Source organism: Parasporobacterium paucivorans DSM 15970, from assembly GCF_900141895.1.
GTDB lineage: Bacteria > Bacillota > Clostridia > Lachnospirales > Lachnospiraceae > Parasporobacterium > Parasporobacterium paucivorans.
The window spans coordinates 1-55,161 of sequence record NZ_FQYT01000021.1 but is presented as its reverse complement, the minus strand read 5'-3'; the positions used below and the strand labels follow the sequence as shown (position 1 = coordinate 55,161).

The window sequence follows — 55,161 nt, the reverse complement described above, 5'->3', positions numbered from 1 at the left end:
ACCGGGATGGACTGACCTCTGGTGCATCTGCTGTCTTGCCAAAGGCATGGCAGAGTAGCCAAGTCGGGACGGGATAAACGCTGAAGGCATCTAAGCGTGAAGCCCCCCTCAAGATGAGATATCCCATGGCACAAGCCAGTAAGACCCCTTGAAGACGACGAGGTTGATAGGTCAGGGGTGTAAGTACAGCAATGTATTCAGCTGACTGATACTAATAGGTCGAGGGCTTGACCAAGAGGTCATAGGCGGATGTCTGAGTTTCTTCTGTGTGCAGTTTTGAAGGTGCAGCATATATATGTGGCCCGATGGCTCAGTTGGTTAGAGCGCCGCCCTGTCACGGCGGAGGTCGTGGGTTCGAGTCCCATTCGGGTCGTTTTACCCAGGACAGGACCGTAAGTGAATATGGAAAGCAAGCATGGGATCTTAGCTCAGCTGGGAGAGCATCTGCCTTACAAGCAGAGGGTCACAGGTTCGAGCCCTGTAGGTCCCATTTAGAATATATAAATACCATGGATGGATTCCCGAGTGGCTAAAGGGGGCAGACTGTAAATCTGTTGACTGCGTCTTCGAAGGTTCGAATCCTTCTCCATCCATTTTTACAAAAAAAAAAGAATATCGCGGGGTGGAGCAGTCTGGAAGCTCGTCGGGCTCATAACCCGAAGGTCATAGGTTCAAATCCTGTCCCCGCAACTCAAACTTGATAAGCTACGAAAGAAGGATTACTTGGTAATTCTTTTGTAGCGTAAAGACAGGTTTAGATGTGCCCAGATAGCTCAGTCGGTAGAGCAGAGGACTGAAAATCCTCGTGTCACTGGTTCGATTCCGGTTCTGGGCATTTTGAATGAGGGCCATTAGCTCAGTCGGTAGAGCACTTGACTTTTAATCAAGTTGTCCGGGGTTCGAATCTCCGATGGCTCACTACATCTTTACAAAAGCCGTACCTACAATTGTATAGGTGCGGCTTTTTTGCATATCTGAAAAAACTATAGGGGATGTCCGGGGGATATGGATTATGCGGAAAAAAGTCAGAAAAAGGCATAAGGAAACAAAATGGTATAAACTGGATAATACGGCCAACATTTTTCCGGTGATAACAAATGAGAGTATGGCCAATGTATACAGGCTTTCAGTTACACTGAAAGAAGAAATAAATCCTGAGCTTTTGCAGACGGCACTGGATGAAATACTGCCATGGTTTAATGTATTCAGGGTTCGTCTGAGAAGAGGGATATTCTGGTATTATTTTGAGACTAACCATAAGGATGCGCCAAAAGTCGCGGAAGAAGTAGATTTTCCCTGCCGCTACATCGATTCAAATTCCAACAATCACTATATGTTCCGGGTGACATATTATAAAAACAGGATTAACCTTGAGGTTTTTCATGTACTGACAGATGGAATGGGAGGCTTTAATTTCCTGAAAGAGCTGACATACCAGTATCTGCGCCTGAGCCACCCCGAGCTGGTGGATACTGTATCAGATACGTTGTGCAGTGACACATCTCTGGATGACGAGGACAGCTACCTCAAGAATTATAAAAAAAGTGCGCAGAAACAGTATAAAACAGAAAAAGCATTCATAATAAAGGACGAAAAACTGAACCCTATGGAGATGGGAGTGTTTCATGGCTACATAAATATTCCGCAGCTCAAAGAAGAATGCAAAAAAATGGGAGTGAGTATCAACCAGTTTTTGGTGGGAACGCTGATATGGAGCGTGTACAAGGAAGCCCTTCATGAGAGCCCGTCCGAGAAAGCAATTAACATTTGCGTGCCGGTAAACCTGCGTCCTTATTTCGACTCCATCACGACCAGAAATTTCTTTGCCGTTCTTTCTGCTTCATTTAAGCCGGGAAAAGAAAATTATACCTATGAAGAGGTCATGATGGAAGTTGCGGCGGACCTGAAATCCCAGACGAATAAGGAGAATCTGGAGAAGCTCTTTTCTTATAATGTGGCCAATGAAAAGCGGATCATTGTCAGGGCTGTACCTCTTTTCATAAAGAATATTGCGATAAAGGCGGTCTTCCGAGCATCAGCCAGAGCAAACACGGCAACCCTCACCAATATGGGCTCGGTGGATATACGAGATGAATATGAAGGTTTCATAGAAAAATTCCATGTGATTCTATCCGTTTCAGCCAGGCAGAACCTAAAGTGCGCGGTATGTTCATACAATGAAACGCTGGCCTTTTCCTTTAGCTCCTATCTGTCCGGGACGTCCATACAGAAAACTTTTTTTAGAAAGATATCAGAAAAGGGGATCAATGTCTCAATAGAAAGTAATGGGGTCTATTATGAATAGATGCAGAAAATGTAATGTTGAAGTTCTGGATAATTCTCTGATATGTCCGCTGTGCAGCAGTGTACTGGAACATGGGGCGTCCCAGGAAGAAGACAGGGAACAGGCATATCCGGACATTCGGAGCAAAGTCCGTAAGTTCAATGTTTTGTACAGGATATATTATTTTATGGCAATTATAGGCATAGTTGCAATGGCGGTGATTAATTATATTACCTTTTCCGGAATATTTTGGTCTGTGATTTCCGCAGGAGCGGTCGTTTACAGCCTGATCACCTTAAAAACAGTCATACAGAATAATACAAAGCATACCATTACCATTTTTATCCAGACGGTTGCCTGTATTCTTTTGGTGCTGATAATTGACTTCGCAATAGGCTACAGTGGATGGGCTCTGAGCTTTGCAATTCCCTTTATTGTTCTGCTGCTGAATCTGGCCATTATTGTTTTGATGATTGTGAACCGGGCAAACTGGCCAGGGTATATACTCTTACAGATATTTTCTCTGGTGACGAGTTTGATTCTTCTGATACTAGCCCTGACGAAAGTTTCGGACCAATTGTTTTTCTCCTTGATTGCCTTTGCTGCTTCAGTGGCATTATTCACGGGAACGCTCATTATCGGTGATAAACCGGCAAAAACTGAAATCAAAAGACGTTTCCGAGTCTGATTTATATTGGAAAGGGTGCCAGATGAAATATCATGAATCGAGTATACAGGGCAGATTTGTCCGGGAACTGATCCGTCAAATCCGTTCTGATAATTTACTTGGGAAAAAATTAAAGGATGGAACCTTCAGAAAAAAGATGAAGGAAACGGAGCCGGACTACCGGGTACCGGAGGGATTCAGACTGACGGGGATCAAATTAAAAAACTTTTATATGGAGTATCTTGAGGCGGAGGAAGAGGGATTTGAGAAGGTTATCCTGCAGCTTCATGGTGGAGGATACGTCGGGACGCTGACCAATATTTACAGGAAGTTCGCAGAAATATATGCTAAAACCGGGAAAGCGGTAAGTGTCCTCAGCATTGACTACAGAGTCGCTCCAGATAACCCTTATCCAGCCGCCCTGGAGGACGCCGTTACTGCGTATTTCTGGCTGAAAGACAAAGGATTTCTGGATGAACAAATTATCCTAGCAGGGGATTCTGCAGGGGGTGGATTGGCAATGGCAACATGTATGTACCTGAGGGATCATGTGGGACTCCGGCCGGCCGGAGTCCTGACGATGTCGGCATGGGCAGATTTGACTGCCTCCGGGCAATCCTATTCTGAAAATTTCGAAGTTGACCCGGTCTTTGGCAATACCAGGGATAGTATTGTGTTCAACAGTGAATATATCGGAGATGAGGACCCTAAAAATCCGTATATTTCACCGGTGTTTGGTGACTTTTCGGGATTTCCTCCGATGCTGATGCAGGTGGGAACGGAAGAAATGCTGCTCAGCGATACCCTTACCATTGCAGCCAAAGCCAAAAATCAAGGTGTGGATGTTTGCCTGAGCGTGTATGAAGGAATGTTTCATGTATTTCAAATGGCATTAAAATTTATTCCAGAATCAAAAAAAGCCTGGCAGGAAGCCGCTGAGTTTATCAGCAGGCTTTAGCCAGAACCTTCTTTTATTCGTACATTCCTGCCAGCTGGAGGGGATCCAGAAGCTTTTTCTCTTCTGCACTGAATTCCTGTTTAATCCTCCCGTTGGCAAGGGCTATCATCCGGTTTCCATTTTCCAGGGCATCCTTGACAGAATGAGTAATCATAAGGGTTGTTATGTGATATTTATCTACAAAATAGTTCGTCAGCTCCAAAATCTTCTTGGAGATTGCCGGATCCAGGGCTGCCGTGTGCTCATCCAGAAGCAGAAGCTTCGGTTCAGAGATGACGGTCATCAGGAGGGAAACCGCCTGTCTCTGCCCACCGGACAAAACTCCCATCTTTGTATTCAAACGGTTCTCCAGCCCCATATCTAACATATTCAAAATTTCATAAAAGTAAGCCATATCCTTCCGGTTCAATGGAAAAATAGATTTGCCAGCCTTTCTGGTATATGCCAGAGCCAGGTTTTCCGCAATGGTCATATTGGGGGCTGTGCCCTTCATGGGATCCTGAAATATCCGCGATATTTCGTAGGCCCTCTTATAATCTTTCATAAATGTAATATCTTTTCCGTCCAGGAGTATGCTTCCCTCATCTATGTCGATCGTTCCGCTGATGGCATTGAACAGGGTGCTTTTTCCAGCCCCGTTTGAGCCAATAATGGTAACGAAATCCCCTTCTTCGAGGGTAAGGGACATATGATCCAGGGAAATTTTTTCATTAGGAGTATCCTTTAAAAATGTCTTGCATATATTTTTGACTTCTAAAATCACTTTACCCATTTTTCGAGACCCTCCTTTTTTTTGCGTATCGGTTCATCATCCCACGAAATGTCGGGAATCCCAATGCAACGATTACGATAAGGGTTGAAATCAGGTTCAGGGCAAAGGAGGGAAGCAGGTTGACCTTCAGCGCCAGAGCTATGATCAGGCGATATACGATGGAACCCAGAACAGTAATAATGAGACCTCTTGTTACACCGTTTTTTCGGAACAGCGTTTCGCCAATGATAATAGACGCAAGTCCCACAACAAGAACACCAGTGCCTGAGTTTACGTCCGCAAATAGATTATAGTGACAGAGCAGCGCTCCTGACAGAGCAGTAAGAGCATTGCCTATGGCAAGTCCGATACATTTTGTCCTGTCTGAATTAATAGAGGAATTCCGGACCATGTCATCATTATCCCCTGTGGCCCGTATGGCAATACCCAGCCTGGTTTTGAAAAACACAGCCACAATCAGGATGGTAACAGCGGCTATGATTGCCAGGAGAGAGGTTTCAGATATGAGCTCATTTCCAATAATGCCGTAAAAATCGGTGAATATGGTGCTTTTTCCAATCAGGGAAATATTTGCCTTTCCACTCATGACATAAAGATTAACAGTATAAAGGCCAGTCATGGTGAGAATACCGGCAAGTATGGCAGAAATCCTGAACTTAGTATGCAGAACACCGGTAATCAGTCCTGAAATCGCACCGCAAAGCATAGCCGCAAACAAACCGGCCACGGGATAACCGGCCACTGTCAGAACTCCTGCAACAACCATACCCAGGGTAAATGAACCCTGGGTAGTCATATCTGATATATCCAAAACACGGAACGGGACATAGAGCCCCATCCCAAGAAGACCGTATATGAGTCCCAATTGTATGGAACCGATAATCAATAGAGACATTAGTTTTCACTTCCTACCAAAACAAAAGTATTTTTAATTTCATCGGTCAGTTCAATTCCGAGAAGTTCAGCCTCGGTGGTATTTATGACCTTGGAATATTCAGAGATGGATTCAACCGGATTGTCGGATATCGGGCTTCCCTTCAGGATACGAATTGCCATATCGGCAGTCTGTTTTCCGAGAAGTGTATAATCGATGCCTACTGTAGCGGTTCCGCCGTCGATTACCATGGAATCTGCCCCTACAAAAATGGGAATTCCGGCCTTATTGGCTACATCTACATATGTTGGCATGGCGGAAGCAACCGTATTGTCATCATTGGTAAAGAAAGCATCTACCTCAGAAGCAAGGGAGCTTGCAACCTGCTGGAGTTCGGAAGTGTTTGTAATTGTTCCTTCTTTATAAGCGATTCCAAGGCCGTTTAGATAAGCTTTTGCCTTCTCCATTTTAACGCTGGAGTTCACCTCAGAGGAGGTATACAGAAGTCCAAAGGTCTTGATGCCCGGATCCAGGTAGAGAGCCAGGTCGATAATATCTTCTACAGGAATGTTATCAGAAACACCTGTGATATTGCCGGTTGTCTCGTTCAGGGAAGTTACAAGACCTGCTTCAACCGGTGAGCTGACGGCCGAAAATACGATAGGGATATCGGAGGTAGTCGTAGCGGCTATTTGGGCGGTGCCGGTTGCAATCGGTATCAGGATATCCACATCCTCCGAAACAAGTTCCTGCATGATGCTGTTCAGCAGGGAGGTGTCGTTGTTTGCATTTTTGACTATGATTTCAACATTGTCCCCCAGTTCCGCTTCCAGCTGCGTTGCTATGGCATCGGATATCTGGTTCAGGGAACGGTGGTCCATGGGCAGGATGATGCCCACCTTATAGACTTTCTGGCTGCCATCCTCCGTGGTAGTTTCGCTGCCGCTGTCGGATCCTCCGCATGCCGTAATGGAAAATGCTGCCAGAATACATGATAAAACCAATGCGATAAGCTTCATTCCTTTTTTCTTCATTATTGCTTCCTCCTTGGATTTGTCAGCAGTTGTCTGCCGGTGAAAAATAAAATAAGCCTGTCCTCTAAAGGACAGACTGAATATCTGCGGTACCACCTTTTTTGGTTCTGTGACAGAACCCACTTTTACGAAAATGCCTATACATTCTCTGCCGTTAACGCCGGCGGACGTCTAAAATACTAAGCCAGACGGCTTTTCCTCTCGCCCTCTGCGGTCCATTTGATATAAAGTAATCTGCAGGGTTCCAGCAATTCCCACTCTCTGTAAGCACTTTTATACCGTTATCTCCGCTTCATCGGTTTAGTGGATTATATCAGATAGAAAATTCGCAGTCAAGAATAAATTGATTGTGATTAGACAATATGGTAATCTAATATAGCGATAAAGGGGGTGAAATGCATGAGTCTTTCAATCTTAAAAAAATATTTCAAGAGGGCATGGGCACCGACGTTAGTGATAACGATTATTTTTTTTGTGAACTATTTTTTGTTCGGAATAGAAAACACCCTGATAGGGCCATTTGCAACCCTCTCCTATCTCCGTTTCCGCAATATGCGCCATCATTATGGATGCATGATAAAAACTTTTCTTATATATGCGGGTATGGCGCTGATTGCCTGGCTGGCGCTTCTGAACCTCGGACTAAATATTGTTATGAATGCCGCAGCGCTTTTCATGATTGCCAACTACATCATTGACGAATATAATCCCAACAATTATTTTCCGGCAGGGATGGCATTAATCTTCTTTCAGATTTCTCCCGCAAGGGGAACAGAAATCCTGACCAGGTGGATGGCTCTGTTCGTTTCCTTTGTGATTATTTTTTTGTTCATTGAAATCACCCAGAGAAGAAAAAAGACCTGCATACTTGAAGAGTATGCGAGAGAAGGGTTATCCTTGAGCTATGACCTGGCAGATGCGGTGGAGGAAAGAAACCAGGACAAGAAAGATAATCTGCAGAAAGATATCTGCAGCCTGAACCGAAAAATGAGCTACGAAATTTATTCGGATAATCGGGCGGCCTTGAAATTCCAGCCGGATGCAAACCGGTATTGCAGATTTCTTGTCTGTTTTCAGACCGCTCAATATCTCGCCCAGCAGGGCGATGCGCAGGGGATAAGAAAACTGGTCGCAGAATATGAAGCCGCTCTGGAAGACGATACGGTTACAACAGATATCCGTAAGCTGAAATTGAGGGAGGCCAAGCCGGACGTCAGGAGATTTCGGTTTCGCTTCGCCCTGCGCCAGGTATTGATCGTCACTCCATGCCTGGTATTCGGGTATCTGGTACCGGAGTATAACAGTTATTGGATGGCAATTTCCGTGTTCTTTATGATGATTCCGATATACGAAAATACGATGAAGCGGATTATTCAGAGGGTCAGGGGATCCCTGGCCGGAATCATCATCTGTATGATATTGTTTGCGATATTCAAATCTTTTTGGGCGCGGGTCGTTCTGATGACCATTTTCAATTTTTTGATTTACTGTGTAGATAGCTATGCATTTATGGTCACCTACATCACCGGATCAGCTCTGTCGCTGAATCTTCTGGAGCCCAGCGTGCCACTGATGATGCTTCAGCGGATTGGATACACCTTGGTGGGGGCGGGGATCGCTTTCCTGGCCAATAAATATGTTTTTCCAATCCGTGTTAAAAATGAAATGGGGTATATGCAGAAGCTTCTGGAAAAAATTCGGCAGCAGATGACAGAAATATATTCATCTGAACTTGCGCCTGGGGATGTGCAGCACAGGACCAACAGCCTTATAGTAAAATCCTATATGCTGATTGACCGGATCCAGGAATACAATAATACCCTGAAAGAAGAGGAAAAAAATCCTGAACTGGACAAAAATCTTCGCAATCATACCCTGTTCATGGCAGGTTTTTTGAATAAGTAAGAATAGATTGAAAAAAATCATAATTCAAAGTAGAATTAAGCTAGCAAATGATTAAGGAAGGTGATTGCATGAAGTATGATATCATCATAGTCGGAGCCGGACCGTCAGGGATATTTACAGCCCTTGAAATGGTTAGAAAAGGTCCAAAAAAGAAGATATTGATTATAGAAAAAGGAAAACCGCTGGAAAAAAGACGGTGTCCAAAGTCTCTGACCGGGGAATGTGTGAACTGTAAACCGTACTGCCACATTACCACAGGGTTTTCCGGAGCCGGTGCTTTTTCGGACGGCAAATTATCCCTCTGCAGCGAGGTGGGAGGAGATCTTCCAACCCTGATCGGACACGAACTGGCTCAGGAGACGATCGATTATACAGACAAGATCTATCTGGAGTTTGGAGCCGATGATAAGATCGAGGGTGTCGGACATGATGACAGGCTTAAGGAAATCCGCAAAAGGGTTATCCAGTCCGGCCTGAAGCTGGTGGACTGTCCGATCCGCCATCTGGGAACGGAAAAAGCCCATGCCCTGTATTCGGAAATCCAGAATTATCTGTTGGACGAGGGTGTTGAAATGATGTTTGATTCCCATTGTGAGAATATCCTGCTGGATAATGCCACCTGTAAGGGCGTTGTGGTTGAGGATGTTTATGGCAGAAAACCAGCTGTTGAAATCATGGGTGACCATATCATTATTGCGACGGGCCGAAAAGGGGCGGATTGGCTGGAGAGGGTATGCGAGGAACATCAGATTGCGCATCAGCCGGGCACGGTCGATATCGGAGTCCGGGTGGAAGTCAGAAATGAAATTATGGAAGAAATCAATGAAGTTCTGTATGAATCCAAAATAATCGGGTACCCCAAACCTTTTAAGAACAAAGTCAGGACCTTCTGCCAGAACCCGGGAGGGTTCGTAAGCCAGGAAAAATATGACAATGATCTTACCGTGGTAAACGGTCATTCCTATAAAAACACAAAATCAGATAATACCAATCTGGCCATATTATGCTCCCATAACTTCACCGAGCCATTCAACCAGCCGATTGCGTACGCCCAGAAGGTGGGGGAGCTTACTAATATGCTGGCAAACGGGCACATCCTTGTTCAGAGATTTGGAGATATACTGGACGGCAAGAGAACCTGGGACAAGGAACTGAGCCAGTCGAACGTGAGGCCAACTCTTCCGGACGCCATAGCGGGCGACATAACGGCGGCAATGCCCTACAGGGCCATGGTTAACATAATCAATTTTATCCAGGCGGTGGATCAGGTCGTGCCCGGATTTGCCAGCAGGGAAACGCTCCTTTACTCGCCGGAGCTGAAATTTTACAGCAACAGGGTGAAGATGGATACCAATTTCAATACAAATGTAAAGAGGCTTTACTGTCTTGGGGACTCCAGCGGGTGGACAAGAGGGCTCATGATGGCTTCCGTAATGGGTGTGCTGATGGCAAAAAGGCTGTTGGAGATGGAGGATTAATTGAAGGCAGGAAAGGGAATAGTATGCAGCTGTTAAAGGACAGGATAATAAAAGATGGTATAGTAAAAGAAGGCAATATTCTGAAGGTTGACAGTTTTTTGAACCACCAGATGGATGTTGTGCTTTTTGAGGAAATCGGGAAAGAACTCAAAAGAAGGTTTTCGGACTGCCAGGTGAACAAAATACTTACGATAGAGGCATCCGGAATCGGGATTGCCTGTATGACCGCCCAGCAGTTCTGTGTGCCGGTGGTATTTGCAAAAAAAACAAAAACGAAAAACATTGCTGGGGATGTCTATACTTCAAAAGTGGAATCATTTACCCACGGCAAAGTTTATGATATCATTGTTTCTAAGGATTTCCTGAAGCCGGAGGACAAAGTCCTGATTATCGATGACTTTCTGGCGGAAGGGAGTGCCCTCCTGGGTCTTGCGCAGCTTGTAGAAGATGCGGGAGCCCAGCTGGTGGGCGCGGCCATAGTCATAGAAAAAGGCTTCCAGGAAGGCGGAGCGCGTGTCAGGGAAAAAGGTATCCGTCTGGAATCCCTTGCCATTATCAAGAGCATGGACGAAAAAAACGGCATAATATTTAAATAGAAATGTAACCGGTGGATTCTGCAGAGGTTAAAATGGACGATAAGCTGAGAGAAAAGGTTGTTAAATGCAGTGAAAATTTTTATAATGTGTCCGGAGAATACTGCACCCCGGTAAATTATAAAGAAAAAAAAATCCTGAATGACAAGAATGTATGCACTTTCTGTGAGAACTGTATGGATGATAAATGCGGGAGCCTGAATATACTTTTATACGGCTGTCATGAGGCATACAGATGGAGCGGGTCCTATATTTATCACTGTCCTTTAGGGCTTATTCTGGTTGCCGCTTCCATCACCGATGAGACAGGAGAGCTTCTGGGTGGTCTCGTTTCCGGCCCAATCCGTATGGGTGAAGAGGAAGATATGGTATATGAGGACCAGAAGATGTGTATGAATGAGAAGATTTCAGGCCTCAAGGTCCGGTCGCCCCAGATGGTGCAAAGCCTTTCGGAACTGCTCAAAGATGCCGCTTCTTTTCTTTCGGGGACATCCAATTCCAGGATGGAAAAATACTTCTATGAACAAGAGAAGTGCCTGAACACCCTGTATATGGAGGGTATCCGGATTCAGGCGGACGGGGAATATTACACGTATCCGATTGGAATCGAAAGGCGTCTCAGAGACGCCGTGACCAGCAAGGATAAGGATTCTTCCCAGGCTTTATTGAATCAGATTCTTGCTTACATTTATATATCTAATAATTACGAACTGGAGGCAGTTCTTCCCCGAATAGCCGAACTGGTGATTGTCATCTCCAGATCGGCGGTAGATGCCGGAGCGGATATAAATGAAATTTTTCACCTGAATGAAAATTTCATGTCCCATATGGAGGAATTCAAGACGATTGAGGAACTCAGTTCTTGGATTACATCCCTTTTACTGCGTTACATTTCTGCAACCTTTGATTTTGCTGAGATTAAGCATGCAGATGTGGTGTACAAGACGATTGAATACATCAAAATGAATTATTATAAGAGAATGACATTGGAAGAGATTGCAGAAAGCGCATATCTGAGCAAGACCTATCTCAGCAGTATTTTCAAGAAGGAGACTGGCCAGAGCATATCCGGTTACATAAACAAAATAAGGGTGGATAAAAGCAAGACCATGCTGCTGCAGGATAATTCGAGCATTATCGACATTGCCAATGCGTGCGGCTTTGAAGACCAGAGCTACTATACGAAGGTATTCAAGAATATAGTAGGAATGACTCCCAAGAAATTCAGGGAAAACAGGGGAAAAGAGAAAAAGACTAAGGAATAATGAATCAAAATATATACGAAACCAAATAATTGGAGGATCATCACATGGTAAGGTTAAGCAATGGCCCCGCATATTTAATTAATGGGCGGGATGTAGTTGAAACAGAAGGAATGACGGCGGAAGAGTTAAAAAATACTCTTGGCAGTGCATACCTGAATCCTGAAGAAGCGGCGAAAAACTCAATCGCCTATGATATTTTGAAAGAACACAATACTTCCGGCAACATGGAGAAGCTGAAAATCAAATTTGATATGCTGACATCCCATGACATTACATATGTAGGCATTATCCAGACGGCCAGAGCTTCGGGACTGGACAGATTCCCCATTCCATATGTTCTCACAAACTGCCACAACAGTCTGTGCGCTGTAGGCGGAACCATCAACGAAGATGACCACATGTTTGGACTGACCAGTGCAAAGAAATACGGCGGAGTATATGTTCCTCCACACCAGGCGGTCATCCACCAGTATGCAAGGGAAATGATGGCTGGATGCGGAAAGATGATTCTTGGTTCCGACAGCCATACCAGATATGGTGCCCTTGGAACCATGGCCATGGGAGAAGGCGGTCCGGAGCTGGTTAAGCAGCTGCTTTCCCAGACATATGATATCAACAGACCCCAGGTCATCGGAATCTATCTGACCGGCAAGCCTGCAAAAGGCGTAGGTCCGCAGGACATTGCTCTTGCCATTATCGGAGCGGTATTTGCCAACGGATATGTAAAGAACAAAATCATGGAATTCGTGGGACCTGGAATTGAAAACCTGAGTGCGGATTTCCGCGTGGGCGTGGACGTCATGACGACAGAAACCACCTGCCTGTCTTCAATCTGGGAAACGGATACAGCCATCAAGGATTATTTTGAAATCCACAGAAGACCTGAAGAATATAAGGAATTAAAGCCTGGGAAGACAGTCTGGTATGATGGAATGGTGTATGTGGATCTTTCCGCCATCCGTCCAATGATTGCCCTGCCGTTCCACCCCAGCTATACATACACTATCGAGGAGCTGAATGCCAATCTCTACGATATTCTGCACGAATGCGAACAAAAAGCCATTGCCAATCTGGGAGACCAGGTAAAATTCTCCCTGACGGACAAGATCCATAACGGAAGACTCTATGTGGAACAGGGAATTATTGCCGGCTGTGCGGGTGGCGGATTTGAAAACATCTGCGATGCGGCGGACATATTGAAAGGAAAGAGCACAGGAGTGGATGAATTTACTCTGAGCGTGTATCCGGCAAGTACGCCGATATATATGGAACTTGTGAAAAATGGAGCGGTGGCTTCGCTGATGGCGGCCGGTGCGGTTGTCAAAACAGCATTCTGCGGTCCCTGCTTTGGAGCTGGAGATACTCCGGCCAATAATGCGCTGAGTATCCGACATACGACTAGAAATTTCCCGAACAGAGAAGGCTCCAAGCTTCAGGACGGCCAGATTTCCTCCGTGGCACTTATGGATGCCCGATCCATTGCAGCAACGGCGGCAAATAAGGGCTATTTAATACCGGCAACGGATATCGATGTCGAGTTCACAAAACCAAAATACTATTTTGACAGTACGATATATAAGAACAGGATATTTGACAGCAAGGGCGATGCGGATACTTCCGTTGAGGTCCAGATGGGCCCCAATATTAAAGACTGGCCAAACATGCATTCCCTCACGAAGAACATCCTGCTTAAGGTAGTGGCAGAAATCCAGGATCCCGTCACTACAACGGATGAGCTGATTCCCTCGGGAGAAACATCTTCTTACAGATCCAATCCTCTCGGCCTGGCTGAATATACTCTGTCCAGAAAAGACCCTTCCTATGTAGGAAAAGCAAAAGAAGTAAAAGGGGCGGAAGAGGCAAGAACGGCCGGAAACGATCCTTCCCTGGAGCTTGAGGGACTTAAAGAGGCACACGAAACGATCCGCAAAGTATTTCCGGACATGGATTATGAGAATACCGGAATTGGAAGCACAATCTATGCGGTGAAACCGGGTGATGGATCCGCAAGGGAGCAGGCTGCTTCCTGCCAGAAAGTTCTGGGCGGCTGGGCGAATATTGCACAGGAATATGCAACAAAACGTTATAGATCCAACCTTATCAACTGGGGCATGCTTCCCTTTGTATTTAAGGGAGAAGAGCTGCCGTTCAAGAACGGGGATTTCATATTTGTGCCGGATATTGCCGATGCCATCGAAAATAAAAGAGACAGCATCAAGGCATATGTGGTGAAGGATTCCCTGGAGGAATTCGCTCTGAGTCTTGGAGAGATGACATCAGAGGAAAGAGAAATCATTCTTTCTGGTTGTCTGATAAATTATAACCGGGTAAATTAAACAGCATGCAGGGGTATCATAAGATGCCTCTGTTTTTTTTGAAAAAAATATGGACATGGACAAATCTGTATTATATAATACACATATATCTTAAATTCTTGTTTTATCATTTACTTCCCCAATACTTTAAAATTTAATACAAAGGAGTGGTTTCTTGAAGAAGAGACTCTTTGTGGTATTTGACATGGAGGAATCCTATTCCCTTCGTCTTGTCAGTTTTTTAATTGACATGGCCGGCAACATTTTCGACATAAGGGGATTCACAGATGTGGAGGAATTCCGACGTTTCTGCCATGAAAAAGAAGTTGAAATTCTCCTCATTAATGAGGAAAGTCTGCCTTTTATAGAGGCGGAGGGTATGACGGCCAGATTCATCCTGTTAAAGGAATGCGCGGAAATGGAAATGAAATTCCCATACCCGGGTGTATACAAGTACCAGCCTGCGGACCAGCTGATAAAAGAAGTGCTGGAATTATGCCCATTACCGGAGGAACGGGATTTCTTCAACCGAAAGGAGGGTGGAGGGGCCAAAATCTTAGGGGTGTATTCGCCGGTAAACGGCTGCGGAAAAACTTCCTTCGCCCTTTCATTGACCCATATGTATTCAAAGAACGGTACAGCTCTGTACATCAATCTGGAAGATTATTCCGGATTATCCAAATTATTATCTTCTGAATTTTCCAACGATATTTCTGATCTGTTTTATTTCTACAAACAATCCCATGAAAAACTATCTGCAAAATTATTTTCCACCATCCTTACCCGGCATGACATTGACATTATACCGCCTATTCGATATTGCCGCGACCTGAGGAATCTGGAGCCTGAGGAATGGCGCGACTTCATTTGCCGCATTGCCGAGGTTTCCGGCTATGAAATCATTGTGCTTGATCTGAGCAATATGGTGGGAGATGTGATCCCCCTGCTGGAAATGTGCCGCATGATCTATATGCCGGTTAAGAGGAATGAACTGGCCAGGGCCAGGGTTCAGGAGTTCCAGGAGTATGTGAAAAACATCGGGAAGGAGGAACTCCTTCTGAAAACAAAACAGATGGAAATTCCGGGAGGCTATTTCCTGCACACGGGAAACCATTACATAGAGAGCCTGCTGTTGAGCCCCTTTGCCGGCTATGTAAAAGATATGGCAGAGGAAGGAGAAGAACTATGGACAAGGTATTAAGACTCCGGCAGAAGGCACTGATGGAAATGGATATGTCCAAAGAGCCGGATGAAGGGGAGATAGAAGAAATCATAGACAGAATCATTCTGCAGGATGAAGAAAACCGATACCTGCCGCTGACGGGCAAGCTGAAGCTGAGGAAGGAAGTTTACGATTCCATACGCGGATACGGCATTCTCCAGGATTTGCTGGAAGATCCTCTTATTACAGACATCATGGTGAATGGACCGGATAAGATTTTTGTTGATAAAGGCGGGAAGATAACAAGATTTGAAGGGAAATTTTCTTCCCGGGAAAGGCTGGCGGACATCATCCAGCAGATTGTTGCCAGAAGCAATCGTAGGGTCAATGAGTATTCCCCCATTGCGGACACAAGACTGGAGGACGGATCCCGGGTCAATGTAGTGTTGGACCCGGTAGCTATAGAAGGACCGGCGATAAGCATACGGAAATTCCCAGATAAGAAAATGGAGATGGAGCAGCTTGTCCGGAACAGAACCATCACACAGGAAGCCGGTGAATACCTGGACGTGCTGGTGAAAAGCGGGTATAACATTTTTGTCAGCGGTGGGACGGGAAGCGGAAAGACAACCTTCCTCAATGTCCTTTCTGATTCCATTCCGAAGGATGAAAGGGTAATCACTATTGAAGATTCGGCGGAATTGCAGCTGACTGGAATTGAGAATCTGGTGCGCCTGGAAGCCAGACAGGCCAATACGGAAGGGGAGAATGAGATAACCATAAGAAATCTTATAAAAACAGCCCTGCGCATGCAGCCGGACAGGATAGTGGTGGGCGAGGTGCGCGGAGCCGAGGCAATCGATATGCTGCAGGCTATGAACACGGGCCATGACGGAAGCCTCAGCACGGGGCATGCCAACAGCCCCAAGGACCTGCTTTCCAGGTTGGAGGTAATGGTGCTTATGGGCATGGAGATTTCCCTTGCAGCTATTAAGGGACAGATTGCAGCCGGACTGGATATTATCGTGCATATGGGGCGGCTTCGCGACCGTTCAAGAAGGGTGCTGGAGGTTGTGGAGGTAGTGGATTATCAGGAAGGGAGAATAATCCTGAACCCGTTATTCGGATATCGGGAGGAGCAGGGGGGGAGTCTTGTACGGACGGAGAACAAACTAATTAACAGAAAGAAACTGGAGGGAGCGGGGTATGAAAGCTTTACTTAACAGAAAAAAATCCATTTATCGGATGTCAGACAAAAATTATATGCAGGCATGTCTGACAGGAGTCGGACTGACAGCACTTCTTGCCTATATATTCTACCACAGCGTTAAGGCGCTTCTATTCCTGAGTCCGGTGGTCCTGTTGATTATCCGGCTCCGGGAAAGAGATATGGAGAAGAAGATCCGGTTCATTCTGAATTTGCAGTTTCGAGACTGCATATTGTCAATGGCCTCCGCCATGAGTGCCGGGTATTCACTCGAAAATGCATTGGAGGAGGCATACGGGGAAATGATTCTTCTGCATGGGAAGGAATCCATCATTGCCAAGGAAATGGAAACAATGTCAAGACAGCTGAAACTCAGCGTTCCTGTTGAAAAGGCTTTTTCGGATTTTGCCGAACGGACAGGTCTGGAGGATATCAGGATCTTTACCTCTGTGATGCAGATTGCCAAGCGGGGAGGAGGTGATTTCAACAGAATAATCCGGTCATCGGCAGACACAATCAGTGAAAAGCTGGAAACCCAGAAAGAAATCCAGACACTGCTGGGAGCAAAAAAACTGGAGCAGACTCTGATGAACCTGATCCCTCTGCTGATAATCGTTTATATCAATCAGACGTCTCCCGATCTTTTAAGACCAATGTACGAAACAATCCTTGGCACAATTGTCATGACGCTGTGTTTGGGAGGCTACGCCCTGGCCTGGCTGATTTCAAAAAAGATTGTAGAGCTGGAGGTTTAACATGCTGAGTGTCTATATTTTGCTGACGGCAGGAATCGTCGTTCTCTATTACCGGACGAGGAATTATAAAAAATCCTATTTTGAAGGCTGTGAAATCAGGGATCACCCCATGAGGATCCTTTACAGAATGACAATGTATCTGGAGGACAGAATCTTCTGCCGGCTACGGTTCTGGAAAAATGAAAAGCAGCAGGACGCCGTAAGAAAGATTTATTTGACGGATAAAACGGAGAACCTCGAATATATTCTGAAAATCAAAAAGTCAGCCCTTGGAATCGCTATTCTGTGTCTGTTTCTCCTTTTTGGACTGCTGAAAAGTATAGAAGAAGCCTTGCCCCAGAACAGGTACATACAGACATTACCCAGGCCGGCAAACGGTTTGGGCAGCGTACAGGTGGAGTTGGACGTTCTTCAGGAAGAAGAGGAGGAGAAAATATCTCTGGAAATCGGAGAATACAAGTATTCCGAAGAAGAAGCGGATGAAATAATCATGGAAGCATACAAGGAGCTTCTGGTACAGCTGCGGGGAAAAAACAAGGGGCTGGATGAAGTGTCCTCCCGGTTATCCATGGTTCCAAACGTCGGGGATGTAGACGTATCCTGGCAGATAGAGAACACAGATCTGGTGGATTTCAATGGCAATGTATACCCCGGGAATGCGCTGGGGGAAGGAACACTGACCCGTCTGACGGCCACGCTGCGTTTCCAGGAAAGAGAAAAGATTTATGAAATACCCGTAGTGATAAAGACCGTTTCTGAGGAGGAGCTGTCCCTGGAGGAAAAAATCCAACGCACCATTAACGCAAACAGCAGCGAAACCGACCCGGAGGTCGGCCTCCCCCAAGAGATTGAAGGAAAGAAAATCAGGTATCTTCGTAAAAGCAATGGGGAGGCAGGACGGATACTGGTATTTGGCATTGCGGCGGCTGTTCTTCTCGTGGTAGCAAAAGACCGGGAGATGCAGGGACGGGTAAAGAAAAGGGAGGAACAGATGATGAGGGATTATCCGGAAATAGTGACAAAACTCACATTGCTCAGTGAAGCCGGTCTGAGCATGAAAAGCAGCTGGAACCGGATAGTGGAGGAGTATGAAAAAAATAAAAAAAATGAACTGCGGTATGCCTATGAGGAGATGCGCCTGACGAATCTCAAGATGAAAAACGGGGTACCTGAGGCAGCTGCTTATGCCGGATTTGGGATAAGATGCGGACTGCAGCCCTATCTGCGCCTGGGCAGTCTGCTGGAGCAGAACATTACCAAGGGCACAAAGGGGCTGAAAACGATGCTGGAGAAAGAGGCCGGGGCTGCATTTGAAGACAGGAAGAACCATGCAAAAATCAAAGGTGGGGAAGCAGGCACAAAACTTGTTTTTCCGATGATGCTTATGCTGGTCGTGGTTATCGTCATCATCATCGTTCCCGCATTTATAACAATGGGCATATAGCCGGTAAGGAGGAACCGATGGAAAAAGGTCTGAAAAAGGTAATCAAAAATCAGAAAGGCGCCGGAGTTGTGGAGGTCATCCTGGTGCTGCTGGTATTGGTGGGACTCGTATTGATTTTTAAAAGCCAGATTGTCGGGATTGCAAATGGAATATTTTTGGATATTACAAAGCAGGTGAATTCTTTGTAGGGGGACACATATGAGGGGGAGTATAACAATATTCATGAGCTTGATTTTCACGGTGATTCTTTCACTTTTCTGTACGCTGATTGAATCAGGACGGATTATGGCCATGGAGGCAAAGCTGACGGGTATAACCAGGATGGGAATGGATTCAGCTTTTGCAGGATATGCGTCCCCTCTGTTTGAGGATTACGGGGTGCTGTTCCTGTGGACCGGAGACAGGGATTTTTCAGAAATTGTGGAGGAATATATATCATGGAATCTGGATATGGACAAAGGGGTGCTGCCCAGAAATACAGATCTTTACAGGATGAAGCTGCAGTCACTTGAATTGACGGAGATAAAGCGTGCGACCGATGATTCGGGAGGAATTTTTGCCGGACAGGTAAAGGAGTACATGAAATATGCCGCACTGGAAGGTGCAGCGGATGAGCTTATGAACCAGGCGGAGCTGCTGGGACAGGGAACCGGATTGATAAATATCTGTAAGAAAATCAAGGAGATAGGGGAAGTTTTTGAAAAAACAGAAGAAAAGATATCCGGTGTCAGGGAAGCCTTGGATAAAATTCAAAACATACGGGGAAATCCGGAAGAGGCGCTATCCGGAATGAAGGATTTGCTGGAGGTGATGGAGGTCAGGATTGCCGGGGGAGAAGATATAGCGGTCCAGCTGGATGATTACAGACAGCGGGCGGCACAACTTGTTGCGATGGCGGATGATTGTACGCAAAAGCTGAAGGAAGTGGAGGAAAAGATAGATGAATATGAAGATTCCATGAGTGAAATTCGGGAGAAGGCGGTCCGCATGGAAAAGGAGCTGCAGGAGGAAGACGGACAAGAAGCCAATTCCCTTTTACAAGAAGAAGTCCGAAGCCTGACCGGTCAGGGGGAGGATTATTATGGGATGTCATCCAAAAGGGAGACGGTGGAACGATATCTGGAGAAGATGGATACCATAAGAGAAATTCTTGCAAATGCCCGGATGCCCGATATGGATAATCTGGAGTCGTGCCAGGATGAACTGGAGATTGTCAGGAAAACCTTTCAGGATTTCACGTTCGGAGAGCTGCAAATGGAAACCGTATCGGAAGGATCCCATGAGGAGGGAGAAAGCCTGCTGGCGTATGTGAAAAGGATGCGGGAGGAAGGAATACTGGGACTGGTACTTGAAAATCCGGGAGAAGTATCGGGTGAGAGGATAGCGGGGGAGAATCTTCCTTCCGCAGGAGGAACAACGGAGGTGGAAGAAACAAAAAGCCTGATTAATAAAGCGGTGGACAGGCTGGTTTATTCCCGGTATCTGACGGATCATTTCGGGACGTATGCGCACCCCAAAGAAGAAACAGCTCTGCGTTACGAATTGGAATACATTTTGGGAGGAGGGACAACGGACAAGGAGAATCTTGCTGCGGCAGCGGACAAACTCCTTTTGATCCGGGAGGGATGCAATATGCTGAGCCTGCTGAAAGACAAGACGAAAAGGGATGAGGCATACCAGATGGCAACTATTCTGGCGGGGTTCACCGGAATGCCTGCGCTGGTTACCATAACCTGGTTTGTTATTCTGGGAGCTTGGGCCTATGCGGAAAGCATACTGGATGTTAAGAGCCTTCTGAAAGGGGAAAAAATTACGGTCATAAAGAATGAGGATCAATGGAATCTTTCTCTGGAGGGCGTCATAAGCGCAGGCAGTCAGAAAGGGGCTGTCAATTCCGTTCAGGAAAATGGCATGGATTATGAACAATATCTGCAGATCATGCTCCTTATGCAGTCCAGCCAGCAGCAATATTTCAGGACCATGGATGTAATCCAGATCAACCTGTGCAAAAGATATAATCCGGACTTTCGGATAAATGAATGCATCTGCAGTGCAGAGATAAGTACCGGATTCAGTGCAAGACAATTATTCATCTCTCTGCCGGTTGTACAGAAAATGCTGGGCAAAAAAGAAGGAGAATATCAGATACATGTGACAGGAAAGTATAAATACTAGGAGGGATGGTTTAGGAATGCCCTTTGTTTATGAAAAGAAAATAAAAAAAAATAAAAAAGGCGACTCTCTCCAAGTGCAAAAGCCAACGCATAGAGAAAGGGCATTCTTAAACCCAAAACATTCTGCTCCGGGCAATATGACCCTGGAGGCGGCCCTGATGCTGCCGCTGTTCCTTCTGGTAATCCTGTCGATATTATATTTTCTGGTAATAATGGATTTTCAACTTAAGCTGCAGATGAAATTGGAAGCGATTGCCAGGGAAACGGCAAGAACCCAGTATCTTGGGGAAGAAATACCGGGATATGCATACCTGAAGCTGATGGGTGGACTGTCATCTCCGGAAAATGGGAAATGGCTGGAGAACTCATTTATTTCGGGGGGGAGTTCCGGATTGGGTATAGCCCAATCGGATTTTTCAGTGAAGGATGGTGTAATAGACTATGTGGTGAATTATGAAATCCAGATTCCCTTTATCCCTGACCGCATTATGACGCTCCCGTTTGTCCAGAGGTGCAGGTTCAGGACGTGGACGGGAAGTTCTCTGTCTGCAGAAGGAGAGGACGGGCAGCAGGTCGTATACGTCACGCCGGGAGGGGCCGTATATCATATGGATCCCTGTTGTACCCATATAAATCTGTCAATCCAGAAGAGGGCTATATACGAGCTTGAAGAACTCAGAAATGCAGAAGGCGGAATATATACAGAATGTTCCCTGTGTGAGGAAGGAGAAGTTAAGGGGGAGACAGTGTATGTGACGGAGGAGGGGGACAGATGGCATTACACTCTTTCCTGCAGCGGCCTGAAGAGAAACGTGATAGAAATTGATATAGGTGATGCGGGTGACCGGCGTCTGTGCAGCAGATGCGGAAAGGAGGAGTAGGTGGCTTATAAGATAATTCCAATAATATTTCTGGGAATTCACAGCATAACGGACATACGGTATAAAAAAGTATCATTAATGCTTTGCGTGATTTCAGCTTTAGCGGGACTCCTTCTGAACATCCTGCTAAGGGAAAGCGATGTGTCTTCGCGGCTGCTGGCTCTGCTTCCCGGTGCGGGAATGATCTTACTTGGAAGATTTTCCCGGGATGCGGTCGGACTGGGGGACGGAATCGTAATAATGGTATTGGGTTTGTATATGGGTGTTGCCGCGACGCTGGCGATACTGATGGCAGGTCTTTTTATTGCGGCGCTGGTATCTCTGGCACTTATTGTCTTTAAAAAGGCAGGCGGGAAAGACCGGATAGCATTTGTTCCCTGCCTGTTCGCGGGGTATCTGATTACGATTACCTTGGGGGGGATGCCATGAAAAGGATGTGGCTGTCAGGGAGTTATACAATTGAGGCGGCCCTGGTGCTTCCAACAGTGCTACTGATAGTTTCCGCGCTGCTGTATTTTGGCTTTTTTCTACATGACAGACTGGGGATTCAGGCCTCCCTATATACATATGCACTCAACCTCAGCATGAACCCGGACACCTCAGAATGGAACGAAGGCTTCTACCTGACAGATGCGGTAGCTGAAAAGCCGGAGGTATCCAGGAACCGGGTAAAGATCAGGCTGCACTACGGAAAGAATCCCTTTGGGGGAACAATGGAAATAGAGATTAAGGATCTGGATAACAGCGATTTTCTGCGTAAGAGCAGGGCACTAAAGGGGGGACGCTAGTGGAAGCGGTTTACCGGCATGATATGTATCATAATTATCTGGTTCTTCGGGCAGGGGATGACATGGAGAGCACCTATAAGTACCATATGCTGATCAACAACAGGATAAAAGGGTTTGCAAAGACGACTGTCAGGACCATGGACAACGAAAAGTTTCTTTACTATGAAATTTCTTCGAGGCAGACAATGCGGATAATGCTGGAAAAAGAGAAGGTGGATTACCGTAAACTCAAGAATATTCTGGTATGTCTTCATGGATGTATGGAGGAGGCCAACAGGCACCTTCTTCCGGCAGAAGACATTCTCATGGATCCGTCCATGATTTTCTGCGATGTAGAAATGGAAACCGTAGAATTCTGCTACTATCCGGGATGGGGGAGGAAGTTCATGCCCGGTCTGAATGATTTGTTGCAGTTCATTCTGACCAGGCTGGATCACGACGATATCCAGGCAACCCGTACTGCATATGATTTACAGATGATGACCACGAGGGACAACTGCACCTTTGGGGAGATTGTTGAAACAATGATGGCAGGGGAGCCCATTGCGGTGAGTCAAAAAGAAGATAGTCCGGAGATAATGAAAGAAATGCAGCCTGAAAATTTAGAAATTAAAAAAAGGAGTTCTTTCAAAATTTCCGAACCGGACTTGAAAAAACTGCATAACGCAACGAATAAAGGGATGATGGTTTTCGGGACCATTCTTGCGATGGTTACGGGGACCCAGATGTACAGGGCATTTCGCGATATGGAATACGGTTTTTTTATTCCGGTGTCTGCAGCCGGGGTGGCAGTCTGTCTTGTCCTTAGCAGATTGAGCAGGGGAGCGCTATCGGAACCGGAGGAGGTCCCGCTGGTCCCGGGGCTGGAGGAGTCAGAAGAGAAAACAGAGGAGAAAGACCCGCATCCTCCTGCGAGGGGGAATTTTCTTGAGAGCCAGAGCACGTGCGGGGGAGATGATGTGTGTATAAAGGACTTTCCGTTTACAGTGGGATCTCTGGCGGGGAGGGTAAACCACGTGATTGCGGAAGAGGGGATAGCACCTATGCACGCAAGAGTAATCCGGGACGGGGAAGATATGTATCTGGAGGATCTGAACTCACCGGGCGGAACCCGTGTGAATGGGGAACGGATAGAACCTTATGGGAGAGTACTTCTGGAGGGGGGAGATAGAATAGAGATGGCAAAGAGCACGTACATATTCCGATAAACTGGTTTGACACTTTATTCGTTAGGTGCTAAGGTAATTACAACAAGTAATTCTGAGGTGCTGCATGGACAGGGAGAAACTGGTTAATGAATATGGGAAATTGGGATTTTCCGATGTAAAAACAAATATCCCCGGGATCAACATTCTATTCAGGGCGGAAGGCCTGCGGGCAGAAGTCTGTGTTATCGTGGATAATACGGCAGCGCCCTATATGGACGGATCGCAGATGCAAAACATTAAGAGGCAGCTGGAGACCAGACTTCTGACAGACCATCCGGATAATCCGGGAGTACTGTTCATTCTTTTGACGGATTCCGTGGAAAGAGAGAGACATACGGCAGAATCCGGCATCAGTGTATGGATCGTGGATGTCCATTCCCGGCGCCTGATCATTTATGAAAATCAGCCGGAGGACTATGCCCGTTCCAGGACTATGCTTGAAAATTTCCTCGGGTACAGGGATGTCAAGAAGGAGCAGAAAATGAGGGCTGTGAAAGCGGATATTCCGATTGTCAATATACTGCTTGTTGCGGCAAACATTATCGTGTTTATTCTGCTGGAAATAGCCGGATCAACGGAAGACACGTATTTCATGCTCGCTCATGGCGCTGCATTTGGGGATTATATCTTCAACGGGAACGAGTACTATAGGCTCTTCACCTCTACTTTCATACATTTCGGCGCATATCATCTTGTAAGCAATATGATTACCCTGATTTTAATTGGGAACAGGGCAGAACGGATACTGGGCAGCTTCAAATACCTGGTTATTTATATTGCCAGCGGGGTGGGAGCCAGCTTGGTTTCCTCCGCTTATTATTATGTGCAGGGAGATATGGTTGTGTCGGGAGGGGCATCCGGAGCCATATTTGGCGTGATAGGAGCCTTACTTGTGCTCATCATAAAAAACAGAAGGGTATTCGGGGGAGTTATGAAAATCCAGTTTATCCTTTTTGTCCTGCTGGTATTGTATAATGGCTTTATGAATGTCAAAATTGACGTGGCGGCACATCTGGCAGGACTGGTACTGGGTATTGTTTTAACACACCTGCTTACCAGGAAGCATGCTGGCAAAATGAGATGATAGGTAAAGGAGACGTACATCATGAGAGATGAAAACTGTATTTTTTGTAAAATAGCCAATGGGGATATTCCAACGTACCAGCTTTATGAAAATGAAGATTTTCGGGTGATTTTTGATGCAGCCCCTGCGACGAGGGGGCACGCGCTTATACTCCCCAAGAATCATTATGCGGATATTTTTGAGGCAGATGAGGTTACCGTGGCAAAAGCGTTTGCGCTGGCAAAACAGATGGCAGAAGTTATGAGAAATGTACTTGGCTGTGATGGCATCAATATCATACAGAACAATGGCCGGGAAGCCGGACAGACGGTATTCCATCTCCATGTCCACCTGATTCCAAGATATGAGGGACAGGAAAAGATACTCACCTGGAAACAGCATGAGCATTCCAAACGGGATATGGAAGAGCTCGTGAGACAGATTGCGGAAGAAATGAATAAATAACCAACGGCGGCCTCAGAATCAGAGGCCGCCGTTTTCAGATTTGGAATTATTTTGAGTATGTGCGGATGAGGTCCAGAATTGTTTCAACTCCATCCCTGACGGGATTCTGCTCCATTGCTTCCAGATAAACGCCTCTGTCAGCAAAGATTTTTTGAATCATATCCATGAGGGAACGGCCGGTGAGATCCTCCTGAAGAATCACCTCGCTAAAGCCCTGTCGGCGGAAAGATTCTGCGTTTAATATCTGGTCCCCCCGGCTGGCTTTTGCCGACAGAGGAATCAGAATGGATGGTTTCTTCAGGGCGAGAAATTCACAGATGGCGTTGGAGCCGGCTCTTGAAATCACGATGTCCGTAATAGCAAATAATTCCTTGAGGGAATCGGTGGCATATTCAAACTGACAATATCCTCTGCGCCCCTCCAGGGCAGGATCCAGATTTCCTTTCCCGCACAAATGAATCAGCTGGTACTTTTCCAGTAAAGCGGGCAGGATTTTCCGGACCGTCTCGTTGACGATGACGGAGCCCTGACTGCCGCCGATGATCAGGATGACGGGCTTTTCCTCTTCAAATCCACAAAGGGCAAGGCCGGCTTCCCGGCTTCCGGCAAGAAGTTCCCTGCGGATGGGGGAACCGGTCAGAACAGCTTTCTCCCGGGGCAGATGAGAGGCGGTTTCCGGAAACGTGTGGCATACCTTCACCGCATGTGGGATAGCCAGCTTGTTGGCCAGACCAGGAGTCATATCCGATTCATGTATAATCACGGGTATCTTATATTTCTTTGCGGCAAGAACAACGGGCACGCTCACGAATCCGCCCTTGGAAAACAGGATATCCGGTTGATATTCACGCATGACTCTCTTTGCGTCCGAATAGCCTTTCAGGACCCGGAAAGGATCCGTGAAATTTTTCCTGTCAAAATAGCGCCTGAGCTTCCCGGAAGAAATCCCGTAATAAAACAGGCCTTCCTTTTCAATCAGTTTCTTTTCGATTCCGTTGTGTGAGCCGATGTACCTGATTTCATAGCCCATTTCCTTCAGGCCCGGAATCAGGGCCAGGTTTGGCGTTACGTGTCCGGCGGTTCCGCCGCCTGTCAGTAATATTTTTTTCATGGATGGTTACTTCTCCCTGTTTGTTGTCTGCATTATAGCAAAAATAATTCAAAGATACTAGATTAAATTTACCACTGTTGTTATAATGAAACCTGTATTATCACACATAGTCTGGAGAAAAAAATGAACATATTGATTAAAGATATTGCGGCGGCTGTCTGGAAGGACGGGAGCTGCGTGGTGGAAAAGAAAACCATCTGCATTCAGGGAGACATGATAACCGGTATGGACTCCATACCGGAGGGATTTGTGCCGGATAAGGTTATAGAAGGCAAAGACAGGCTTCTGATTCCGGGTCTGGTCAACAGCCATACCCATGCATATATGTCCGTATTCCGAAACCTGGCGGATGATTTGTCCTTCGATGACTGGCTGTTTAAGAGCATCATGCCCATTGAGGATAGGCTGACAGGGGAGGATGCCTACTGGGGTGCCTCTCTGTCCATACTCGAGATGATCCGGACCGGGACGACCTGCTTCGCCGATATGCACATGCACATCAATGAGACCACACGGGCCGTGGAAGAGTCCGGTATCCGTGCGGTGATTGCCCGCGGTCTGTCAGGCGGATCAGAGGATGAAAGTGGAATAAGAAGACTGAAAGAAGCCATTGATGAAATGGAAAACTATAGGGACTGCGCCAGAATAAGCTTCATGTTTGGCCCTCACGCCCCTTATTCCTGTGCCCCGGAGTATCTGGAGCAGGTAATCGGGAAAGCCAGGGAAAACAATGTCGGTATCCATATCCACTTGAGCGAGAGCGAGAATGAGATACACAATATGCAGAGGGAAAGAGGCTGCACACCAATCGAGCTGATGGAACGGATAGGACTCTTTGACATCCCTGTTCTGGCAGCCCACTGCGTGCAGCTGACAGATTCGGATATGGATATACTGGCACGCAGAGGGGTGAGCGTAGCTATCAATCCGAAAAGCAACATGAAACTGGGAAATGGATTTGCCAGGGTTCCGGAAATGCTGGAGAGGGGCATAAATGTATGCCTGGGCACGGATGGAGCGGCCAGCAACAATGCACTGAATCTGGTGGGCGAAATGAATGCTGCCGCCCTTGCATACAAGGGAAGCACCAGGAATGCCCAGTCCGTAAGCGCGGCACAGGTATTTGCCGCCGCCACCCGCAACGGAGCCAAAGGGCTCGGACTTGGGTCAGTAACGGGAACCATTGAGGTGGGAAAAAAGGCCGACCTGTCGATTCTGGATCTGAACAATCCCCAGATGAGGCCGAAAAGAAACCTGATCAGCGCCCTGTCCTATTCGGCCAACGGGTCAGAGGTAGATACAGTCATCATAAATGGCAGAATAATTATGGAAAACAGGGAACTTTTAACAATAGATGAAGAGCAGGTCTATTACAATATTGGAAAAATCTGCGACAAATTAGGAATCACAGGAGGAAATGAAAATGAGCAGTATTAGGGATATCGGCCTGGCGCAGTCAGGAGCACATAAAATCGAATGGGTGAAGAGAAATTGCCCGATCCTGCGTTCACTGGAGGCGGAATTTTCCCAGACCAGGCCGTTTGAGAATATCAAGGTTGCACTATCCATCCACCTGGAGGCAAAGACCGCCTACCTTTGCAAGGTTCTGGCGGCAGGAGGGGCAGAGATGTATATAACGGGGAGCAACCCTCTTTCTACCCAGGACGATGTGGCAGCGGCCCTGGTGGCAGCAGGACTGGAAGTGCATGCCTGGTATGGCTGCACACCGGGAGAATACGAAACGCACATACGCAGCGTACTCAAGAATGAGCCGAATATCATCATTGATGACGGAGGAGATCTTGTCAATATGATGCATACGGAGTTTGCAGACAGTCTGGACAAGGTGATAGGCGGTTGCGAGGAAACAACTACGGGCATTATCCGTCTGATGGCCATGGCCCGCAGGGACGAGCTTCGTTTCCCAATGGTGCTGGTAAATGATGCAGATTGCAAACATCTCTTTGACAACCGATATGGCACGGGTCAGTCGGTATTTGACGGAATCAACCGTACTACAAACCTGATTGTAGCCGGAAAAATGGTCGTTGTGGCCGGTTATGGATGGTGCGGAAAAGGCGTTGCCATGAGAGCCAAAGGACTGGGGGCGAGAGTCATTGTAACGGAGATCGATCCGATAAAGGCAATCGAAGCTGTAATGGACGGGTTTGAAGTTATGCCGATGAATGAAGCAGCGAAGCTGGGTGATTTCTTTGTTACGGTCACAGGCTGCAACAAGGTCATTGCTGCTGACGATTTCAAGGTCATGAAAAATGGTGCCATTCTGTCCAATGCAGGTCACTTCAACGTGGAAATTGACGTGGAGGGACTGGAGGAAATGGCTCTGGAAATAGAAGAGCAGCGAAAAAACATCATGGGTTACAGGCTTGAAGGGGACAGATGGGTATATGTTCTTGCCGAAGGAAGGCTGGTCAATCTGGCTGCCGGGGATGGACATCCCGCTGAAATCATGGATATGAGCTTTGCAATCCAGGCGCTGAGTGCGAAATATCTTGTAGAAAATGCAGGAAAGCTCAAAGAGAAGCTGATTAAGGTTCCAAAGGAAGTTGACATGGAAGTCGCAAAGAGGGAGTTGAATTTCATGGGCAAGGCAATTGATATTCTGACACCGGAACAGAAAGAATATCTGGACAGCAGCAGTTTATAAGGGGAAAAGGGGTGAGTATATTGCCTGATATTATATTTGATTATGAAAATGCAAAAGGTTTTTTTGGTCCGGAAGAATTGGTCCAAATGGAGGAAAAGGTAAAGCAGAAACACAAAATGCTCCTGGACAGAAGCGGCAGCGGAAGTGAATTTCTAGGTTGGATAGATATTCCTGAGAGATATGACAGGGAAGAGTTTGAAAAAATAAAGTCAGCTGCACAAAAAATCCGTAAGGATTCGGACGTACTTGTGGTGATCGGTATCGGAGGATCTTATCTGGGAGCCAGAGCGGCTATCGAATTTCTGCAAGGCAGATATCCAGGATATCCTGAAGTTTATTTTGCTGGGAACAATCTGAGCAGCACCCAGATACTGGAAATAAAGCAGCGTCTGGAAGGCCGGGATTTTTCACTGAACGTGATTTCCAAATCCGGGACGACCACGGAACCGGCCATTGCCTTCCGCTTCTTTAAGCGGATGATACAGGAGAAGTATGGGAAAGCGGAGGCTTCCGGAAGAATCTATGTGACTACGGATAAAAATAAAGGAGCTCTGAAGGAGCTGGCGGGAAAAGAAGGATATACAACCTTTGTGGTCCCGGATGACATCGGTGGGAGATACTCGGTCCTGACGGCAGTGGGACTGCTTCCCATTGCGGCCGCTGGAGCAGATGTTGACGAGCTGATGGCAGGAGCGGCGCTGGGCAGGAATAAATTCATGGAAGCCGGATTTGAAAGCAATGACGCCCTGCAGTATGCGGCAGTCCGGAATATCCTTCTGGAAAAAGGGAAGAATATTGAAATACTGGCAGGATATGAACCCTGTCTCCATTATGTTGCAGAGTGGTGGAAACAGCTTTTCGGAGAAAGTGAAGGGAAAGACGGCAAAGGAATTTTCCCGGCAGCCGTGGATCTGACCTCAGATCTGCATTCCATGGGACAGTATATACAGGATGGACAGAGATGCATATTTGAGACTGTACTGGATTTATCCAATACAGGAGAGGAAATCCTGGTAGGAGAAGAAGAGGATGACTTGGACGGCCTGAATTATCTGGCGGAGAAAACCGTTGATTTTGTAAACAGAAGTGCCATGAAGGGAGCCATAAAGGCCCATGTGGACGGCGGCGTGCCAAACCTCAAGGTCACTTTGGCTGCCAGGAATGAAAGAACACTGGGAGAATTATTCTATTTCTTTGAATCAGCCTGCGGCGTGAGCGGTTATGTGCTGGGTGTGAACCCATTTGACCAGCCGGGCGTGGAATTCTATAAAAAGAATATGTTCACCCTGCTTGGAAAGCCGGAGATACGGCAAATATAGACATCATCCTTCGATTACCTGGATTTCCAGGTAATCGAAATCTATTTCTTCCATAAAATTGTCAGCAGTAAACTTAACTTTATCGTGAATCTGGAAATCACGTATGGAGACTTCCAGCCATATCGGGCGGCTCAGATCGAATTCATAACAGATTTCTTCAAGTGAGTCCAGTATTCTTGCGGTTCTGCTCGTGGCCGGGTCATCCTTCTCGATGACGGTATCACGGAGCATTCTTCCCTTGTTAAAAAGCTTTCCCCATAAACGGAACATGATTATGCATCCTTTCTTTGTGAATTATTCAAGCCCCATTATACCACCAGGGAGGAAGGTCTACAATGGTTTATGTTGTCTAAAAAAGTGTAATGGGATATAATGAAATACAACAGAAAAAGGAATCAGAGGGGATTGTTATGGATGTAATGGAACGTTTCATTAAAATAATGGAGGAAAGTGAAAACATAATATTTTTTGGAGGCGCCGGGGTGTCCACAGAGAGCGGAATACCCGATTTCAGGAGCACAGACGGACTTTATAGCCAGATTTATGAGTATCCTCCGGAAACCATTCTCAGCCATAGTTTTTATGAAAGGCATACAGAAGAATTCTACCGCTTTTATAAGGATAAATTGATGATGCCGGACGCAAAGCCGAACAGAGTCCATATCGCGCTTGCGAAACTCGAAGAACAGGGAAAACTCAAAGCAGTCATCACACAGAACATCGATGGGCTTCACCAGCTGGCAGGCAGCAGAAAAGTGCTGGAACTGCACGGAAGCGTACTTAGGAACTACTGCATGTCCTGTGGCAAGTTTTATGATGAGAAATACATCCTGCAATCGGATGGAGTACCTATATGCAGCTGCGGCGGGACCATTAAACCGGATGTGGTGCTGTATGAGGAGAGCCTTGATGAGCAAATCCTTCAGGAATCTGTCGAATATATAAGCAAAGCCGATGTGCTGGTCGTGGGAGGAACCTCCCTGGTGGTCTTTCCGGCGGCAGGCCTGATTGAATACTACAAGGGGAACAAGCTGGTCCTGATTAATGATTCTCCGACCCGTTTGGACAACAGGGCGAATCTGGTAATCAGCGGCAGCATAGGAAATGCATTTTCACATTTTCAATAACGGGAGGGGAATAGGATGGAAAATAAAAGCATTCTTCTGGGAAGTTCTGCGGAACTAAGGCAGATTAAGGAAACTATCATCAAAGAAGCTCAGTTAAGAGAAGAAGTCCAGAATCTGTCCACCGAAAGACGCAATCTGGAAAGAGACCTGGAAACGGAAGAAAAACTGACGGCAGATACCATCACGTCAACTACAAAGAAGCGAAGAGACGAGCTGGAAGCAGGATTTGACAGGGAGATTTCTACCAACAATACCAAACTGAAGTCCGCCCAGAACAAAAAGGAAAGCACCAGGAAGAAAGCGGTCAAAAACAGAATGGCCGAGGAGACAAAAATTCTGGTTGAGGAAAATAAAGAGCGGAAACAGGGAATCAAGAAGGCCTTGCGTGATAAGGGGATACCTGGCTTTGCGTCCTCCGGCTGGTTCTATTCTCTTTTCTGTACCAGCAGCATGAAGGATTTTGTGCTTTTTGCTATATTGACCATAATTTTCATTGGGCTTATTCCAAATGCCGTATGCTACTTTTTTGTGACAGGGTTCTGGATGTGGAAGGTACTTGTGTACCTGGGGATTGTTGTCGTAGTATTCATTATTTATATGACCATCTTCAAGATCACTAAATCCAGGGACAAGGCCATTTTTGAAGAACTGCGTCCTGAAAGGAATGCAATAATAGCCAATCGGAAACAGATTAAGAAGATCAAGAAAAAGATAAAAAAAGATCCGGATGAGAGCCAGTACAATCTTTCGGGGCTCAATGCGGAAATTGCAGAAATAGAAAAAAACCTTACGGTCCTCAAGGAGAAAAAAGTGGCGGCCCTGAAGGAATTTGAAGAGAAAACGGCCAAAGTGATTGTTGATGAAATTACCGGCGCAAGCGCAGGCAAGATTCTCGAAATGAAGAACCGGATTGCCGAGATGTCCCAAAGGCTCCTAGATGTGGAACGCAGGCAGCAGGACACTTCCCTCAGGATAAAGACGGACTATGAAGCATACCTGGGAAGCGAATTCATGAACACAGAAAATCTGGACAGACTGACCGGCATCATTGATGAAGGGAAGGCGGTCAATATTTCCGAGGCAATAAAGGCATTCAAGGAGCGCCCATAAATGAAGCGAAAAACCATCATACAAATTGCTGTCATTGTCCTGGTTCTGGTGGCTATAGCGGCAGGGATTAAGCTGTTTATGGATAAAAGGCAATTCAGCGCATATAAAGTCATAAGAACCATAGAAACTCAAAGTGTAAGGAACGAGACCAGATATCTGCCTTTTGGAAACTATTTTCTCCGGTATGGCAACGACGGAATATCCTATTTAAATGGAGAAAGCTTTGTGTGGAACCAGGCAATAGACTTCAGGAACCCTCTGATTGCCATCCAGGGCAATTATGTGGCTGTTGGAGAACAAAAGTCTAATACGATTTATCTGTTCGACACCACAGGTCTTGTTAAGGAAATCGAGACATCATATCCCATGACAGATCTGGAGGTTTCCGCACAGGGTGTTGTTGCGGCATTGCTGGATGACGGAACTTCCAATTACATTGAAGTGACGGACAAGGAAGGCAGCCAGCTCGTTATGGGAAAGACCGTTTTTGAGGGTACGGGGTATCCCCTGGACATATCCATTTCAGCAGACGGCACAAAGCTCGCAGTGTCCTATCTTTATCTCAATGCAGGCACCGTACAGGGAAAGGTTGCTTTTTACAATTTTTCCGGAAAAGGCGGAAATGCCCAGGACAGCCTGGTGGGCGGATTCAACCAATATACGGATACAATCGTTCCCAAGGTTGATTTTCTGGACAATAATCTGGCCGTAGCCTTTGGAGACAATATGTTCTCCATTTATAAAATAAGCAGTTCCCCGGAGCTGGTTTTTGAAACAGAGATTTTCAAAGAGGAAATCAAAAGCGTTTTCTTTGGCAGCAGGTATATAGGGATAGTATTCCTGAGCAGTGACAAGGAGATGCCGTACGAAATGAAAATTTATGATACTTCAGGTAAAGAGATTCTTACAAAGGGCTTTAATTTCAATTATGATGAAATTGCTTTTTCAGGCGGTAAGATTCTCATGAATAATTCTACGTCCTGCGAGATTTATAATCTGTCTGGAACAAAAGAATTTGCGTTTACTTTTGAAGATGAAGTCGTATGTATGGTGGGGACAGGAAAGTCAAACGGTTATATCGTCGTAAATCCGGACAGCTTGACGGAAATCCGGTTAAAATAGCAAGGAGTATGGATAATGGATAATATTTTGCTGGCAGGTGTTCTTTTGTTCATGGTTATCATGGCAATAGCAGGATTCAGGAAAGGTGCTCTCCGAATAGTCGTTTCGGTGGCAGCTCTTATACTGACGCTGTTTCTGGCTGCCTATTTCACTCCTGAAGCAGCAAAATTGCTGAAGGAACATACACCCATGTATGAAACAGTGTATTCTCAGATGGATAAATTTGTCGGGGAGCGGCTCGTGGAAGGTGGGGGTGCCGGACCAGAAGAAATTATTGGAAACCTGCCTTTGCCAGGAATAATCAGGGATGTTCTCGTGGACAATAATAATGAGGAATCCTATGGCCTTTTGGGAGCAACTGATTTAAGGGGTTATACAACCCGCTCCCTCAGTGGCATGCTGGTGAACGCCATTGCGTTTATTGCCCTGTTCATAGTCATAAGCATCATCTTCAGGATTATTATGGTGGTGGTGGATATCATCGGACGGATTCCAATCATCAGGGGAATCAACCGGCTGGCCGGTCTGTTTGTCGGATTGGCACAATCCATACTTATTCTGTGGGTGCTCTGCGTGGTCCTGACAGCTTTTTCTGGGACGTCGGGCGGCCAGCAGGTTATGGCCATGGTGGCGGACAGCCGCTTTCTCACGATGATTTATGACCATAACCTGCTGATGGGTATTATTACAAACGTATTCATGCTTTTTGGCTAAAAATCAAAAACAGGCTTGACGAAACAGGGGTTTGTTGCTATACTATAAAAGCTTTAACGAGCGTAATGATTTATTGTATGGCGACATAGCCAAGTGGTAAGGCATGGGTCTGCAACACCCTGATCACCAGTTCAAATCTGGTTGTCGCCTCTTTTCCAATTCGAAAAACTTCAAACCCTTATTTTAGTGGGTTTGAAGTTTTTTTGTTGTTACGGAACAAAGGAGTATCAGGATTCGTGAAAAATACACAAAAATGACAGGACATATGTTGCACTTGCTGGCAAGTTGTTATATAATAAAAGGCATGGAAAAAGTACTAACCCAGTAAATGAATTATATACAGGTTTGTTTACTGGGTTTTTTGTTTGCCGAAAGAATAGGCAGAACTTAGTTTGATTGGGAGGAATGGTCGATGAATTCAAAATTTGCTTTCTATGTACTGAAAAGGCTTATCCTTGCCTTAGTTACAATTTTTCTGGTTATCACTATCACTTTTTTTGTTATGCATGCCGTTCCGGGAGGTCCGTTCCTGAGTGAAAAAGCGCCGAGTGCAGCGGTAACGGCAGCCCTGGAGTCTAAATTCGGTCTGGACAAACCTGTGTTTGAACAGTATCTGACATATCTTGGAGATGTTGCCCATTTTGATTTCGGCCCGTCCATCAAGCAAAGAGGCAAGGATGTATCGGAAGTCATCATGACCGGTTTTTCTACCAGTGCCAAGCTGGGTGGGGCGGCAGCTCTTGCAGCCATCGTTCTCGGGCTGATCTTCGGATCCATTGCGGCCGTATTCCATAATAAGCCGGGAGATAAGATCATTATGGTCATTTCCACGGCCTTTGTGGCTATGCCGTCGTTTATTGCAGCCACCCTGCTCCTGCTGATTTTCAGTATAAAGCTGGGTGTTTTGCCGGCGAATGGCACCCAGCCGGGGGGCATGGTCCTTCCTGTGGTTGCTCTCGCATTGTATCCATTGTCATATATCATAAGGCTTACACGATCCAGTACCTTGGATGTTCTGGGACAGGATTATATCCGGACAGCCAGGGCCAAAGGATTAAAACCCGTCAAGATTCTGTTTAAGCATTCTCTTCGAAATGCTGTTACACCCGTCATCACCTACGCAGGTCCGATGGTCGCTTACATCGTAACCGGAAGCCTTGTCGTCGAAAAAATCCTTGCGGTTCCGGGGCTTGGTAAAGAGTTCATTGACAGTATCACCAGCAGGGATTACACCATGATAATGGGAACCACCATCTTCCTGGCTGCTCTTGTGGTAGTCATGATGCTCATTTCCGACATATTATACAAGGTATTCGACCCAAGGGTCGACTTGACGTAGAAAACAGGAGGATGTCTATCAATGAGCAAGAACATAAATGAAATGCCGAAGAAAAATCCGTTCAGCCTGCAGATAAATCTAAAGAGCTTCGAGAAGGCTACAGAAGAGGAAAAACTGCAGCAGGAGAGAATGAGTGAAAGCACCACTTTCTTCAAAGATGGAATGAGGAGGCTCAGAAAAAATAAAATTGCCATGACCTGCATGATAATACTGATAGTCATAGCGCTGATGGTTATATTCATGCCGATGTTCTATCCGTATTCCTATGACCAGCAGCTTGGTCTTACGAAGGGGCAGAGCGCCGACTCATCCTATAATAATCTTCGACCGATGGAATATTCAAAGACGGAACAGGCAAAAATGGAAATCGGTGAAAACGTATTCCCGCACTTTTTTGGCACGGATGCACAGGGACGTGATTATGCAATCAGAGTGGTATATGGTGCCAGGATTTCCCTTGCAGTCGGATTCTTCGCAGCAATTATAGTACTGATAATTGGCGTTATTTACGGGTCCATATCCGGATATTTCGGAGGAAAAGTGGATCTGATCATGATGCGTATTGTGGATATCATATATTCCCTTCCGGATATGCTTATGATTATCCTGTTCTCGGTTGTTATGAAACAGACCATACAGCCGCTTCTGGTGGGGACGGTTCTGGAAAAACTGGGAACGGATATGATCAGTATCTTTATCGTATTTGCGCTTCTGTACTGGGTAAGCATGGCTAGGCTCGTCAGGGGACAGATACTTACCATCAAGCAGATGGAGTATGTGCTGGCGGCAAAAACCATAGGTGCAAGGCCTGGTCGGATTATCCGCAAGCACCTCCTTCCAAACTGCATGAGTGTCATCATCATATCGACAGCCTTGCAGATTCCTTCCGCGATATTTACGGAAAGCTATCTGAGCTTCCTGGGAATGGGCGTATCCATTCCGATGCCAAGCTTGGGTTCTCTGGCATCAGATGCATTGTCCGGTATCTACAGCTATTCGTACAGGCTGGTAATACCTGCAGTGGCAATCTGTCTCATTGTACTGTCGTTTAATCTCCTTGGTGATGGCCTGCGGGATGCATTTGATCCAAAATTGAAGAAGTAGGAGGAATAAAATGAGTTTATTATCTGTAAAGGACTTACATACTTCATTTTTTACTTCGACCGGAGAGGTTAAAGCAGTGGATGGAGTCTCCTTTGATCTGGATGAAGGAAAAGTGCTGGGAATCGTCGGCGAATCTGGATCCGGAAAGAGTGTTACTGCATATTCCATAATGCAGATTCTTTCGAATCCCGGTAAAATCGTCAGTGGCAGTATAAAATTCAAGGGAGAAGAACTGGTAGGGGCCTCGGCGGAAGTGCTGCGAAAAATCCGAGGGAATAAAATAAGCATCATATTCCAAGATCCCATGACCAGCCTTAATCCTGTCCTGACGGTAGGGGACCAGCTGATGGAGGTAATACTTCTGCACACAGGCAGAAACCGCGAACAGGCAAAGGACAGAGCGGTTGAAATGCTGAAACTGGTCGGAGTAAATGAGCCCGAAAAAAGGGTCCGACAGTATCCACATGAATTTTCCGGCGGCATGAGACAGAGAGTTATGATTGCCATGGCGCTGGCCTGCGAACCGGATCTCCTGATTGCGGATGAACCGACCACGGCTTTGGACGTAACGATTCAGGCGCAGATTCTTGAGTTGATGAAAGAGCTTCAAAAGAAAATGGGCATGGCTATTATTATGATTACCCATGATCTGGGGGTAGTTGCGGATATGTGCGATGAAATCATCGTAATGTACGCCGGCCAGGTTTCTGAAAGAGGCACGGCGGAAGAAATATTCTATAACCCAAAACATGAATATACAAAAGGACTTATAAATTCTATCCCGACAATATCCGATGAAAGGGAAAGATTAAAGCCTATCGGTGGAAATCCTGTGGACCTTTTGAATATGCCCGATGGGTGTCCGTTCTCTCCGCGGTGTGAAAACGCAATGAAAGTCTGCCTTGAAGTTGATCCAAAGGAGTTAGTGATTAATGAGAACCATATTTCCAGATGTTGGATGAATGTTGTGGAAGGACTGGAAAACAAGACATTCACGAAGGCAGCGATAGAGGAGATGTACAGCCATGAATGATGAAAACAAATATCTGCTTGAAGTGAACCACTTAAAACAGTATTTCGATATAACGACAGGAATGTTTACATCCAAACCCCTTAAGGCAGTGGATGATATTTCTTTTAAATTAAAAACCGGGGAAACGCTGGGACTTGTGGGGGAATCCGGATGTGGAAAGACTACAGTCGGGCGCTCTGTTTTAAGGCTTTATGAACCAACATCAGGAGAAATAATATTTAAGGGAAAGAAAATCGACGATAATAAATCTATAATGGAAATGCGCAAAAAAGCCCAAATGGTTTTCCAGGATCCATATTCATCATTAGATCCGAGAATGACGGTCGGAGACATTATCGGTGAGCCGTTGGATGTACTGAAATTGTATGATTCAAAGCGGGACAGGCAGGATCGCATACATGAACTGATGCGGACCGTCGGACTATCCAGCGAGCATGCCACTCGGTATTCCCATGAATTCTCAGGGGGACAGCGCCAGAGAATCGGGATTGCCAGGGCACTGGCTGTAGGGCCGGATTTTATCGTGGCAGATGAACCGGTGTCCGCCCTGGATGTATCCATCCAGGCGCAGATCATCAATAAATTTGAAGATTTACAGAGCCAGCTGGGCCTGACCTATCTTTTTATAGCCCATGATATTCTGGTTGTAAAATATATATCTGACAGAATTGCGGTCATGTACCTTGGTAAAATGATGGAATTGGCAGAAGCAAATGAACTGTACAACCATCCGCTGCACCCATACACCATTTCCCTTTTGTCCGCAGTACCGATTCCGGACCCAAACTATGCGAAAACTCACTCCAGGATTACCCTGGAAGGAGATGTTCCGAGCCCATTGAATGCACCAAGCGGGTGTGTGTTCAGGACAAGATGCCCAAGGGCGACGGCTGAATGTGCGCAGGTCGTGCCGGAATTCAGGGAAGTATCTCCGGGACATAGTGTTGCATGTATTCACGTATAGCAGTCCACTCAGGAAGGTAATAATTATTCAGTTATTATAAAAAAAACAAGGAGGAAGAAAAATGAAACGGATTTTAACATTGATTTTATCACTAACAATGGTAACTGGACTGACGTTTTCCCTGGCTGGATGCGGAAGTTCAAATGCCGATGAGACCACAACTGGTGCCGCTGTTAAGTATGCGGACAGTATGACTGTTGCGCTGGCTTCCCAGCCCGACACAATAGACCCTGCACTGAACAGCTCGGTTGATGGTGCTACTTATATCATCCACGCATTTGCAGGTCTGGTTGGCTACCAGCAGAATGAAGACGGGACCCTGAAGCTCGTTGCGGATTGTGCAAAAGAGCTTCCCAAGGCAGAGACTCTGGAGGATGGATCCGTTCAGTATGTATTCGAACTGAAAGACGACCTCAAATGGAGCGACGGCAGCGCATTGACAGCACAGGATTTCGTTTACGCCTGGAACAGAGCTGTTGACCCTGCCACGGCAGCAGATTACGGATATATGTTCGAAGTTGTTGACGGCTATGCAGACGTAACAGCGACGGATGATGCTGGTGTAAGAACCAACCCGGACGCAGTTCTTAATGTAACGGCTTCGGAAGATGGAAAAACATTGACGGTGGTATTGCCTGTTGATGTTCCATATTTCTTTGAATTGTGTGCATTCCCCACATACATGCCAGTAAAACAGGATGTTGTGCAGGGCAATGAGGCATGGGCAACAGCAGCTGAAACCTATATAGGAAACGGCCCATATAAAATCACTGAGTTTTCAAACAGCCAGATTATTATGCAGAAAAATGAAAATTACTGGAATGCAGATGCAATCAAGACGAATGAAATCGTATTCGCATTTAATAGTGATGATACCTCTTTACTCGCAAACTACCAGAACGGTTCATACCAATTCATTGACTCCGTACCAACGGACGAAATTGCTTCATTAAAAGAGCAGTACCCGGATGAATTTGCAGTAGAAGGACAGCTTGGAACATATTATATTTCCTTCAATGTAAATGATAACGCCCTTTCCGACTTTACAGAAGAAGAAAAAGCGGATATCAGAAAAGCACTCAGCCTTTTGATCGACAGAAACTACATCGTAGAGGAAATCGGACAGGCTGGACAGGTTGCTGCGTCAGGGTTCGTTGCAATGGGCCTGACAGAACCGGATGGTTCAGAGTATATTGCAAATAACGGTCCAAAAATGGATGGAGCCGGATACTTCGAAGTTAAACCGGAGGATTATACCGCAAACAGCGAGGCAGCACTAGAGCTTCTCCGTGGGGTTGCTGAAACATCAGGTCTCTTCACTGTGGACGCTGATGGAGTCCTCTCTGGATTCCCAACACTTGCTTATATCACGAATCCTGGATCAGGTCACGAAGCCATAGCTGCCTACCTGAATGGCTTATATGCACAATATGGAATCAATATGACTGTTGCGACACAGGAATGGTCTACATTCCTCCAAACACGTAAGAACGGTGAGTATTCTGTAGCTAGAAATGGATGGCTTGCAGATTATAACGATTCGATTTCCTTCCTGGATATGTGGACCACTGCCAGCGGAAACAATGATTCACAGCTTGGCAAAGGACCTCATGCATCTTATGCAGGTTATTCACTGGATGGAAAAGACGGATTAACCTGGGCGAAGACCTATGATGTACTCATTGCAAAGGTTAAATCATCCAAGGATCAGGAAGAACGTTTTAAGCTTATGCATGAGGCAGAAGATCTGTTAATGTCAACTGGAGCAATCTGCCCGCTCTACTACTACACAGATATCTACATGAAATCAAAGAGCATGGATGGATTTTTTGCAAGTCCTTTAGGCTATAAATACTTCATGTATGCAACCGTAGCAGAATAATTGGAAATATAAAACGAGCCGCATCTTTAGGATGCGGCTCGTTTTTATTGGAACGGTTTAGTTGATGCTTTCCAGTCCGATGAAATCGATGATGTGAAAAGACAGCTCGTAGAGAAAAAGCTTACGGCCGTTATCCAGAGAAACACCCAGGATATCACCGATTTTAGAGAGCCGGTAAAAAAATGTGCTTTTGTGAATATTGAGTGCAGCTGCGGTCTTTAAGGCATTGCGGTCTGCAAAAACATAATTGCGCAGGGTATTCATATAATCCGTATTGTGCTTCAAGTCGTAATCACGCAGACTGAGAATATCCGGATGTATGGCCGTCTGCAGGGGAATAAGTGGCTCAACGTTTTTGAGTAGACCGAAAAGGCAATAATCCTCAAAATAAAGGATGTTTTTATCCGGGACATCTTTTTTCAAAAAGTGCAGAATATCCGCAGACTGGGAATAATAATACTGGGTATTGAGCACATTCGTAAAAGGATAGCTTACGGCAGCATACAGCTGGTTCAACTTCAGGAAATCTTCCAACCGCAGTTCCTCTTCGTCGGAAAAAGGCGAAGCAGGCTTGTCGGAAAACAGGAGCATGACGGGGGTGTCGCGGTAAATAAAGCTCAACCCACGTTTGCAGATATAATTAAGCTGATCCACATAATAGCGCGGGTTGATATGCTTATCCGTTACCAGATCGCATGCAAATGTAATGATGTAAAGGTAACTGGAAAGCTGATAACCTAGCTGGGAGAAACGCTGCTCCACGTAGCTGCGGTCACTTAACTTCCCGTCAAACAAAGTCTTCAGAAGAGATTCATATTTCAGTTCGCCCTTCGCGAGGGCGTTTCCCCGTTTCTGGATTTCGATGGACAGCATCTGGGCAAGAACCTGAACATATTCAATGTCAATGTCTTTGAATGGGTTCGCCTGCTCGGCAGCTACCACCAATCCTACCACGGACCGGTTTATCCGGACCCCACACATGAGGACATTCATGTTGGAAATTTCGTTATATGTGAAGAAGGCATCCTTGGATTTGAAAATTTTATTGATGAGATCTTTTTTGTGCATGGATTCTATGGAGGCAATGGTCAGAATTTCCCGGCTGCCCTGTTCTTCAAAATCAATCGGATTATGGTGCTCCGGGATTCCCTCTATGATGGAAAAGTTTGTGTCACAAATGACAACAGGGTTACGCAGATAGGAGTGGGCAACCTCCAGTATGGACTTGATGCCGCCCCCGGATTGAAGGATTGAAAACATCTCCTCTTTTTCCTTGTCGATGCTTATGGAATTTATAATCTCCATATTTATGACATTATGGACATCCAGCGGGTTTAGCGGCCGGTTAATAGACAGTGTGTTTTTCCTTGGGGAAACCAAAGCTGCATCAATCAGCAGGACAACACTCTCGTCCGGAAGGTTGAAATCCGTCGTTACCGCAAGGTAAAGGACATAAGGTTGATAAATACGGACATCATTGTTGGGAGGAGTCAGAAACTGGACCGTGGCGATCTTTTCCTCTCCATCACAGGAGCCTTCTACCCTGACCTGAAAGTTTTTCTCAAGAATCTGTATAATCTTGCCTAAAGGTACCATATATCCTCCTCTTAAAAATTCCGCTTATTCTAGTAATATAGCATTTAGATGGATAATAATCAAGAAGTGGAAAATCTTTACAGCGGAGATTATATGTGTTACCATTAGATATAGGGGAGGGGGGTATAGCAATGAATGCAAGGAGGAAAGATATGGAAAAAGAAACAGTTGAAATTTCAGGCCGAGAATGCAGCACATGCGGTGAAAGACAGACGCAGCGGGATGATAAATTAAAGGATAATCTGGTGAAAAGACTGAACAGAACAGAAGGGCAGATACGCGGAATAAAGGGCATGGTGGAAAAGGATTGTTATTGTGATGATATTCTGACTCAGATATCCTCGGTTCAGTCCGCCCTTAACTCCGTCAGCACACTGGTTTTGGAAAATCATGTCAGAAGCTGCTTCGTAGAAAAGATCAAAAACGGAGACGATGAAATAATAGATGAGATGCTTGTCACAATTGGAAGGCTATTGAAAAGGTAGGTGGAATCATGCAGAAGGAAAAGATCAGGATTACAGGTATGCATTGCGCCAGCTGTTCGGCGTCCGTGGAAAAAACCGTTTCCCGGCTGGAAGGAGTCAGCCAGGTATCGGTGAATCTTGCCACAGAAACTATGTCCGTGGAATATGATGAAAACGTGATACCCATGGAAGCAATCAAGGAAAGCATAACCAAGATCGGATTTGGAACAGAGGAAGAAGGCAGGTACGGCAAGGTGACCATACCCGTAGGCGGCATGACCTGCGCGGTTTGTGCCGGAACGGTCGAAAAGACGCTTAATAATACGGCAGGTGTGAAAAAAGCCTCGGTAAACCTGGCGACAGAGAAAGCCGTCATTGAATATGATCCCGAAGTAATCCGGATATCCGGTTTGAAGCAGGCTATTGAGAAGGCGGGATATAAGGCGCTGGACGTTGAAAGAAGCACCAGTTCCGGTGAGGAGGCTGCCCGCAAGGAAAAGGAAATGAAGACTCAGTGGAGAAAACTGGTTGTTGCCATTGTTTTTGCCATACCGCTTCTGTACCTGGCCATGGGCGCCATGGTCCTTCCTGTTCCAGCGTTTCTGAAACCAATGGAAAAACCGATGAATTTTGCCCTGGCTCAGATCATACTGCTGATTCCCATCATCATTGCCGGATATCAGTTTTACACAAGAGGATTTAAGGCCCTGGCAGCGAGGGCTCCCAGCATGGATTCGCTGGTCGCCATAGGCACGACGGCCGCCATTGCTTACAGCCTGTATTCGACCATGCTTATATTCGGTGGGGATCATATGGCGGTAGAGGGTCTGTATTTTGAATCGGCAGGAACCATCATTACCCTGATTCTGTTAGGTAAATCCCTGGAAATGAGGTCGAAGGGAAAGACTTCGGAAGCCATCAAAAAGATGATGGGGCTCGCACCCAAGACAGCGACGCTGGTCGTGGAAGGGAAGGAAAAGAACATCCCCATTGAGGAAGTGGAAGTAGGGGATATCATAATGGTACGGCCCGGAGAGAAAATTCCCGTGGATGGTTTTGTGACGGAGGGGAGGACCTCTGTGGATGAATCCATGCTGACAGGAGAAAGTATGCCCGTCAGCAAAATGGAAGGAAATGAGGTCTACGCAGCCAGTGTCAATAAGAACGGTACCATTCTCCTGAAAGCCTCCCGAGTGGGAGAAGATACGGCCCTGGCCCAGATTATCCGGCTTGTGGAGGATGCCCAGGGAACTAAAGCCCCCATTGCCAAGATGGCAGACGTCGTATCCGGCTATTTTGTTCCGGTAGTGGTGGTAATTGCGGTGCTGGTATTCTTTGCATGGTTCCTGACAGGCCATTCCTTTGCCTTTGCCCTTAAGATATTTGTATCCGTACTTGTGATAGCATGTCCCTGTGCGCTCGGTCTGGCAACTCCGACAGCCATCATGGTCGGAACAGGAAAAGGCGCTGAATACGGAATCCTGATCAAAGGCGGAGAAGCCCTGGAAATCACACATAAAGTGGGTACTGTGATACTGGATAAGACAGGAACAATAACAGAGGGAAATCCGGAGGTTACGGATGTAATAGCGACAGGAGACGTATCGGAAGAGCAGCTGATACAAATCATAGCATCGGCTGAAAAAGGCTCTGAACATCCCCTGGGTGAAGCCCTTGTCCGGTATGCGGATAAAAACAGTATAATGCTGTTGAAACCAGAGTCCTTTGAAGCAATTCCGGGTCACGGAATAAGAGCGGTTATTGACGGCAGGCATGTGCTGGTCGGAAACAGGATGCTGTTGTCGGATGCGGGAATAAATCCAGACCATCTGGAAGCAGAGGCATCACGGCTGGCAGACGAAGGGAAGACTCCTGTTTTCGCAGTTGTAGATGAGAAGGCTGCCGGAATCATCGCCATAGCAGATGTGGTGAAGAAGGACAGCAAAGAAGCCATCAGCCGGCTGCATCAGCTGGGGATAATGGTCGTCATGATAACGGGGGACAATCAGAAAACAGCAGAGGCCGTTGCTCGTGAAGTGGGAATAGACCGGGTGCTGGCAGAAGTTCTTCCCCAGGACAAGGCGGAGGAAGTGAAGAAACTTCAGAAAGAAGGGGGAATCGTCGCAATGGTAGGCGACGGAATCAATGATGCCCCTGCCCTGGCGCAGGCAGATGTGGGGATTGCCATCGGATCTGGTACGGATGTGGCCATAGAATCAGCCGACATCGTCCTTATGAGAAGTAATCTCATGGATGTGCCTTCCGCCATAGAACTGAGCAAAAGTACAATACGGAACATACGTCAGAACCTTTTCTGGGCATTCGCATACAACACGGCGGGGATTCCCATAGCAGCAGGCCTGCTTTATCTTTTTGGAGGACCTCTGCTGAATCCAATGATAGCCGCGGCGGCCATGTCTCTCAGCTCTGTCTCGGTACTGAGCAATGCTCTGCGGTTAAAAAGGTTCAAACCGAGTACAAAATAGTGCGGGAGGAGATTACATGGACACGATCAGATGGGAAGAGGGCAAGTTGAAAATCATTGACCAGACAAAGCTCCCGACGGAAGAAATCATACTGGACATTGAAAACATAGAAGACTGCCGGAGGGCGATAAAAAACCTGCAGGTAAGGGGAGCGCCGGCAATCGGGGATGCCGCAGCATTTGGAATGGTTCTTGGACTGAAAGAGATTCAGGCAGAAAACTTTGAAGATTTCTACGAAGCGTTTTTGGAAAACAAGCGATTCCTTTCCTCATCCAGGCCAACAGCCGTGAATCTTTTTTGGGCTTTGGACAGGATGGAAGACGTGGTTTTGAAAAATGCAGAAATGACACTTCCGGAAATCCGATGTCTCCTGGAAAAAGAGGCCATGAACATAGCGGAAGAGGATGCTGCAACCTGCAGGAAAATTGGAGAAAACGGTGCAGCCCTTTTGCGGGACGGAATGAGTATCCTTACCCACTGCAATGCGGGACGGCTGGCAACGGCCAGATACGGTACTGCCCTGGCACCTGTGTATGTGGCAGAAGAGCAGGGCAAAAGGATACACGTGTATGCGGATGAAACCAGGCCTCTGCTGCAGGGAGCCAGACTGACGGCTTATGAACTGAAGGAAGCAGGTGTGGATGTTACGGTTATAACGGACAGCATGGCAGCATATGTAATGAAAAATATGAGGGTGGACTTTGTCATTGTCGGCTGTGACCGGGTGGCGGCCAACGGAGATACGGCCAACAAAATCGGAACTTATGGCGTTGCCCTTCTTGCGAAGGCACACGGAATTCCATTCTACGTGGCCGGGCCGTTTTCCACCATTGACATGGACACGCCAACTGGGAGAGAAATACTCATTGAGGAGCGGCCTCCGGAAGAGATAACCCACGGATTTGGAAAGAGAACGGTACCAGTAGGAGTAGAAGTACTTAATCCCGCGTTTGATGTTACAGACCATGCACTGATAACGGGATTCATAACGGAAAAGGGAATCATCTGCCCTCCTTATAAGGAAGGCTTTGAGGCTGCTCTCCGGGGGATGAAAAGGGGGAATGAGAGATGTTGATGGAAAAGGAGCGAACTGAACTGGTAGATGGCGGAATCATCATGCTGGAAAAGGGCTTTACAAAAGGAACCAGCGGCAATCTGAGCATTTATAACAGGGAGCTGCAGCTTATGGCTATCACTCCTTCCGGAATGGATTACCGGGAATTAAAGCCGGAAGACATGGTGGTGATGAATCTGCAGGGAACGGTGGTGGAAGGGGAGAGAAAGCCTTCCAGTGAATATATGCTTCATGCGATACTATATGAAAACAGGTGGGATTTGAACTCCGTTGTACACGCCCATACTGTTTCTTCCACCACGATAGCCTGTCTGAGGGAGGACCTCCCGGCGGTTACATATATGCTGGCGGTCGCCGGGAAGTCTGTTAAATGCGCAAAATATGCCACTTTTGGAACGCGGGAGCTGGCCCTGAATGCGCTGGAGGCTATGCAGGATAATAATGCCGTCCTTCTGGCCAATCACGGGGTGGTGACCGGCGGAGAAAGCATGAAAAAAGCCCTGGACATACTCGAACAAGTGGAGTATGCCGCAGAGCTTTATTACAGGACCCGATGTATCGGACAGCCTGAGGTTATTGAAGATGAAGAAATGACAAGGATTATGAAAAAATTCAAGATGTATGGCCAAAAGTGAATTTTATTATCTGATTCCGTGCATCATTCGTGAGTAGGAAGGGAATGGCCAGTAGGATTCTTTGGAAATCAGTTCCAGCTTATCTGCGGCATCCCTCAAAACCTTCATTTCAGGAATGAGGTTGTCACGGTAGTAGGCCGCATGGTTTAAGACGGATTCATGGGAATGATCATCTGCCAGGAGGTTCTCGATAGTCTGGATGCTCTGCATAAGCACAGGCGTCAGTTTGCCGATTTTCTCCAGGAGGAGAGTTTCCATGGAACTGTCCAAGTCAAGGGAAAGTTCTTTCTTAGCCCTTAAGACAGAGAGCAGATCATTCTGGTAGCTGATTACCGCCGGGATGATGGACTGATGAATCATATCCACCATGGTGAGCGCTTCAATATGGATAGTATGGACATAGTTTTCCAGGGCTACGTCTGCACGGGCCACCATTTCGTTCTTTTGAAAGATGCGGTGCTTTTTCAGCAGTTCGATATTCTTGGGGTCCTTATATACCGGTATGGCATCCACGGCGGTTTTGAGGTTCAACAATCCGCGTCTTTCCGCTTCAGCGGACCATTCCTCTGAATAGTTGTTTCCGTTGAAAAGAATCCGTTTATGCGCAGTTATCTCATCCTTGATGAGGCGGACTGCCGCAGCAACAGGATCTTCACTCTTCTCCAGGAGGTCAGCATATTCCATGAGGGCATCCGCAACTGCGGTGTTCAGCATGGTGTTTGGAGTAGAAATGGACTGGTTGGATCCGGGCATCCTGAATTCGAATTTGTTGCCGGTGAAAGCAAAAGGTGATGTGCGGTTTCTGTCCGTGGTATCTCTTGTGATGTGAGGAAGGACCTGAGCATATTTGGTAAGGAAATCCGTTGATTTCCCCTGGTAGATAGTTCCGTTCTCGAAATCATTCAGAACAGCTGTCAATTCCTCACCCAGGAATATGGAAATAATGGCAGGAGGTGCTTCCTGTGCGCCAAGACGATGGTCGTTGGCTGCATTCGCCACGGAGGCTCTCAGAATATCCTGGTGTTCATCCACTGCTTTGATGACTGCCATAAGGAACACCAGAAACTGTGTGTTTTCTGCAGGTGTGCAGCCAGGGTCGAGAAGGTTGAATCCATCGTTCGTTCCTAAAGCCCAGTTGTTATGTTTTCCGGAACCGTTAACGCCAGCATAAGGCTTCTCGTGGAGAAGGCATCGGAAGCCGTGCTTGACAGCTGTGGTTCTCAGTACGTCCATGGTCAGCTGATTCTGGTCAGCAGCCACATTGCACATGGAGAAGACAGGTGCCAGCTCGTGCTGACAAGGGGCAACTTCATTATGGCGCGTCTTGGAGAATACGCCCAGCTTCCAGAGTTCGGCATCAAGATCTTCCATGAATGCCAGGACTTTAGGGCTGATGCTTCCAAAATAATGATCTTCAAGTTCCTGTCCCTTTGGAGATCTTGCTCCCAGAAGAGTTCGGTTGCAGTTGTAAAGATCCGGACGCTGGCTGAACATTTTCTCGTCTACCAGGAAGTATTCCTGCTCAGCGCCGACAGTAGCGATTACATTGCTGCTTGTGGTGTTTCCAAATAAGCGAAGTATGCGCATGGCCTGCGTGTTCAGAGTCTCCATGGAACGCAGAAGAGGAGTCTTCTCATCGAGGGCCTCTCCGCTGTAGGATACGAAGGCGGATGGAACATACAGGGAAGTACCCCGGACAAAGGCATAGGATGATGGATCCCACGTAGTGTATCCTCTCGCCTCAAAGGTAGAGCGGAGTCCGCCGGATGGAAAACTGGATGCATCGGGTTCCCCTCTTACCAGCTCTTTGCCGGAAAATCTTGTCAGCGGCTTTCCTTCCTTATCAGGAGATAAAAATGCATCATGCTTCTCCGCAGTTGTTCCGGTCAGCGGCTGAAACCAGTGAGTATAGTGGGTAGCTCCTTTTTCGATAGCCCATTGCTTCATGGCATTTGCAACTACACCGGCTACGTCCTTATCAAAATGCCGTCCCATTGTGATGGAATTGCGAACCGTGGCGTAAATGTCGCTTGGAAGTCTTTCCTGCATTACATTGTCGTTAAATACGTATTCCCCAAACTCTTCAGTCAGTTTGTTTTTCATAGTATATCCTTCCTTTCTCAAAAAAAGCAAAAAAGGTACCAGGAAGTATCTCCTAAGCACCTTCGCCGTTGAATTTATGATAGCTAATTTTAGCATTATCGTTTCCTAGTGTCAATCTCAAATTTGCCGTGAAAAAAATAAATTAAAAAAATGATTGACAAAATAAATGATATACTTTATCATTCAGTCATACACAAGCAAAGGCGCCGTGGAAATCCCATGGCGCCATTTTTTTATCATAATACCGATATTTCAAGACAAAGGCGTCTGAACCTGTAAAAGATTCAGGCGCTTTTGTCTTTTTATATAAGTAAGTATCAAAATGCAATGTAAAAGAAAGAGGAGGTATTACAATGAATACAGTGAATACAGGAGACACTGCTTTTATGCTGATTGCAACAGCCATGGTTCTTTTTATGACGCCGGGGCTTGCATTCTTTTACGGAGGACTCGTTCAACGAAAAAATGTTCTAAACACAATGGTTTCATCCATAGTTCTCATGGGAATCGCAACGGCCTTGTGGATATTCGTGGGTTACTCAGTTAGCTTTTCGGGAGACATCGGCGGGATTATAGGTAATTTTGACTGGACATTTATGAGGAATGTATCCGCTGATGTACCTGGACCATATTCCAGTACAATATCGAACCTTACATTCGCCATGTTCCAGATGATGTTTGCCGTTATCACACCGGCCATCATTACAGGTGCAGTGGCCGGCCGTATGAATTTCAAGGCCCTGTTAGGATTTGTTGTGTTATGGTCATTACTTGTTTATTATCCATTGGCACATATGGTCTGGGGTGCAGGCGGATTTATGGGAACAGTGCTTGGTTCGGTTGATTTCGCCGGTGGAAACGTAGTACATATCAGTTCCGGTGTAAGCGGGCTTGTGTTATCCATAATACTTGGAAAAAGACGTGGATATAATAAAGTATCTTACCGGACACACAACATTCCATTTGTGATTCTTGGCGCTTCCATTCTATGGTTTGGATGGTTTGCCTTCAATGCCGGAAGTGCTCTTGGAGCCAGTGGTCTTGCCGTACATGCATTTATGACAACAAATACATCTGCTGCTTTTGCTCTTCTTTCCTGGATGGTTTTGGATATGATTAAACAGGGCAAGCCAACAGCAGTAGGAGCAGCCACGGGTGGTATCCTTGGACTCGTCGCAATTACACCGGGAGCTGGTTTTGTTCCAATATGGGCAGCCATTATTATAGGAATACTGGTAAGTCCAATCTGCTATTTTTCTATTGCGGTTATCAAAAAGCGTTTCGGGTATGATGATGCACTGGATGCCTTCGGATGTCATGGAATCGGTGGTATATGGGGAGGTCTGGCGACTGGAATATTCACAGACAGCAGCATTAACGGTGTAGCTAAATGGAATGGTCTAATTTTTGGTGAACATAGATTATTTGTAGCTCAGGTTCTAAGTATTTTGCTATCAATTGCAGTATCCATTGTTGGTACTGTCGTATGCGCCTTTATAGTTAAAATATTCGTTCCTCTCAGGGTTTCTGAAGCCGACGAAAAATTGGGACTGGACATGTCCCAGCATGGCGAGAGTGCATATCCGGCATTTAATGGTCTTGATTAATCAACGAAAGGAGATGAGCATATGTATAAAGTAGAAGCCATCGTAAGAGAAGAAAAATATGAGGATATCAAAGATGCCTTAAGGGACATCGAAATCCACGGAATCACCGTATATCAGGTGATGGGATGTGGGGTGCAGAAGGGTTATGAGAGCATCGTCAGAGGAACCAAGGTGGACATCAATATGCTGCCTAAAATAAAGTTCGAAATTGTCGTATCAAGCAGAGAATGGGCAGATAAGACGATAGAGGCATTATCCAAAGCAGCATTTACGGGAAACGTTGGTGACGGCAAGATATTCGTGTATGAAATTCTTGACGCCGTACGTATCAGTACCGGCCAGAGGGGCCCTGAAGCAATCTTTTGATTGTTGCAGTGAGACGATGAATAATATTGAATAAATCATGAAAGAGAGCTGTCCGATGTGGAGAAATCCGGCGGGCAGTTTTTTTGCGTTGCTAGATGGTTCGCAGAGGAGCAAACCTTTATAAACACTATACTTTCTCTCACATAAATGTTACTATTTACCTAATATTATGCAATAAATGTAATTGTTATCGGGGAGGATACATTTATGCTGCTAAACATGGAACAAAGAAAGATTATCAATAACACAGTCATGGGCCATTCCGTACTGAAAGGCGTTGCCGGATCCGGCAAAACAACCGTAGCTATCAGTAGAATACCGTTTTTGTTGAACAATTATTGCATGGAGGAATCGGATCGGATTCTTATGGAAAGGAAGAACAGGTCCGTCAGTGGTCCGTCAGTGGTTCATCAGGGAGCTGATGGGGAGCCTTGTGATGCTTATCCCGGAGAATCAGGAGTATGAACCAATAGCAGTCAGTGCGGATCAAATCCGTATTATAGGGGTGGCTGCAGGAGTCGCAAAAAAAACAATGGGGATGTGATAGTACAGCGCGGTTGTTTGCTGAGAAATGGGGCAGTATGAATACAGAATTCGTTTTAAGGGAGTATTATATACGCTATTTGCGTGATGTACGTCAGCTTTCGGAATCATCCATCAAACATTATATTGATGCACTAAATAATATTTCCAGATATCTAGTGAAAAATAAAAAGATTGAAAAAATGATCTATGAAGTTGGAGACATAGGTGAGTTAGAGATAATCAGGGCATATCTGCACTCTGATGAAGAATTTAAGGCTCTCGATAAGCGCGGACATCGAATGTACAGTGCGAGTTTAAATAATTATTATAAATTTGCTATTGGCGAAGGATTTCAAAATGAGAGAAAGAAATTGGAGATTCTTGACATTGAAATTCCTGTTCAAGGTCAGGTAGCTTCTGCCCAGAAGATTTGGAAACGTTCAGGAATAATCTTAAGGCAATCTATTGAATCAGCGGGATATAAATGTGAAATAGATTCATCTCATACTACATTTACAGCCGAAAGCACGCGGCGTCAATATATGGAAGGGCATCATGCAATTCCAATTCATAGGCAAGTGCACTTTGATATCAGTCTGGATGTTTATGCAAATATCGTATGCTTGTGTCCTACATGTCATAGACTTTTGCATCATGGATTGGGAAAAGATAAAATGAATGCGCTGAATCAGATTTATAATGAACGTGTAGATAGACTGGCACATAGCGGAATAAAAATCAGCAAGAGCGAATTCGTTGAAATTGCAATTTAAATGGTGTGCGGAAGCTGATACCCATTACACAAGAAGCCAGGGCAGCATTGATAGCTACAGCTTTGATTCTGGATGAATTGAAGCAAATATCAATTGAGAGTTGTGCAAAAACCGCTATAGATAAGGAATTCATCCTATGCATAGAGAAAAATGAACAATCAGAAAAAGTGAGATTAGAAAGACATACCGATTACAGGAGATAATTGTATGGATCGCATGACCAAAGAACAGCGACATAAGACTATGAGCCATATTCGAAGCAAGGACACTACGATAGAGGTGAAATTACGTAAAGCGCTATGGCACAAAGGCTTTCGATATCGGAAAAACTATAAGGCTCTGCCTGGGACTCCGGATATTGCTTTGACCAAATATAAAATTGCAGTTTTCTGTGATAGCGAATTTTTCCATGGAAAGGACTGGGAGATACTGAAACCCAAGCTGGAGGTGGCGGAGAACAGCGACTATTGGATAAAGAAAATCACGCGGAACCGGGAGCGGGATATTGAGATAGACAAGGAACTCCTTTTTCTTGGGTGGACAGTCATACACTTCTGGGGGAAAGATATCCTGAAAAAAACGGACGAATGCATTAAGGTGATTGAGGATGCTGCATTTAATGTGATGTTTGGAGAAATGCCGCTGGAAAATGACGATTATTAAGTGGAGTTTATTGATTGAAAGGACGCAGAAGACGACTGCATCAGGGTGAATAATGGATAACAATTATTGGAAAGAATTTGAAAAAGAATATGACGAAACGGATCCACTAAGCATAGAGAATTATGCGCAAAAGCTTATTGGAAGGACGTTTGCGGATATTGTTAAGGAAAGCGCGATGATTCGTGAGGCGAGTAACTATTACAACCAGTATGATGACAGTAAAAGGAAGGGCAGGCTAGGGGAACTGATTGAGGAGTGCTTCTTTCACTATCAGTGCAACAATGATTCGAAGCCGGATTTTGATAAGGCGGGAGTGGAGCTGAAAGTGACTCCATACCGTGTAAACAACAATAAGACCCTGTCTGCAAAGGAACGGCTGATTATTACCATGATTGATTATTGTAAAGTCATAGATGAGTCATTTGAGGAAAGCCACATGTGGGAAAAGTCGAAGCTGATTCTTCTGGTCTATTATCTGTTCGATAAAGAAATGGAGAGCAGACTAGATTACGAAATCGGATTTGCCAAGCTCTTCACTCCTCCGGAAAAGGATCAGTACATCATTCGGCAGGACTTCGAGAAGATAGTCGCAAAAATCCGAGCAGGAAAGGCCCATGAGCTGTCGGAGGGAGATACCCTATATTTAGGTGCGGCACCGAAAGCGGCCACATCAAAGAATAGAAGAAAGCAGCCATTTAGCGATGAGCTGGCGAAACCGAGAGCCTTCGCATTCAAAAACTCATATATGACATATGTTCTGAACAACTATATCGTCCCAGGAAAACAGTCCTACGAACCTATAATGGAAGAAGTGGCTGAAGAGTCGTTCGAAGATTATGTGGTGAACAAATTGCATGAATACAAGGGGTGGTCCGTTACTAATCTTTGCCGGAAATTCAATGTGGATTTTGAAAAGTGCCCGAAAAATCTGGGGGCTATGCTGGCATACCGGATATTAGGGGTCAGAGGTAACCATGCAGAAGAGTTCGAGAAGGCAAATGTTGCGTTGAAGACAATTCGTATCAGTAGCGATAACAAAATCAGGGAGAATATGTCATTTCCGACATTCAAGTTCAAAGAACTGGTAGGGGAAGAATGGGAGACGTCGACATTCTATACCTATCTCAGCGAAACAAGGTTTTTATTTGTTGTCTATAAGTTTGATAAGAATAAAGAATTGTATTTAGAAGGCTGTCAGTTCTGGAATATTCCGTATAAGGATTTGAGCGAAGAGGTTCATTCTGTTTGGGAAAAGACAAGGCAGGTATTGTGTGAAGGATTACATGTGACGGAGAAGAATGGAAAACATTATAATAATTTTCCGAAATCTTCGGAGAACAGAGTGAGTCATGTGAGGCCGCACGCTTTAAATGCAAAGGATACATATGAACTGCCGGACGGGAGGCTGTATCCAAAGCAGTGCTTTTGGCTGAATAATAGTTATATTTTGGAGCAGTTGGATGAAGGTTTTTTAGGGAGGTCTGAATATGAAATATGATTTTCTTTATAACGTACAACTTGTGCCGTTGTTAGTCGAAAATTGTTCACCAGAGGAGTTCAGAGAAAGATTGATTGATATACCATATTTAATGTATGAGGTTGAAACAACTGAAAGTGGACATATCATAGCCGTTAACAAACCTGGAGGAAAAAAGAACTATGGTAGATTTTCAAAAAATGATTTGATGGTATTCGTTTTAAATCGGGAAAGCCCTGCGCAGATTGTTTTGTTATCACATAAAGAAATATATAATGATATCGTTTTGAAAAAAGAGAAAAATCCAGATGTTTTTGACTCCTTGATCTGACCTGCCACTGCTCACTCACATTGTCCATGGTCAGATATTTTTGCTCTCTTGTTTTGTCCATTGATATCGTATTATAATGCCATTATCAAATAGGCATTGAGGTGAACAGGAAAAACCACAATACGATTTCTCCCCTACCAAAGATTGATTTCGTATTGTGGTCCCAATAAACATGATTATAGTAGCACAATACGAAAAACTCTTCAATACAGATACACATATTTTTCATCAAGAGTAAAGAAGTTTCCTGCTGTCCGGTCTGCAGTGGCAGCTTA

51 protein-coding genes, 7 tRNA genes and 1 rRNA gene are annotated in these 55,161 nt (G+C 45.8%); 51 read left to right on the top strand and 8 right to left on the bottom strand.

The genetic code is table 11. From position 1 onward, the window contains the following. From BUA79_RS09790 to BUA79_RS09745, 10 genes are all read left to right on the top strand, one after another. A 23S ribosomal RNA gene (locus BUA79_RS09790) occupies nucleotides 1–235 on the top strand; the annotation flags it as partial. Nucleotides 236–299: 64 nt separating this feature from the next. Continuing rightward, nucleotides 300–373 (top strand) — tRNA-Asp (locus tag BUA79_RS09785). Nucleotides 374–417: 44 nt separating this feature from the next. Beyond that, nucleotides 418–490 (top strand) — tRNA-Val (locus BUA79_RS09780). A gap of 21 nt (nucleotides 491–511) precedes the next feature. Next, nucleotides 512–593 (top strand) — tRNA-Tyr (locus tag BUA79_RS09775). A gap of 23 nt (nucleotides 594–616) precedes the next feature. Further along, nucleotides 617–690, top strand: a tRNA-Met gene (locus tag BUA79_RS09770). A gap of 72 nt (nucleotides 691–762) precedes the next feature. Beyond that, nucleotides 763–835, top strand: a tRNA-Phe gene (locus BUA79_RS09765). Between the two features lie 10 nt (nucleotides 836–845). Next, nucleotides 846–918, top strand: a tRNA-Lys gene (locus BUA79_RS09760). A 94-nt stretch (nucleotides 919–1,012) separates the two neighbouring features. Continuing rightward, a complete protein-coding gene (locus BUA79_RS09755) occupies nucleotides 1,013–2,305 on the top strand; it encodes a hypothetical protein (protein WP_073994240.1) in 1,293 nt (430 codons plus the stop codon). Continuing rightward, nucleotides 2,298–2,972: a DUF6320 domain-containing protein gene (locus BUA79_RS09750; protein WP_073994239.1), complete on the top strand. Its 675-nt coding sequence runs from the start codon at nucleotides 2,298–2,300 to the stop codon at nucleotides 2,970–2,972. The genes BUA79_RS09755 and BUA79_RS09750 overlap by 8 nt, the downstream gene beginning before the upstream one ends. A gap of 22 nt (nucleotides 2,973–2,994) precedes the next feature. Continuing rightward, nucleotides 2,995–3,909: an alpha/beta hydrolase gene (locus tag BUA79_RS09745; RefSeq protein WP_073994238.1), complete on the top strand. Its 915-nt coding sequence runs from the start codon at nucleotides 2,995–2,997 to the stop codon at nucleotides 3,907–3,909. A gap of 13 nt (nucleotides 3,910–3,922) precedes the next feature. On the opposite strand, the gene BUA79_RS09740 is transcribed toward BUA79_RS09745, so the two are convergent. Genes BUA79_RS09740 through BUA79_RS09730 form a run of 3 tightly spaced genes read right to left on the bottom strand, consistent with a single transcriptional unit; the run spans nucleotide 3,923 to nucleotide 6,589 of the window. Next, nucleotides 3,923–4,681, bottom strand: coding sequence for an ABC transporter ATP-binding protein (locus BUA79_RS09740; protein ID WP_242941680.1), 759 nt, complete (start codon nucleotides 4,679–4,681; stop codon nucleotides 3,923–3,925). Further along, nucleotides 4,674–5,576, bottom strand: a complete 903-nt coding sequence (locus BUA79_RS09735; protein ID WP_073994237.1) for an ABC transporter permease — start codon at nucleotides 5,574–5,576, stop codon at nucleotides 4,674–4,676. The genes BUA79_RS09740 and BUA79_RS09735 overlap by 8 nt, the downstream gene beginning before the upstream one ends. Beyond that, nucleotides 5,576–6,589, bottom strand: a complete 1,014-nt coding sequence (locus BUA79_RS09730) for an ABC transporter substrate-binding protein (protein ID WP_094757415.1) — start codon at nucleotides 6,587–6,589, stop codon at nucleotides 5,576–5,578. The genes BUA79_RS09735 and BUA79_RS09730 overlap by 1 nt, the downstream gene beginning before the upstream one ends. Before the next feature lie 399 nt (nucleotides 6,590–6,988). Between BUA79_RS09730 and BUA79_RS09725 the strand changes: the two genes are divergently transcribed. From BUA79_RS09725 to BUA79_RS09645, 17 genes are all read left to right on the top strand, one after another. Next, nucleotides 6,989–8,494, top strand: a complete 1,506-nt coding sequence (locus tag BUA79_RS09725; protein ID WP_073994236.1) for an FUSC family protein — start codon at nucleotides 6,989–6,991, stop codon at nucleotides 8,492–8,494. 68 nt (nucleotides 8,495–8,562) lie between these two features. Beyond that, entirely contained in the window at nucleotides 8,563–9,972 is a 1,410-nt protein-coding gene (locus BUA79_RS09720; RefSeq protein ID WP_073994235.1) for an NAD(P)/FAD-dependent oxidoreductase, read from the top strand. Nucleotides 9,973–9,995: 23 nt separating this feature from the next. Continuing rightward, on the top strand, nucleotides 9,996–10,568 hold the full coding sequence (locus BUA79_RS09715; RefSeq protein ID WP_073994234.1) for a xanthine phosphoribosyltransferase: 573 nt from the start codon (nucleotides 9,996–9,998) through the stop codon (nucleotides 10,566–10,568). Nucleotides 10,569–10,600: 32 nt separating this feature from the next. After that, entirely contained in the window at nucleotides 10,601–11,830 is a 1,230-nt protein-coding gene (locus BUA79_RS09710) for an AraC family transcriptional regulator (RefSeq protein ID WP_073994233.1), read from the top strand. Between the two features lie 44 nt (nucleotides 11,831–11,874). Further along, on the top strand, nucleotides 11,875–14,166 hold the full coding sequence (locus tag BUA79_RS09705; protein WP_073994232.1) for a hydratase: 2,292 nt from the start codon (nucleotides 11,875–11,877) through the stop codon (nucleotides 14,164–14,166). 154 nt (nucleotides 14,167–14,320) lie between these two features. Then, on the top strand, nucleotides 14,321–15,346 hold the full coding sequence (locus BUA79_RS09700) for a P-loop NTPase family protein (RefSeq protein WP_073994231.1): 1,026 nt from the start codon (nucleotides 14,321–14,323) through the stop codon (nucleotides 15,344–15,346). After that, nucleotides 15,331–16,530, top strand: coding sequence for a TadA family conjugal transfer-associated ATPase (locus BUA79_RS09695; RefSeq protein WP_073994230.1), 1,200 nt, complete (start codon nucleotides 15,331–15,333; stop codon nucleotides 16,528–16,530). The genes BUA79_RS09700 and BUA79_RS09695 overlap by 16 nt, the downstream gene beginning before the upstream one ends. Beyond that, nucleotides 16,514–17,269, top strand: a complete 756-nt coding sequence (locus BUA79_RS09690) for a type II secretion system F family protein (RefSeq protein ID WP_094757414.1) — start codon at nucleotides 16,514–16,516, stop codon at nucleotides 17,267–17,269. The genes BUA79_RS09695 and BUA79_RS09690 overlap by 17 nt, the downstream gene beginning before the upstream one ends. Nucleotide 17,270: 1 nt before the next feature. After that, nucleotides 17,271–18,713 carry a type II secretion system F family protein gene (locus BUA79_RS09685; RefSeq protein WP_073994229.1) on the top strand — a complete coding sequence of 481 codons (1,443 nt, stop codon included), beginning with the start codon at nucleotides 17,271–17,273 and terminating at the stop codon, nucleotides 18,711–18,713. A 17-nt stretch (nucleotides 18,714–18,730) separates the two neighbouring features. Further along, on the top strand, nucleotides 18,731–18,901 hold the full coding sequence (locus tag BUA79_RS09680; protein ID WP_073994228.1) for a Flp1 family type IVb pilin: 171 nt from the start codon (nucleotides 18,731–18,733) through the stop codon (nucleotides 18,899–18,901). A 10-nt stretch (nucleotides 18,902–18,911) separates the two neighbouring features. Next, a complete protein-coding gene (locus BUA79_RS09675) occupies nucleotides 18,912–20,888 on the top strand; it encodes a DUF5702 domain-containing protein (protein WP_073994227.1) in 1,977 nt (658 codons plus the stop codon). Between the two features lie 73 nt (nucleotides 20,889–20,961). Continuing rightward, nucleotides 20,962–21,768 carry a TadE/TadG family type IV pilus assembly protein gene (locus tag BUA79_RS09670; RefSeq protein WP_207647339.1) on the top strand — a complete coding sequence of 269 codons (807 nt, stop codon included), beginning with the start codon at nucleotides 20,962–20,964 and terminating at the stop codon, nucleotides 21,766–21,768. Further along, complete coding sequence (locus tag BUA79_RS09665) at nucleotides 21,769–22,197, top strand: prepilin peptidase (protein WP_073994225.1); 429 nt, start codon at nucleotides 21,769–21,771, stop codon at nucleotides 22,195–22,197. It begins immediately after the preceding gene. Then, nucleotides 22,194–22,556, top strand: a complete 363-nt coding sequence (locus BUA79_RS09660) for a TadE family protein (protein WP_073994224.1) — start codon at nucleotides 22,194–22,196, stop codon at nucleotides 22,554–22,556. Before BUA79_RS09665 ends, BUA79_RS09660 begins: the two co-directional genes overlap by 4 nt. Continuing rightward, nucleotides 22,556–23,764 carry a DUF6382 domain-containing protein gene (locus BUA79_RS09655; RefSeq protein ID WP_073994223.1) on the top strand — a complete coding sequence of 403 codons (1,209 nt, stop codon included), beginning with the start codon at nucleotides 22,556–22,558 and terminating at the stop codon, nucleotides 23,762–23,764. Before BUA79_RS09660 ends, BUA79_RS09655 begins: the two co-directional genes overlap by 1 nt. A gap of 64 nt (nucleotides 23,765–23,828) precedes the next feature. After that, the gene (locus BUA79_RS12295; protein ID WP_094757413.1) at nucleotides 23,829–24,848 is read left to right on the top strand and encodes a rhomboid family intramembrane serine protease; all 1,020 of its coding nucleotides are present in this window, start codon (nucleotides 23,829–23,831) and stop codon (nucleotides 24,846–24,848) included. 21 nt (nucleotides 24,849–24,869) lie between these two features. Beyond that, entirely contained in the window at nucleotides 24,870–25,292 is a 423-nt protein-coding gene (locus BUA79_RS09645; RefSeq protein WP_073994222.1) for an HIT family protein, read from the top strand. Nucleotides 25,293–25,338: 46 nt separating this feature from the next. On the opposite strand, the gene BUA79_RS09640 is transcribed toward BUA79_RS09645, so the two are convergent. Beyond that, nucleotides 25,339–26,403, bottom strand: a complete 1,065-nt coding sequence (locus BUA79_RS09640) for an undecaprenyldiphospho-muramoylpentapeptide beta-N-acetylglucosaminyltransferase (RefSeq protein WP_073994221.1) — start codon at nucleotides 26,401–26,403, stop codon at nucleotides 25,339–25,341. A gap of 123 nt (nucleotides 26,404–26,526) precedes the next feature. On the opposite strand from BUA79_RS09640, the gene BUA79_RS09635 reads away from it, so the two are divergent. From BUA79_RS09635 to BUA79_RS09625, 3 genes are read left to right on the top strand one after another with little or no spacing between them, the layout of a single operon-like run. Next, on the top strand, nucleotides 26,527–27,840 hold the full coding sequence (locus BUA79_RS09635) for an amidohydrolase (RefSeq protein ID WP_073994220.1): 1,314 nt from the start codon (nucleotides 26,527–26,529) through the stop codon (nucleotides 27,838–27,840). Beyond that, nucleotides 27,827–29,071 carry an adenosylhomocysteinase gene (locus BUA79_RS09630; protein WP_178138583.1) on the top strand — a complete coding sequence of 415 codons (1,245 nt, stop codon included), beginning with the start codon at nucleotides 27,827–27,829 and terminating at the stop codon, nucleotides 29,069–29,071. Before BUA79_RS09635 ends, BUA79_RS09630 begins: the two co-directional genes overlap by 14 nt. A 20-nt stretch (nucleotides 29,072–29,091) precedes the next feature. After that, on the top strand, nucleotides 29,092–30,390 hold the full coding sequence (locus BUA79_RS09625) for a glucose-6-phosphate isomerase (protein ID WP_408633842.1): 1,299 nt from the start codon (nucleotides 29,092–29,094) through the stop codon (nucleotides 30,388–30,390). Between the two features lie 3 nt (nucleotides 30,391–30,393). Here the strand turns inward: BUA79_RS09625 and BUA79_RS09620 are convergent, their stop codons facing one another. After that, a complete protein-coding gene (locus BUA79_RS09620) occupies nucleotides 30,394–30,660 on the bottom strand; it encodes a hypothetical protein (RefSeq protein ID WP_073994218.1) in 267 nt (88 codons plus the stop codon). 140 nt (nucleotides 30,661–30,800) lie between these two features. On the opposite strand from BUA79_RS09620, the gene BUA79_RS09615 reads away from it, so the two are divergent. The 10 genes from BUA79_RS09615 (at nucleotide 30,801) to BUA79_RS09570 (ending at nucleotide 40,785) form a co-directional block, all read left to right on the top strand. Then, nucleotides 30,801–31,517: an NAD-dependent protein deacylase gene (locus tag BUA79_RS09615; protein ID WP_073994242.1), complete on the top strand. Its 717-nt coding sequence runs from the start codon at nucleotides 30,801–30,803 to the stop codon at nucleotides 31,515–31,517. Nucleotides 31,518–31,532: 15 nt separating this feature from the next. Beyond that, a complete protein-coding gene (locus BUA79_RS09610; protein WP_073994217.1) occupies nucleotides 31,533–32,627 on the top strand; it encodes a hypothetical protein in 1,095 nt (364 codons plus the stop codon). Beyond that, the gene (locus BUA79_RS09605; RefSeq protein ID WP_073994216.1) at nucleotides 32,628–33,749 is read left to right on the top strand and encodes a DUF5711 family protein; all 1,122 of its coding nucleotides are present in this window, start codon (nucleotides 32,628–32,630) and stop codon (nucleotides 33,747–33,749) included. 15 nt (nucleotides 33,750–33,764) lie between these two features. Continuing rightward, a complete protein-coding gene (locus BUA79_RS09600) occupies nucleotides 33,765–34,463 on the top strand; it encodes a CvpA family protein (RefSeq protein WP_073994215.1) in 699 nt (232 codons plus the stop codon). Between the two features lie 79 nt (nucleotides 34,464–34,542). Further along, a tRNA-Cys gene (locus BUA79_RS09595) sits at nucleotides 34,543–34,613 on the top strand. A 262-nt stretch (nucleotides 34,614–34,875) separates the two neighbouring features. Then, nucleotides 34,876–35,802 carry an ABC transporter permease gene (locus tag BUA79_RS09590; RefSeq protein WP_073994214.1) on the top strand — a complete coding sequence of 309 codons (927 nt, stop codon included), beginning with the start codon at nucleotides 34,876–34,878 and terminating at the stop codon, nucleotides 35,800–35,802. 21 nt (nucleotides 35,803–35,823) lie between these two features. Beyond that, nucleotides 35,824–36,906: an ABC transporter permease gene (locus BUA79_RS09585; protein ID WP_073994213.1), complete on the top strand. Its 1,083-nt coding sequence runs from the start codon at nucleotides 35,824–35,826 to the stop codon at nucleotides 36,904–36,906. A 10-nt stretch (nucleotides 36,907–36,916) separates the two neighbouring features. After that, a complete protein-coding gene (locus tag BUA79_RS09580) occupies nucleotides 36,917–37,939 on the top strand; it encodes an ABC transporter ATP-binding protein (protein ID WP_073994212.1) in 1,023 nt (340 codons plus the stop codon). Next, nucleotides 37,932–38,903 (top strand): ABC transporter ATP-binding protein, encoded by a 972-nt coding sequence (locus BUA79_RS09575; RefSeq protein WP_073994211.1) that lies wholly within the window; start codon nucleotides 37,932–37,934, stop codon nucleotides 38,901–38,903. Before BUA79_RS09580 ends, BUA79_RS09575 begins: the two co-directional genes overlap by 8 nt. 61 nt (nucleotides 38,904–38,964) lie before the next feature. After that, nucleotides 38,965–40,785, top strand: a complete 1,821-nt coding sequence (locus BUA79_RS09570; RefSeq protein WP_073994210.1) for a peptide ABC transporter substrate-binding protein — start codon at nucleotides 38,965–38,967, stop codon at nucleotides 40,783–40,785. Between the two features lie 57 nt (nucleotides 40,786–40,842). Here BUA79_RS09570 and BUA79_RS09565 read toward each other — a convergent pair whose 3' ends face one another. Further along, complete coding sequence (locus BUA79_RS09565) at nucleotides 40,843–42,381, bottom strand: PucR family transcriptional regulator (RefSeq protein ID WP_073994209.1); 1,539 nt, start codon at nucleotides 42,379–42,381, stop codon at nucleotides 40,843–40,845. 152 nt (nucleotides 42,382–42,533) lie between these two features. Here BUA79_RS09565 and BUA79_RS09560 point away from each other — a divergent pair, with 152 nt between their 5' ends. The 4 genes from BUA79_RS09560 to BUA79_RS09545 are packed head-to-tail and all read left to right on the top strand — an operon-like array spanning nucleotide 42,534 to nucleotide 47,041. After that, entirely contained in the window at nucleotides 42,534–42,866 is a 333-nt protein-coding gene (locus BUA79_RS09560) for a metal-sensitive transcriptional regulator (protein WP_094757416.1), read from the top strand. Nucleotides 42,867–42,874: 8 nt separating this feature from the next. Then, entirely contained in the window at nucleotides 42,875–45,331 is a 2,457-nt protein-coding gene (locus tag BUA79_RS09555) for a heavy metal translocating P-type ATPase (RefSeq protein WP_073994207.1), read from the top strand. A 16-nt stretch (nucleotides 45,332–45,347) separates the two neighbouring features. After that, entirely contained in the window at nucleotides 45,348–46,406 is a 1,059-nt protein-coding gene (gene mtnA / locus BUA79_RS09550) for an S-methyl-5-thioribose-1-phosphate isomerase (RefSeq protein WP_073994206.1), read from the top strand. After that, nucleotides 46,400–47,041 (top strand): L-fuculose-phosphate aldolase, encoded by a 642-nt coding sequence (locus tag BUA79_RS09545; RefSeq protein WP_073994205.1) that lies wholly within the window; start codon nucleotides 46,400–46,402, stop codon nucleotides 47,039–47,041. Before mtnA ends, BUA79_RS09545 begins: the two co-directional genes overlap by 7 nt. Before the next feature lie 6 nt (nucleotides 47,042–47,047). Here the strand turns inward: BUA79_RS09545 and BUA79_RS09540 are convergent, their stop codons facing one another. Next, nucleotides 47,048–49,144 (bottom strand): glutamine synthetase III family protein, encoded by a 2,097-nt coding sequence (locus BUA79_RS09540; protein WP_073994204.1) that lies wholly within the window; start codon nucleotides 49,142–49,144, stop codon nucleotides 47,048–47,050. Between the two features lie 362 nt (nucleotides 49,145–49,506). On the opposite strand from BUA79_RS09540, the gene BUA79_RS09535 reads away from it, so the two are divergent. The 7 genes from BUA79_RS09535 to BUA79_RS09505 all read left to right on the top strand — a co-directional run bounded on the left by BUA79_RS09535 (nucleotide 49,507) and on the right by BUA79_RS09505 (nucleotide 54,886). After that, nucleotides 49,507–50,751: an ammonium transporter gene (locus BUA79_RS09535; RefSeq protein ID WP_334292714.1), complete on the top strand. Its 1,245-nt coding sequence runs from the start codon at nucleotides 49,507–49,509 to the stop codon at nucleotides 50,749–50,751. A gap of 21 nt (nucleotides 50,752–50,772) precedes the next feature. Further along, nucleotides 50,773–51,117, top strand: coding sequence for a P-II family nitrogen regulator (locus tag BUA79_RS09530; protein WP_073994202.1), 345 nt, complete (start codon nucleotides 50,773–50,775; stop codon nucleotides 51,115–51,117). A gap of 207 nt (nucleotides 51,118–51,324) precedes the next feature. Further along, nucleotides 51,325–51,582 carry a hypothetical protein gene (locus BUA79_RS09525; protein ID WP_073994201.1) on the top strand — a complete coding sequence of 86 codons (258 nt, stop codon included), beginning with the start codon at nucleotides 51,325–51,327 and terminating at the stop codon, nucleotides 51,580–51,582. Between the two features lie 116 nt (nucleotides 51,583–51,698). Next, nucleotides 51,699–52,415 carry an HNH endonuclease gene (locus BUA79_RS12290; protein WP_094757412.1) on the top strand — a complete coding sequence of 239 codons (717 nt, stop codon included), beginning with the start codon at nucleotides 51,699–51,701 and terminating at the stop codon, nucleotides 52,413–52,415. A 207-nt stretch (nucleotides 52,416–52,622) separates the two neighbouring features. Beyond that, a complete protein-coding gene (locus tag BUA79_RS09515; RefSeq protein ID WP_073994200.1) occupies nucleotides 52,623–53,078 on the top strand; it encodes a very short patch repair endonuclease in 456 nt (151 codons plus the stop codon). Nucleotides 53,079–53,130: 52 nt separating this feature from the next. Continuing rightward, nucleotides 53,131–54,576, top strand: coding sequence for a Sau3AI family type II restriction endonuclease (locus tag BUA79_RS09510; protein WP_073994199.1), 1,446 nt, complete (start codon nucleotides 53,131–53,133; stop codon nucleotides 54,574–54,576). Further along, on the top strand, nucleotides 54,566–54,886 hold the full coding sequence (locus BUA79_RS09505) for a hypothetical protein (protein ID WP_073994198.1): 321 nt from the start codon (nucleotides 54,566–54,568) through the stop codon (nucleotides 54,884–54,886). Before BUA79_RS09510 ends, BUA79_RS09505 begins: the two co-directional genes overlap by 11 nt. An 85-nt stretch (nucleotides 54,887–54,971) precedes the next feature. On the opposite strand, the gene BUA79_RS12685 is transcribed toward BUA79_RS09505, so the two are convergent. Then, on the bottom strand, nucleotides 54,972–55,161 hold a 190-nt coding region (locus tag BUA79_RS12685), incomplete at its 5' end, for a hypothetical protein (protein WP_207647338.1).

What these genes read in the sequence shown, in the direction of transcription:
- BUA79_RS09755 (WP_073994240.1), top strand. Translation starts at nt 1,013, where the DNA reads ATGCGGAAAAAAGTCAGAAAAAGGCATAAGGAAACAAAATGGTATAAA.
- BUA79_RS09750 (WP_073994239.1), top strand. Translation starts at nt 2,298, where the DNA reads ATGAATAGATGCAGAAAATGTAATGTTGAAGTTCTGGATAATTCTCTG.
- BUA79_RS09745 (WP_073994238.1), top strand. Translation starts at nt 2,995, where the DNA reads ATGAAATATCATGAATCGAGTATACAGGGCAGATTTGTCCGGGAACTG.
- BUA79_RS09740 (WP_242941680.1), bottom strand. Translation starts at nt 4,681, where the DNA reads ATGGGTAAAGTGATTTTAGAAGTCAAAAATATATGCAAGACATTTTTA.
- BUA79_RS09735 (WP_073994237.1), bottom strand. Translation starts at nt 5,576, where the DNA reads ATGTCTCTATTGATTATCGGTTCCATACAATTGGGACTCATATACGGT.
- BUA79_RS09730 (WP_094757415.1), bottom strand. Translation starts at nt 6,589, where the DNA reads ATGAAGAAAAAAGGAATGAAGCTTATCGCATTGGTTTTATCATGTATT.
- BUA79_RS09725 (WP_073994236.1), top strand. Translation starts at nt 6,989, where the DNA reads ATGAGTCTTTCAATCTTAAAAAAATATTTCAAGAGGGCATGGGCACCG.
- BUA79_RS09720 (WP_073994235.1), top strand. Translation starts at nt 8,563, where the DNA reads ATGAAGTATGATATCATCATAGTCGGAGCCGGACCGTCAGGGATATTT.
- BUA79_RS09715 (WP_073994234.1), top strand. Translation starts at nt 9,996, where the DNA reads ATGCAGCTGTTAAAGGACAGGATAATAAAAGATGGTATAGTAAAAGAA.
- BUA79_RS09710 (WP_073994233.1), top strand. Translation starts at nt 10,601, where the DNA reads ATGGACGATAAGCTGAGAGAAAAGGTTGTTAAATGCAGTGAAAATTTT.
- BUA79_RS09705 (WP_073994232.1), top strand. Translation starts at nt 11,875, where the DNA reads ATGGTAAGGTTAAGCAATGGCCCCGCATATTTAATTAATGGGCGGGAT.
- BUA79_RS09695 (WP_073994230.1), top strand. Translation starts at nt 15,331, where the DNA reads ATGGACAAGGTATTAAGACTCCGGCAGAAGGCACTGATGGAAATGGAT.
- BUA79_RS09690 (WP_094757414.1), top strand. Translation starts at nt 16,514, where the DNA reads ATGAAAGCTTTACTTAACAGAAAAAAATCCATTTATCGGATGTCAGAC.
- BUA79_RS09685 (WP_073994229.1), top strand. Translation starts at nt 17,271, where the DNA reads ATGCTGAGTGTCTATATTTTGCTGACGGCAGGAATCGTCGTTCTCTAT.
- BUA79_RS09680 (WP_073994228.1), top strand. Translation starts at nt 18,731, where the DNA reads ATGGAAAAAGGTCTGAAAAAGGTAATCAAAAATCAGAAAGGCGCCGGA.
- BUA79_RS09675 (WP_073994227.1), top strand. Translation starts at nt 18,912, where the DNA reads ATGAGGGGGAGTATAACAATATTCATGAGCTTGATTTTCACGGTGATT.
- BUA79_RS09660 (WP_073994224.1), top strand. Translation starts at nt 22,194, where the DNA reads ATGAAAAGGATGTGGCTGTCAGGGAGTTATACAATTGAGGCGGCCCTG.
- BUA79_RS12295 (WP_094757413.1), top strand. Translation starts at nt 23,829, where the DNA reads ATGGACAGGGAGAAACTGGTTAATGAATATGGGAAATTGGGATTTTCC.
- BUA79_RS09645 (WP_073994222.1), top strand. Translation starts at nt 24,870, where the DNA reads ATGAGAGATGAAAACTGTATTTTTTGTAAAATAGCCAATGGGGATATT.
- BUA79_RS09640 (WP_073994221.1), bottom strand. Translation starts at nt 26,403, where the DNA reads ATGAAAAAAATATTACTGACAGGCGGCGGAACCGCCGGACACGTAACG.
- BUA79_RS09635 (WP_073994220.1), top strand. Translation starts at nt 26,527, where the DNA reads ATGAACATATTGATTAAAGATATTGCGGCGGCTGTCTGGAAGGACGGG.
- BUA79_RS09630 (WP_178138583.1), top strand. Translation starts at nt 27,827, where the DNA reads ATGAGCAGTATTAGGGATATCGGCCTGGCGCAGTCAGGAGCACATAAA.
- BUA79_RS09620 (WP_073994218.1), bottom strand. Translation starts at nt 30,660, where the DNA reads ATGTTCCGTTTATGGGGAAAGCTTTTTAACAAGGGAAGAATGCTCCGT.
- BUA79_RS09615 (WP_073994242.1), top strand. Translation starts at nt 30,801, where the DNA reads ATGGATGTAATGGAACGTTTCATTAAAATAATGGAGGAAAGTGAAAAC.
- BUA79_RS09610 (WP_073994217.1), top strand. Translation starts at nt 31,533, where the DNA reads ATGGAAAATAAAAGCATTCTTCTGGGAAGTTCTGCGGAACTAAGGCAG.
- BUA79_RS09605 (WP_073994216.1), top strand. Translation starts at nt 32,628, where the DNA reads ATGAAGCGAAAAACCATCATACAAATTGCTGTCATTGTCCTGGTTCTG.
- BUA79_RS09600 (WP_073994215.1), top strand. Translation starts at nt 33,765, where the DNA reads ATGGATAATATTTTGCTGGCAGGTGTTCTTTTGTTCATGGTTATCATG.
- BUA79_RS09590 (WP_073994214.1), top strand. Translation starts at nt 34,876, where the DNA reads ATGAATTCAAAATTTGCTTTCTATGTACTGAAAAGGCTTATCCTTGCC.
- BUA79_RS09585 (WP_073994213.1), top strand. Translation starts at nt 35,824, where the DNA reads ATGAGCAAGAACATAAATGAAATGCCGAAGAAAAATCCGTTCAGCCTG.
- BUA79_RS09580 (WP_073994212.1), top strand. Translation starts at nt 36,917, where the DNA reads ATGAGTTTATTATCTGTAAAGGACTTACATACTTCATTTTTTACTTCG.
- BUA79_RS09575 (WP_073994211.1), top strand. Translation starts at nt 37,932, where the DNA reads ATGAATGATGAAAACAAATATCTGCTTGAAGTGAACCACTTAAAACAG.
- BUA79_RS09570 (WP_073994210.1), top strand. Translation starts at nt 38,965, where the DNA reads ATGAAACGGATTTTAACATTGATTTTATCACTAACAATGGTAACTGGA.
- BUA79_RS09565 (WP_073994209.1), bottom strand. Translation starts at nt 42,381, where the DNA reads ATGGTACCTTTAGGCAAGATTATACAGATTCTTGAGAAAAACTTTCAG.
- BUA79_RS09560 (WP_094757416.1), top strand. Translation starts at nt 42,534, where the DNA reads ATGGAAAAAGAAACAGTTGAAATTTCAGGCCGAGAATGCAGCACATGC.
- BUA79_RS09555 (WP_073994207.1), top strand. Translation starts at nt 42,875, where the DNA reads ATGCAGAAGGAAAAGATCAGGATTACAGGTATGCATTGCGCCAGCTGT.
- mtnA (WP_073994206.1), top strand. Translation starts at nt 45,348, where the DNA reads ATGGACACGATCAGATGGGAAGAGGGCAAGTTGAAAATCATTGACCAG.
- BUA79_RS09545 (WP_073994205.1), top strand. Translation starts at nt 46,400, where the DNA reads ATGTTGATGGAAAAGGAGCGAACTGAACTGGTAGATGGCGGAATCATC.
- BUA79_RS09540 (WP_073994204.1), bottom strand. Translation starts at nt 49,144, where the DNA reads ATGAAAAACAAACTGACTGAAGAGTTTGGGGAATACGTATTTAACGAC.
- BUA79_RS09530 (WP_073994202.1), top strand. Translation starts at nt 50,773, where the DNA reads ATGTATAAAGTAGAAGCCATCGTAAGAGAAGAAAAATATGAGGATATC.
- BUA79_RS09525 (WP_073994201.1), top strand. Translation starts at nt 51,325, where the DNA reads ATGCTGCTAAACATGGAACAAAGAAAGATTATCAATAACACAGTCATG.
- BUA79_RS12290 (WP_094757412.1), top strand. Translation starts at nt 51,699, where the DNA reads ATGAATACAGAATTCGTTTTAAGGGAGTATTATATACGCTATTTGCGT.
- BUA79_RS09515 (WP_073994200.1), top strand. Translation starts at nt 52,623, where the DNA reads ATGGATCGCATGACCAAAGAACAGCGACATAAGACTATGAGCCATATT.
- BUA79_RS09510 (WP_073994199.1), top strand. Translation starts at nt 53,131, where the DNA reads ATGGATAACAATTATTGGAAAGAATTTGAAAAAGAATATGACGAAACG.
- BUA79_RS09505 (WP_073994198.1), top strand. Translation starts at nt 54,566, where the DNA reads ATGAAATATGATTTTCTTTATAACGTACAACTTGTGCCGTTGTTAGTC.